This is a genomic window from Acetobacteraceae bacterium (assembly GCA_004843165.1).
Lineage (GTDB): Bacteria > Pseudomonadota > Alphaproteobacteria > Acetobacterales > Acetobacteraceae.
The window spans coordinates 1,455,001-1,512,671 of record CP039459.1 but is presented as its reverse complement, the minus strand read 5'-3'; the positions used below and the strand labels follow the sequence as shown (position 1 = coordinate 1,512,671).

The 57,671-nt window shown below is 43.8% G+C and carries 42 protein-coding genes, 2 rRNA genes and 1 other RNA gene (1 of these 45 running past the window's edge); 16 read left to right on the top strand and 29 right to left on the bottom strand.

Translation table 11 applies throughout. From position 1 onward, the window contains the following. Positions 1-497: 497 nt before the first annotated feature. The 6 genes from FAI41_07305 to dusB all read right to left on the bottom strand — a co-directional run bounded on the left by FAI41_07305 (position 498) and on the right by dusB (position 7,373). Positions 498-701: a helix-turn-helix domain-containing protein gene (locus FAI41_07305; GenBank protein ID QCE33399.1), complete on the bottom strand. Its 204-nt coding sequence runs from the start codon at positions 699-701 to the stop codon at positions 498-500. Positions 702-824: 123 nt separating this feature from the next. Next, entirely contained in the window at positions 825-2,141 is a 1,317-nt protein-coding gene (gene hflX, locus FAI41_07300; protein QCE33398.1) for a GTPase HflX, read from the bottom strand. A gap of 96 nt (positions 2,142-2,237) precedes the next feature. Then, complete coding sequence (hfq, locus tag FAI41_07295; GenBank protein ID QCE33397.1) at positions 2,238-2,459, bottom strand: RNA chaperone Hfq; 222 nt, start codon at positions 2,457-2,459, stop codon at positions 2,238-2,240. 4 nt (positions 2,460-2,463) lie between these two features. After that, entirely contained in the window at positions 2,464-3,921 is a 1,458-nt protein-coding gene (locus FAI41_07290; protein QCE33396.1) for a sigma-54-dependent Fis family transcriptional regulator, read from the bottom strand. A gap of 21 nt (positions 3,922-3,942) precedes the next feature. Further along, positions 3,943-6,399 carry a HAMP domain-containing protein gene (locus FAI41_07285; GenBank protein QCE33395.1) on the bottom strand — a complete coding sequence of 819 codons (2,457 nt, stop codon included), beginning with the start codon at positions 6,397-6,399 and terminating at the stop codon, positions 3,943-3,945. Further along, positions 6,396-7,373, bottom strand: a complete 978-nt coding sequence (gene dusB, locus FAI41_07280) for a tRNA dihydrouridine synthase DusB (protein ID QCE33824.1) — start codon at positions 7,371-7,373, stop codon at positions 6,396-6,398. The genes FAI41_07285 and dusB overlap by 4 nt, the downstream gene beginning before the upstream one ends. A gap of 240 nt (positions 7,374-7,613) precedes the next feature. Between dusB and FAI41_07275 the strand changes: the two genes are divergently transcribed. Both FAI41_07275 and FAI41_07270 read left to right on the top strand, forming a co-directional pair. Beyond that, positions 7,614-8,756, top strand: a complete 1,143-nt coding sequence (locus FAI41_07275; protein ID QCE33394.1) for a quinone-dependent dihydroorotate dehydrogenase — start codon at positions 7,614-7,616, stop codon at positions 8,754-8,756. 24 nt (positions 8,757-8,780) lie between these two features. After that, the gene (locus tag FAI41_07270) at positions 8,781-11,330 is read left to right on the top strand and encodes a mechanosensitive ion channel (protein QCE33393.1); all 2,550 of its coding nucleotides are present in this window, start codon (positions 8,781-8,783) and stop codon (positions 11,328-11,330) included. Between the two features lie 89 nt (positions 11,331-11,419). On the opposite strand, the gene rapZ is transcribed toward FAI41_07270, so the two are convergent. Then, on the bottom strand, positions 11,420-12,406 hold the full coding sequence (gene rapZ / locus FAI41_07265; protein ID QCE33392.1) for an RNase adapter RapZ: 987 nt from the start codon (positions 12,404-12,406) through the stop codon (positions 11,420-11,422). 237 nt (positions 12,407-12,643) lie between these two features. Here rapZ and FAI41_07260 point away from each other — a divergent pair, with 237 nt between their 5' ends. From FAI41_07260 to FAI41_07245, 4 genes are all read left to right on the top strand, one after another. Beyond that, positions 12,644-13,279 carry a nucleotide exchange factor GrpE gene (locus FAI41_07260; GenBank protein QCE33391.1) on the top strand — a complete coding sequence of 212 codons (636 nt, stop codon included), beginning with the start codon at positions 12,644-12,646 and terminating at the stop codon, positions 13,277-13,279. Between the two features lie 108 nt (positions 13,280-13,387). Further along, on the top strand, positions 13,388-14,320 hold the full coding sequence (locus tag FAI41_07255; protein ID QCE33390.1) for a glycosyltransferase family 9 protein: 933 nt from the start codon (positions 13,388-13,390) through the stop codon (positions 14,318-14,320). Positions 14,321-14,376: 56 nt separating this feature from the next. Continuing rightward, positions 14,377-16,317, top strand: coding sequence for a threonine--tRNA ligase (gene thrS, locus FAI41_07250; GenBank protein ID QCE33389.1), 1,941 nt, complete (start codon positions 14,377-14,379; stop codon positions 16,315-16,317). Positions 16,318-16,449: 132 nt separating this feature from the next. After that, the gene (locus FAI41_07245) at positions 16,450-16,989 is read left to right on the top strand and encodes a translation initiation factor IF-3 (GenBank protein QCE33823.1); all 540 of its coding nucleotides are present in this window, start codon (positions 16,450-16,452) and stop codon (positions 16,987-16,989) included. A gap of 38 nt (positions 16,990-17,027) precedes the next feature. On the opposite strand, the gene FAI41_07240 is transcribed toward FAI41_07245, so the two are convergent. The 3 genes from FAI41_07240 to FAI41_07230 all read right to left on the bottom strand — a co-directional run bounded on the left by FAI41_07240 (position 17,028) and on the right by FAI41_07230 (position 20,997). Continuing rightward, positions 17,028-18,059, bottom strand: a complete 1,032-nt coding sequence (locus FAI41_07240) for a hypothetical protein (GenBank protein QCE33388.1) — start codon at positions 18,057-18,059, stop codon at positions 17,028-17,030. An 82-nt stretch (positions 18,060-18,141) separates the two neighbouring features. Then, positions 18,142-19,530, bottom strand: a complete 1,389-nt coding sequence (locus tag FAI41_07235) for an amino acid permease (GenBank protein ID QCE33387.1) — start codon at positions 19,528-19,530, stop codon at positions 18,142-18,144. 42 nt (positions 19,531-19,572) lie between these two features. Further along, positions 19,573-20,997 (bottom strand): amino acid permease, encoded by a 1,425-nt coding sequence (locus FAI41_07230; protein ID QCE33386.1) that lies wholly within the window; start codon positions 20,995-20,997, stop codon positions 19,573-19,575. 538 nt (positions 20,998-21,535) lie between these two features. Here FAI41_07230 and FAI41_07225 point away from each other — a divergent pair. From FAI41_07225 to FAI41_07215, 3 genes are read left to right on the top strand one after another with little or no spacing between them, the layout of a single operon-like run. After that, the gene (locus FAI41_07225; GenBank protein QCE33822.1) at positions 21,536-22,330 is read left to right on the top strand and encodes a metal ABC transporter substrate-binding protein; all 795 of its coding nucleotides are present in this window, start codon (positions 21,536-21,538) and stop codon (positions 22,328-22,330) included. A 44-nt stretch (positions 22,331-22,374) separates the two neighbouring features. Next, complete coding sequence (locus FAI41_07220) at positions 22,375-23,400, top strand: ATP-binding cassette domain-containing protein (protein ID QCE33821.1); 1,026 nt, start codon at positions 22,375-22,377, stop codon at positions 23,398-23,400. After that, positions 23,388-24,038, top strand: a complete 651-nt coding sequence (locus FAI41_07215; GenBank protein QCE33385.1) for an ABC transporter permease — start codon at positions 23,388-23,390, stop codon at positions 24,036-24,038. The genes FAI41_07220 and FAI41_07215 overlap by 13 nt, the downstream gene beginning before the upstream one ends. Positions 24,039-24,095: 57 nt before the next feature. On the opposite strand, the gene FAI41_07210 is transcribed toward FAI41_07215, so the two are convergent. After that, positions 24,096-25,238, bottom strand: a complete 1,143-nt coding sequence (locus FAI41_07210; GenBank protein ID QCE33820.1) for an alpha-hydroxy-acid oxidizing protein — start codon at positions 25,236-25,238, stop codon at positions 24,096-24,098. Positions 25,239-25,350: 112 nt separating this feature from the next. Next, positions 25,351-25,860, bottom strand: coding sequence for a hypothetical protein (locus FAI41_07205; protein QCE33384.1), 510 nt, complete (start codon positions 25,858-25,860; stop codon positions 25,351-25,353). 105 nt (positions 25,861-25,965) lie between these two features. On the opposite strand from FAI41_07205, the gene FAI41_07200 reads away from it, so the two are divergent. Beyond that, the gene (locus FAI41_07200; protein ID QCE33383.1) at positions 25,966-28,776 is read left to right on the top strand and encodes an insulinase family protein; all 2,811 of its coding nucleotides are present in this window, start codon (positions 25,966-25,968) and stop codon (positions 28,774-28,776) included. 48 nt (positions 28,777-28,824) lie between these two features. Here FAI41_07200 and FAI41_07195 read toward each other — a convergent pair whose 3' ends face one another. The 6 genes from FAI41_07195 to FAI41_07170 form a co-directional block, all read right to left on the bottom strand. Continuing rightward, the gene (locus FAI41_07195) at positions 28,825-29,811 is read right to left on the bottom strand and encodes a hypothetical protein (protein ID QCE33382.1); all 987 of its coding nucleotides are present in this window, start codon (positions 29,809-29,811) and stop codon (positions 28,825-28,827) included. A gap of 6 nt (positions 29,812-29,817) precedes the next feature. Continuing rightward, positions 29,818-32,901 (bottom strand): glycosyltransferase, encoded by a 3,084-nt coding sequence (locus FAI41_07190; protein ID QCE33381.1) that lies wholly within the window; start codon positions 32,899-32,901, stop codon positions 29,818-29,820. Positions 32,902-32,947: 46 nt separating this feature from the next. Then, a complete protein-coding gene (locus FAI41_07185) occupies positions 32,948-36,349 on the bottom strand; it encodes a glycosyltransferase (GenBank protein QCE33380.1) in 3,402 nt (1,133 codons plus the stop codon). 173 nt (positions 36,350-36,522) lie between these two features. Then, positions 36,523-37,491 carry a Dyp-type peroxidase gene (locus FAI41_07180; protein QCE33819.1) on the bottom strand — a complete coding sequence of 323 codons (969 nt, stop codon included), beginning with the start codon at positions 37,489-37,491 and terminating at the stop codon, positions 36,523-36,525. A 204-nt stretch (positions 37,492-37,695) separates the two neighbouring features. Further along, entirely contained in the window at positions 37,696-39,417 is a 1,722-nt protein-coding gene (locus FAI41_07175; protein ID QCE33379.1) for a 30S ribosomal protein S1, read from the bottom strand. Between the two features lie 282 nt (positions 39,418-39,699). Then, the gene (locus FAI41_07170; GenBank protein QCE33378.1) at positions 39,700-40,332 is read right to left on the bottom strand and encodes a (d)CMP kinase; all 633 of its coding nucleotides are present in this window, start codon (positions 40,330-40,332) and stop codon (positions 39,700-39,702) included. Between the two features lie 195 nt (positions 40,333-40,527). Between FAI41_07170 and FAI41_07165 the strand changes: the two genes are divergently transcribed. Further along, positions 40,528-40,863, top strand: a complete 336-nt coding sequence (locus tag FAI41_07165) for a TIGR02300 family protein (protein QCE33377.1) — start codon at positions 40,528-40,530, stop codon at positions 40,861-40,863. 55 nt (positions 40,864-40,918) lie between these two features. Here FAI41_07165 and FAI41_07160 read toward each other — a convergent pair whose 3' ends face one another. The 8 genes from FAI41_07160 to FAI41_07125 all read right to left on the bottom strand — a co-directional run bounded on the left by FAI41_07160 (position 40,919) and on the right by FAI41_07125 (position 48,253). After that, positions 40,919-41,665 (bottom strand): SDR family oxidoreductase, encoded by a 747-nt coding sequence (locus tag FAI41_07160; GenBank protein QCE33376.1) that lies wholly within the window; start codon positions 41,663-41,665, stop codon positions 40,919-40,921. Positions 41,666-41,672: 7 nt separating this feature from the next. Beyond that, the gene (gene recR / locus FAI41_07155) at positions 41,673-42,281 is read right to left on the bottom strand and encodes a recombination protein RecR (GenBank protein QCE33818.1); all 609 of its coding nucleotides are present in this window, start codon (positions 42,279-42,281) and stop codon (positions 41,673-41,675) included. Positions 42,282-42,285: 4 nt separating this feature from the next. Beyond that, positions 42,286-42,618 (bottom strand): YbaB/EbfC family nucleoid-associated protein, encoded by a 333-nt coding sequence (locus FAI41_07150; protein QCE33375.1) that lies wholly within the window; start codon positions 42,616-42,618, stop codon positions 42,286-42,288. A gap of 76 nt (positions 42,619-42,694) precedes the next feature. Next, positions 42,695-44,467 (bottom strand): DNA polymerase III subunit gamma/tau, encoded by a 1,773-nt coding sequence (locus tag FAI41_07145; GenBank protein ID QCE33374.1) that lies wholly within the window; start codon positions 44,465-44,467, stop codon positions 42,695-42,697. A gap of 51 nt (positions 44,468-44,518) precedes the next feature. Then, an RNA gene (gene ffs, locus FAI41_07140) (signal recognition particle sRNA small type) lies at positions 44,519-44,614 on the bottom strand. Between the two features lie 66 nt (positions 44,615-44,680). Continuing rightward, positions 44,681-46,447, bottom strand: a complete 1,767-nt coding sequence (ggt, locus tag FAI41_07135) for a gamma-glutamyltransferase (protein ID QCE33373.1) — start codon at positions 46,445-46,447, stop codon at positions 44,681-44,683. A 40-nt stretch (positions 46,448-46,487) separates the two neighbouring features. Beyond that, positions 46,488-47,279: a type I methionyl aminopeptidase gene (map, locus tag FAI41_07130; GenBank protein ID QCE33372.1), complete on the bottom strand. Its 792-nt coding sequence runs from the start codon at positions 47,277-47,279 to the stop codon at positions 46,488-46,490. A gap of 44 nt (positions 47,280-47,323) precedes the next feature. After that, on the bottom strand, positions 47,324-48,253 hold the full coding sequence (locus FAI41_07125; GenBank protein ID QCE33817.1) for a D-alanyl-D-alanine carboxypeptidase: 930 nt from the start codon (positions 48,251-48,253) through the stop codon (positions 47,324-47,326). 408 nt (positions 48,254-48,661) lie between these two features. Between FAI41_07125 and FAI41_07120 the strand changes: the two genes are divergently transcribed. Together FAI41_07120 and FAI41_07115 are read left to right on the top strand one after the other, a co-directional pair. Beyond that, entirely contained in the window at positions 48,662-49,105 is a 444-nt protein-coding gene (locus tag FAI41_07120; protein ID QCE33371.1) for an ATP-dependent Clp protease adaptor ClpS, read from the top strand. 57 nt (positions 49,106-49,162) lie between these two features. Then, a complete protein-coding gene (locus tag FAI41_07115; GenBank protein QCE33370.1) occupies positions 49,163-51,496 on the top strand; it encodes an AAA family ATPase in 2,334 nt (777 codons plus the stop codon). 40 nt (positions 51,497-51,536) lie between these two features. Here the strand turns inward: FAI41_07115 and FAI41_07110 are convergent, their stop codons facing one another. Continuing rightward, entirely contained in the window at positions 51,537-51,932 is a 396-nt protein-coding gene (locus FAI41_07110; protein QCE33369.1) for a DUF3465 domain-containing protein, read from the bottom strand. A 189-nt stretch (positions 51,933-52,121) separates the two neighbouring features. Here FAI41_07110 and FAI41_07105 point away from each other — a divergent pair, with 189 nt between their 5' ends. The 3 genes from FAI41_07105 (at position 52,122) to FAI41_07095 (ending at position 55,380) form a co-directional block, all read left to right on the top strand. After that, positions 52,122-54,359 carry a hypothetical protein gene (locus FAI41_07105; protein QCE33368.1) on the top strand — a complete coding sequence of 746 codons (2,238 nt, stop codon included), beginning with the start codon at positions 52,122-52,124 and terminating at the stop codon, positions 54,357-54,359. 126 nt (positions 54,360-54,485) lie between these two features. Next, complete coding sequence (gene rsgA / locus FAI41_07100) at positions 54,486-54,725, top strand: GTPase RsgA (GenBank protein ID QCE33367.1); 240 nt, start codon at positions 54,486-54,488, stop codon at positions 54,723-54,725. Continuing rightward, positions 54,712-55,380, top strand: a complete 669-nt coding sequence (locus FAI41_07095; GenBank protein QCE33366.1) for a hypothetical protein — start codon at positions 54,712-54,714, stop codon at positions 55,378-55,380. Before rsgA ends, FAI41_07095 begins: the two co-directional genes overlap by 14 nt. Positions 55,381-55,533: 153 nt before the next feature. On the opposite strand, the gene rrf is transcribed toward FAI41_07095, so the two are convergent. Then, a 5S ribosomal RNA gene (rrf, locus tag FAI41_07090) occupies positions 55,534-55,648 on the bottom strand. A 96-nt stretch (positions 55,649-55,744) separates the two neighbouring features. Then, a 23S ribosomal RNA gene (locus tag FAI41_07085) occupies positions 55,745-57,671 on the bottom strand; it runs 805 nt beyond the window's last position.

Here is a 57,671-nt window from a genome sequence, read left to right as displayed (position 1 = left end):
CCCTCATCAGACATTTCTTTTTCCAAAATTTCGCCATTTTCATTAAGCCATGCCCATTTTGCGCCCTCTTCGGGTTTTAGGACAAATTTTTCCTCGACAAAATCTGCGGTTAAAAGGATCCCTTTTTATCTCTTTTAAAACACGCCCTCCCCATCAGGATGACCTGACAGATAACAACAAGAGACCAAAGATAAAAACCCAATGATCCTTTTGCAAGTACGGCATTAACGGTTCCAAAAATCGCCGTCAGCATATAAATCAGCGGAAGAAATCTATTCATAAAAACTCCTTTCAAACAGGCAAGGAGGAGCGTTTAGTCTCCTCCCCTTTCCTTCAGTGCATTAAAAGGGAAATGATGGAAGCCATTAAAGAAATAATCGCAACCGCCCTATCAAAACAAGGAAGGAAACGTTTCCAATTTTTCATAGGAAACTCCTTTATTCGTTGCCGGCGTTATTGCCGGTCAACCTCTTCATGATACCGTCAATTTGACGGTATCACAAGAGATTTTTCAGTTTGATTTTGTCATTTTCAACTTTCAAAGAGAGTGCAAGATAAGCCGTTTTAGGAATATTTTTACTTTGTGCCAGCCAGCGTTCATAGGTTCTTGAACTGATTCCAAGCCACCGTGCGGCCGCCGCCTGCGAGGAAAATCCAGCCGCCTTACGAGCAGTCTCTAAATCATTAGGGGTAATCTGCATTTTCTTCTCCTTTTGAAAATTCTATAAAGCAATAATGCCGACAAAATGTCGGAATCGCAAATTTTTTAAAGCAGAGATTTTACCCTCACAGGTCTTACCGCCTACACCATTTATTAAAAACGCTTATTTCCCAAATTTAGAATGGAATTTTTCTAAAAGCGGCGGACTCAATTTCACGAACAAGGTTGAAATCCCCTCATCAGACATTTCTTTTTCCAAAATTTCGCCATTTTCATTAAGCCATGCCCATTTTGCGCCCTCTTCGGGTTTTAGGATAAATTTTTCCTCGACAAAATCTGCGGTTAAAACCGCATCTAATTTTGCCAAAAGACGATCACATCCCTGACCCGTCAGGGCTGAAATCCGCTCATCTTCCTCAAGGGTTTCTTTCTCTTCCTGATTTTCACTTTCAGGTAAAAGGTCGCATTTATTTTTGACCTCAATCAGACGATGTGGCCAATTTTTATCTAAAAATTCATCTTCCTCTAATTTTTCCAGAACACCGATCACGTCTTTTTTCTGTGCCTGCGTATCAGGTGCAGAAACATCTCTGACATGCAAAATCACATCGGCAAAAGCCACCTCTTCCAAGGTTGCCCGAAAGGCCTCAACCAATTCAGTCGGCAAGTCGCTAATAAAACCCACCGTATCCGATAAAATCACTTTTCGGCCGGACGGCAATTCCAGCGCACGCATCGAGGGGTCCAAAGTCGCAAAAAGTTGGTCTTTCGCCTTAACATCCGCCCCGGTTAAACGGTTAAACAAGGTCGATTTCCCGGCATTGGTATAGCCGACCAGTGCCACAACAGGAAAAGGCACCCTTTCCCTCGACTGACGGTGCAGGCCACGTGTTCGGCGCACTTGTTCTAATTCTTTTTTAATTTTGATAATTCGGGTGCCAATCATCCGGCGATCAGCTTCCATCTGCGTTTCTCCGGGGCCGCCTAAGAAACCAAATCCGCCACGCTGACGTTCCAAATGTGTCCAAAGGCGGACAAGGCGGGAGCGTTGATATTCCAAATGGGCCAATTCAACCTGTAGCACACCTTCTTTGGTGGCGGCACGTGCGCCGAAAATATCTAAAATCAGACCTGTTCGGTCGATGACTTTAACATTTAACGCTTTTTCCAAATTACGTTGCTGGATTGGCGTTAAAGCATGATCCACCACGACAAGGCCAGCACCGCTGGCATGGGTAATTTCTCTAAGTTCCTCGACCTGCCCTTTTCCCATAAGCGTTGCCGGCCTAGGCGCACGCAATGGAAAAATGCCTTTCCAAACAATATTTAAGTTAATGGCTTCGGCTAATCCTGCCGCTTCTTCTAAGCGAGCCTGTGCCCGTGACGAGGCAACAGGGCCATGTCCCCAAGGCAAAATCACGAGAACATTTTGAGGATCTTTTTCTTCTTCTAAAAGGGCTGAGTCGGTCTGATTTTCCAAATGCGTTTCCTATAGAGCGTTTATAATTATCAATACGCTCAATATAGGGATGATCTCTGAAAAAGTTACCCCCTCGTCACACAAAGAAAAGGAATTTTAAGGAAAATCCAACAAAGCCGCTACGGGCATCACCGTACTCAGCGCATGTTTATAAACGAGTTGAACATGCCCCTCTCGCCTCAAAAGAACCGTTTCCTTATCAAAAGCGGTGATGTGACCTTGTAATTTTACCCCGTTAATTAAAAACAGGGTAACGGGTAAATTTTCCTGCGAAAGATGATGAAGAAAATCGTCTTGAAGGCAAGTCTGATCCTGCATCTTATTATTCTTCCTCATCTTCCGTATGTTGTTGTGACGTTATCATTTTTTTAGAGGCACGGGACTGTGAACGTCCTCGCCCCTCATAGGTCACGCCAAGCTGTTTCAGTTTCCGGTGCAATGCACTACGTTCCATTTGAACAAAACTTGCAGTTCGACTGATATTGCCGCCAAAGCGCATTAATTGAATTTGCAGATATTGCGTTTCGAAAACATCTCTTGCCTCCCGCAATGTCAATGCCATCACATCGCCATCCGGCCCTGCGGCATTGGCAAGATGCGGTGCGCCTTTATTGACAAAATCAGGAAGCATACTTGCCCGAACAGGGGCGTTATCCTCCCCCTCATGCGGCGCTAAAATCAAAAGCCGCTCCATCAAATTCCGCAACTCACGCACATTTCCCGGCCAGTCATAAGTCTGCAAAGCCGCCAGCGCATCCACAGAAAGCTCCCGGATTTCAAGACCTGTCACCTCTGAGGCTTTTTTTAAGAAAATACGGATTAAGGCAGGAATATCTTCCCGGCGTTCTTTCAATGGTGGAATTTCAAGCGGCACAACCGCAAGGCGATAGAATAAATCTTCCCGAAAGCGTTTTTCCGCAATCGCTGTTTGCAAATCGCCGCTTGCCGTTGAGAGAACACGCACATCCACTTTGATATTTTGGACGCCATCTACCCGCTGAAAAGTTTGCACTTGAAGCATCCGAACGATTTTCCCCTGTGTCTCCAGCGGCATATCAATGACTTCATCCAGCACCAATGTGCCCCCATGCGCCCGCTCAAAGGCACCACGTCTGGGGGGTTCATTCTTTCCACGTTCACACCCGAAAAGTTCCTCCTCCAAACGGTCTGGAGAAAGCATCGCACAATTTAAAACCACAAAAGGTCTTTCCGCACGGGCAGATCTTTTATGAATCATGCGTGCGGCTAAATTTTTACCAACACCTGCCGGCCCGGTGATGAGAACTCTGGAATTGGTTGGGGCGACACGGTCAATCTGCCCTCTAACCCCGACAATGGTTGCACTTGTCCCTTCTATTTCCTCATCTGCCCCTGTGCGTCTGCGCAATTCTGCATTTTCTCGCTGTAAGCGAGAGGCCTCTAAGCCACGGCGGACAATGGATAAAAGATGTTCTGTTTGGAATGGTTTTTCAATAAAATCGTAAGCGCCGTCCCTTAAACTCGCAACAGCAGTCTCAATGGAACCATGACCTGAAATCATGACGACAGGGACTTCGGGCGCTTCCTCTGCAAAAATTTTCAGCAGCTGCAAACCGTCCAGCTCGGAATGTTCCAACCAAATATCTAAAATGATTAAAGCAGGACGACGTTTGCGAAAAAAAGCAAGCGCCTCTGTTGAGCCGGCAGAAACCGAGGCCTGATAGCCCTCATCTTCAAGCACGCCTTTTAATAAAAAACGAATATCTGGCTCATCATCAACAATCAGAATTTCAGCGCTCATGCTACCCCTTGCATATCTTCCTTATGTTCGATGTTTTTTATAGAAGCTGAACATACCTTCTACTAAAGGAATGGATAAGCTTACCAAGGCACCTGACGGCTTCCCCTCACTTATCCCCTGTTCATTTACTCTTAAACCTGTTTTGACGTCTGTCAAATCCAACTTCCCACGATGAACATCAATAATACGTTTTACAATGGCCAATCCTAAGCCTGTTCCTTTAGGCTTAAAGGTCACATACGGCTCCAGCAAATGTGTTTTGTCCTTTGCAGGAAGACCTATACCATCATCCTCTACTCCAATTACCGCATATCCGTCCTCTTGCCAAAGGGAGAGTGTGATTTTTCCAATAAATTTTTCTTCGCAGGTCAAATATTTTTTTTCATCCGAAGAATTTTTTAGCGATTTTTCGTCATGATCGGCTTCCAAAAACTGACTCTTTGCTGCTTTTTCCCGCATTTCAATCGCATCAGCCGCATTTTGTAAAAGATTGGTTAATGCCTGTGCAATTAAACGCCGATCGCAAAGAACCCACATTTCCTGCTCTTGCAATCCTTTTGCCTTGTAACGGATATCGGTATGCGCCGGCCTTTGCAAAACCAGCGCCTCTTGGCACAAAGTGACTAAATTATACGGTTCTAAAACCGGATCTGGCATGCGGGCAAAGGCAGAAAACGCATCCACCATTTTACCAATATCGCCGACTTGGCGGATAATCGTGTCCACCAGCTCTTGATACGTTTCCGGAGAGGAGGTGATTTCTTTTAAAAAACGCCGCCGCAACCTTTCCGCCGCCAACTGAATAGGGGTAAGCGGATTTTTAATTTCATGCGCCACCCGGCGTGCCACATCTGACCATGCGGCCTTACGCTGTGCCGCCTGAAGGTCGGTAATATCATCAAATGTAACGACATAACCTTCATACCCCCCTTTGGTGGCGACTTTTTTCTCTCCCTCGGCCACGATCCTGACAAATAAGGTTCGCCCAGCACCTGTTCCAGCGCCGGCGCCGGGGCCGCCAAGGGCTGAAATTTGCTCCGCATCAATTTGAATTTCTGATGTATGGGGAGAATCTGGATGTTTTTGCGCCTCTTCCAAAAGATCTTTGAATTCTGGCAGGCATTCCAAAAGATTGCGCTCTTTAAACAATTCGAGATTTCGCCCTAAAATTTCCTCTGCCATGCGGTTAAACAGCTCTATCGACTGATTTTTATCCAGCCCGATCACACCGGCGGAAACACCGGAAAGAACAGCCTCTGTAAAGCGGGTGCGCTCATTGAGCGTATTATAGGCTTTTATCAGCTCATGCCGCTGTGTGGCGAGCTGGTCTGTCATACGGTTAAATGCACGGGAAAGGATTGTCACCTCATCGCCCCGGCTCGCATCGCCCCTTTTGATCGGCACACGTGCGGCCAAATCGCCCAAAGAGACACGCTGCGAGGCTCTAATGAGCAGTCCAAGCGGCCTGACAATGCCTGTCGCCAGTGAAAGCCCGATCAGCATCCCAATCGCCAAGACCAAAAATCCCAGCAAGGCAAAAATACTGACAAAGGCAACCTGACTTTCTGCTCTATTGGACAAAAGATGTCGGTAATTACGGATAATCTCAACCATGTGCTGCACATGGGCAGAAATTTCATGTGAGACAGGACGTGTGACAAAAAGCATCAGGCCGCTCCGCCCAACTTTCACCAGCGCATCCACTTGTTGCAGATTGGATTTATCCTGAACCACAACACCGCCCTCATTGGCCAAGGCAATCATGGATTTTGAAGGCAGGGAAACCGTTTCTAACGTAGAATGTGGGTTTCGCAAAAAAAGCCCTGCGGTGGCTAAAATATTTTTTGTCAGCGGATCAAAGAGGATGGCGTTATTTAAGCCTCTTGCGGCGACTTCCTCCTCCAAAAATTCCTGTAATTTCGAGCTATCATGAAAAAAATCGGCTCCCGGAATGAAAAAAGTGTCATTTTCAACCGTTAAAAGTGCATTCGCAATGCCAAACGCATCCGAGCGTGCATTTTCATTATGTTCCCGCAAATATCCCGCAGCAACCGATTGCGCCTCCGTCAAGGCATTTGTCACACGTGTTGAAAACCAAATTTCTACGCCAAAATGGAAAAAAAGCGCCGCCAGAACGCCCAAGACAAGGGTTGGCAATGAGGCCACAACGCCAAACAAAAGCATCAGTTTAATATGCAGGCGCGCACCGGCATGCCCTAAACGCTTTTGAAGCACAACACGTCCAACATGACGTGCTAAAAGCAGGGTCAATAAGGAAAGCATGATGCAGTCGAAAAGAAACAGCAAGGCTTCCGCTTGGGGATAGCGTGAAAGGGACATCCCTCCTGCCAACGCGACAAAGGTCACAATAGCTAAAAAGACAGCCAGAATCAGCAAGGTCACGGTTGATTTTGGAGTCGTGACCTTAATCAATAAACGCCGCAATCCTGCAAGTAAGGGCGTTAGAAAAGGTGTCATTCCATGTTCTCTTGGGTTTCAGAAATGATCTCACCCTCTGAGCGGAGGTAATTTTGATCTATTAAATTACCGTAAAATTCCGAGATTAATTTTAAAACCTCATCGGCTGTTTCCAAACGATTCACTTGTGCCCGAAAACCAGCCGATCCCGGAAGGCCTGCGGAATACCAGCTTGCATGTTTACGGCAAAGACGCACGCCCGAACGCTCGCCAAAACATTCCAAAGCTTTCGCATAATGTTTTAAAACGATTGCCAACTCGTCTTTCAGCGTTGGTACAACGTAGCTCTCCCCCCGGAGTTGCGCTGCAAGCAAGGCCGGATACCACGGCTTGCCGTAACATCCACGCCCCACCATAATACCATCTGCATTGGACTGGCGAAGCGCTTCAAAAGCATCTTCCAGCGTTTTAATATCGCCATTGACCAAAACAGGAATATCTATTTTTTCCTTAACTTTGGAGACAAAAGCCCAATCCGCTTTTCCCCGATAAAGCATCTGGCGGGTACGGCCGTGAATGGTCACCATTTTAATGCCGATATCCTGAGCGATTTTGGCCAGTTCAGGCGCATTGAGATTGGCGTGATCCCACCCCATACGCATTTTAAGCGTTACCGGGACGGAGACGGCCTTAACAACCGCCTCCAAAAGCTGGGCGGCACATTTTTCATCTTTCATTAAGGCAGAGCCTGCCATCTGTCCAACAGCAACTTTTTTCACAGGGCAGCCAAAATTAATATCAATGACATTTGCGCCCCCCGCCTCTGCCATTTTTGCGGCCTGCGCCAAAGGTTCCGGCTCACACCCTGCGAGCTGAACGGCATTCACCCCTGCCCCTGATGCTGGACGGGCCATATTTAAAGTTGCCTCATTTTCATAAATCATTGCCTTTGAGGCAATCATTTCCGAAATAAGATAACCAGCGCCAAGTTCTCTGGAAAGCTCCCGAAAAGGCAAATCCGTCACCCCTGCCATCGGCGCTAAAACAACAGGGTCTTTTATAAGAACCCCTTTTCCCAAATCAATCGGGGGTAAATTTATTTTCCGTTCTCGCAGTGTTTCTCTCCCTGAGCGCCGTCTTCTAAGAAGCCCTTTATTCTTCTATTTAAAAGATTAGACTTTTCCTTTAAAATCACCTCGCTCTTTAAGTGATAGAGCGCTTTCGATTTATCATATCATTTATTCTCTTAACGTCTTTTTGGATAGGGTTCGCTCATGTCTGTTTTTTCTATATTCCGTTTGCGTAATCTTATCTCTTTCCTGCTCTCTTCGAAACTTTCGACCTTATCGACCCGATTTTTCCATCTTTTTGATCCTGAAACCGCCCATCATATTGCGATTGATATGATGGGGCAGAAAATTTGGAAATACCTTCCCCGCAAAGAAGATAGCCCTCGTCTGAACGTCAATCTCATGGGAATGACTTTTTCAAATCCGATCGGTATGGCGGCCGGATTCGATAAAAATGCCAAAGCAATCCACGGCCTCAACTGTCTTGGTTTCGGTTTTGTCGAAGCCGGAACAGTGACGCCACGCCAGCAGCCGGGTAATCCACGCCCCCGCCTTTTCCGTTTAAATGAAGATCGTGCCGTCATCAATCGTATGGGTTTTAACAGTCCCGGCGAAATTATTTTTGAAAAGAATCTTCAAAAAGCCTTACCTTGTCGGAAAAAACAGGCGGCCTCTCCAAAAACACCTTTCGGCTTTCCTTTAGGTATTAATATTGGCATCAACAAACTTGATGCAGACCCCCTGAACGACTATCCTGCCCTTGTAGAGCGTTTCTCCCCTTATGCCAGCTATATTGCCATCAATCTCTCCTCCCCCAACACGCCGGGTCTGAGAGATTTACAAAATGTTGTCTTTCTCGAAAAACTTTTGACTGAAATCAATCAGGTTAATACGAAAAAATTACCTGTTTTTATTAAGCTTGCACCCGACCTCAAAGACGAGGCCTTTTCACCTTTGCTGGAACTTTGCGTAAGGCTTGGCGCAACTGGCCTGATTTTAACCAATACAACCAAATCTCGTGCCTTTAATTTACAGTCTAAGCATATGAATGAAGAAGGGGGGCTTTCCGGTGCTCCGCTTCAGAAACGCTCTCTGGAAGTTTTGAAACTGGTCGCCAAACTCAATAAAGGGCGGTTACTTCTCGTTTCCAGCGGCGGTATCGAAACTGGCGCTGACATTCTTAACCGCCTCCAGCTTGGGGCAGATCTTGTGCAGGTTTACAGCGCCTTCATTTATGAGGGGACACCGCTCTTAGCCAAACTCAAAAGAGAATTGCTTTCTGCGATGGATCAGGCGAAGATTGAAAATCTTTCTGACATAAGAACGCTTTTCCCTTTAGAACAATAAACTTGGATCAATAAACGAGACGATATGAAACATTTCTCTTCAAAAAAATCGGGCTGGAAAATTTCCGCTTTTTTCAGTCTATTTCTTCTGAGTTTCTGTTTCTTTCAACCTCCAGCCTTCGCCCAACAAAAGGCGCTTTTAACACCGGGTATCCCTACCGTTTCGCTCCCCCCTTCTCAGGCAGATAATCTGACAGAAAGTGAACTTTCCGTTATCAAAATGGGATGGGAAGGGCTTGGCACCGATGAAAAAACGCAGATGAGCCAAACCCATCAGACACTTGCCAATGTCTTGGGGCTTTTGAAAAACTCCTCCACGCTAAGCTCTTTAAAGCTCGATGAAATTCATAAAACGCTCAAACATACGCTTGAGCGTACGGATATGCTTGTCGAGCAGATGGAAAGCTATAACAGCTCCCTCAGCTCGCTTCTCCAAATTTTAGGTGAACAGCCTGTAGAGAATGAAGAGCCGGCAATCACACGCCAACGCAAAGAGGTTCAAAAAAATCAGCATAATGTCCGTGCCGCTCTTGTGGAGGCAAAACTCTATCAAATGCAGGCAAAACAATTGGATGGGTTTACCAAAAGCCTCCTGGACAAGTTACAGCATCAAATTTTAACCAAACGCACGCTTAGCCCAGTCATGCCAGCTTTTTGGCAGGGAATTTATAAGGAAAAAGGCCTAAGTACGACTCTTTTAAAAGATAGCGGCGGCATGCAAATGACGCTTTTCCTTTTCGGAGGGGCTACTTTCACCTTCTTGCTCATTCTTTTTCTCAGCCACCAAATGGGAAAAATCTTTCCTAAAATCTTTCGAGCATGGGCCAAAGCCAATATTGAACTGAATTTAAACTCACCTCCCAATCTATCCCTGATTACACGGGTTTTTTCACCGCATTCTCCGGATCAAAAGGCCAAAAAACTTGAAATTTTAGAGGAGGAGGAAAAAATTCTTCTCCGAGAGGAATTAAATGCCGTCCCGCTTGGCACGCCGGGTCAGCTCGCCATTGCCATTATTTGCGTTTTTGTTTCCTTAATTGTTTGGAATCTTTGGACCTTGTGCATTCATGCCCAAAATTATGGACTGGCGCAGGTCATCAATAGCTGTCTTCCTGCTTGCGCGCTCATTTTAGGGGCTGGCCTTCCCCTGCTTGGCTGGACAAGAGGAATGCCCCGCCCCGTCTCAAGCTTTTTGATGGCAATCAGTCTGGTTTTAGCCTCCAACCTGATTGGACTTCTAGAGCGTGAGATTATTGCCCCCAATTTTGCGGCCTTTATGCAAGGGGCCATTGCCTTGTTGGATGCTTTCTCTTTGAGTTTGCTTTTCCGGACGCAAAAAACACCCAGAGAATTTGACCATTCTCAACCGATTGATGAAAGCAACCTGACAGGAAAGCAAAAATTTGAAGCCATTTTAAACCGTAGATGGTCGATTTTGCATTTCCTCAGCTCTGCCATTTTAATGCTCACCATTTTGGCGATCGTAACAGGCTATATGGCGTTAGCCTTTGTCATTAATACGCAGTTGCTTGTACTGGTTTATGATATTGCTTTGGTTTGTCTGTTTATCGGAACGTGGAAACAGCTTTCAGCGCTTGGCCTTGCGAAAGGGCAGCCTTTTATCAAGAAACTTCAGATGATCGGTCTATCCAAAAGCCGTATTGAACAGTTAAAAGTTGTTATTGGTGCCCTTGGCACAGTCTTTATGTGTGCCGTGGCCATCGCTATTTTTATGAATGGCGTTCATTTCTCCCTTTTTGATCTCTGTATCCGTCTGCAAAAAATCTTCTTAGGGGCTTTATTCGCCGATATTCCCATTTCCCCAAAAATGCTGCTTTCCTGTCTGCTGACGTTAACCTGCACCTATTATGGGATTCAGCTGGCGTGTCTCTGGCTCACTTCACGCCTCTTTCCAACAACGCAATTAAGCAATGGCGCACAAAGCTCCATCATCACCATTCTCACTTATACGACATGGATCGCATCAGGCATTTTCTGCCTGAGACTTTTAGGCGTGTCTGTTAGCAGTGTGACATGGGTTGTGTCTGCCTTGTCGGTTGGTGTGGGATTTGGTTTACAATCTATTGTGAAAGATTTTGTCTCTGGCATTATGCTCTTAGCGGAACGTCCCATTCAGCCCGGCGATACGATTGAAGTTTCAGGAAATTCCGGAGAGGTTCGGCGCATTGCCATGCGTGCAACGAATATCATGCTACCAGACGGCACAACAATGATTGTTCCGAATTCTCAATTTATCACTTCAACGGTTAAAAACAGCACCTTTAATGCCAATCCCAATCGGATGGTCATTACTTTCGACTTTCCAACCACCGCCAATCTTATCAAGATTAACCAGATTATTCTCAAAGTTGCGGGTTTGCAAAAAGATATTCTTGTCTCCCCTGCACCTGTGATTTTAACAACAGCCCTTTATGGGCCGGATGTTAATTTCATGTTGCGTTTCTGGTATCCCAGCAACGGCAGTTCAGCAAAAATTAAAAGTGCTTTCCTACAAGCCTTATTTGAAGAGCTTAAAGCGGCGGGCGAGCATGAAAATGTCATTATCAAAGGTTAAGAATGACACATAAAAAAAGCCTCCTGACCAGGAGGCTTTTCCATTTTCAAACCGAAAAATCAAATAAGCGAACAGACATTTTCTTTGACTTAAATATTTGCCTTCACTTGAAAATGCGTTTGTTTTTTGAGCTCCCGATGGGCAACGGTCAAAGAAAAATCCTGATCTCTCGGCAGACCTTTTTGCGCCATGACATTTAAATCATGCCCAAGCTTTTCCGTTAAAGCGACAGAGCGATGGCGTCCACCGCTACAGCCGATCCCAATCGTAACGTATTTTTTTCCCTCTTTGGCAAAGCGAGGCAGTACCAATTTCACCATTTCTAAAATTTTTTGATAAAATCTCTCATAATCTTCATCTTCAGCAATATGAGCGACAACATCCGAATCTTGCCCTGTTCTCTCTCTCAGAGATTCAACATAATAAGGGTTTTTAAGAAATCTTGCGTCAAAGATCATATCCGCTTCCCGCGGCAAACCATGCGGAAATGCGAATGAGGTCACTGTTACCCCCATTTTATAATCTTTATTGCCGCTAAAACGATTTTGAACCAACTGGCGCAAAGCCGGCAAAGTTAAATCCGATGTGTCTAAAACATCATCTGCCGCCTGACAAATCGGCTCTAAAAGCGCTATTTCTTTGGCAATCCCCTCTCTTAAAGAGGCGCATTCCCCATGATGGCCTGATTCATAATGCATCGAAAGTGGATGACGGCGCCGCGTGGCTGTGAAACGCTTCATCAGCACCTCTTCATCCGCTGTTGTATAAAGCAACTCAATCGAGAGATTCTTATTTTCCCGAAGTTTTTGGAGCTTATTTAACAAAGCTTCGGCTTTAAAACCGTACGAACGTACATCAATGCCAATCGCACGGCGTTCGCTTGAATGATCTGCTAAAGTCTCTAAAATTTCAAGCGGCGGATTATCGACAACCTCGTAGCCTAAATCTTCTAACATTGCGAGGATTGAGGATTTCCCAGCGCCGGAAAGCCCACTTAAAATAAGAGTCTGCCGTTTTTCGGTTGAAAGCCTTACTGGCGATGAGGAAATCTTTCTCTCCGTTGAAGGCTCTTGCATGCTTGGAACTCCTTAAAGCGATAAAACTCTGCCCCCTTATAAAAGATAAGATTATCTTCCTGAAATTCTATTTCAAGGGTGAAAAGATATTTTGACCCTTGTTTTCAGGAGAAAGGATTGCCAATTCTTATAAGAGTAATTTCAGAAGCTTCATTTTATCACACAGTCAATGCGCTTTGTGGTAATGAAACGCTAATATTTTAATTTTTCTAAGCAGGCATCGCTTCAGGCAATATTATGAGCAAACAAAATCCTTCTCAAAATTCTTCTTCGGACTCTCACGCCAACTCTCCGGAAGCTGAGGCAGCAACAGAGAATGTTGCCCAAAATGAAAATTTGGAAGAGGCGCAGGATGTTGATCCTCAGGAAGATTTAGACAACCGCATCGAAAGCATGGCAGCTGACTTAGCCGCAATGGAAGACCGCTGGAAACGTTCCGAAGCCGAAAAACAAAATTTCATCACCCGTGCGGAAAAAGAAAAATCCGATATTCGTGATTATGCCGTTCAGAAATTTGCAAAAGATCTCGTTGGCGAAATTGATAATCTCCAACGCGCACTTGCTGCTCTTCCTCCTGCCACTGAAGAAGATTCGGATAATCTAAAGGCCATCCGCAAGGGTCTTGAAAGCACGGAAAAATCTTTTCTTTCCATGTTAGAGCGTCACGGTATTACCAGAGACAATCCTGTCGGCAACGCATTTGACCCTAATTTACATGAGGCTTTGCAACAAATGCACTCCGAAGACCATGCGCCGGGACATGTCATGATGGCACATAATCCCGTTTGGAAGCTTAAAAACCGTCTTCTAAAACCTGCAATGGTTGTCGTGGCTGCGGATTCCTCAACCGGAAAAGCACCTCAAGCATCATAAAATGAATGAGCGCCACCGCTCCTTATTTAAGCTCTCTTTTACAGCGCTTTTTAAGAAAATCCCCCTCCTCCTTTGAGTTGGGGGATTTTTAAAAGGAATCACAAAAACATGCGACCTAAAATTCTGATTATTAAACATGGCGCTCTTGGCGATTTTATCCAATCCTTTCCAAGCTTTGAAGCCATTCGCCACACTTGTCCGATGGCACATATCAGTCTGCTCTGTGATCCCTCTTTAAAAGATTTAGCGGCGCTTTCCCCTTATTTTGATTCTATCTTAACCGATTCCAGAGAACGTCCCGGACTTTCACTGAAAAAATGGCAAAGGCTCCGACAACAGATTGCTCAAATTGCGCAATATGATCTTGTCATTGACCTTCAGCAATCGCTGAGATCTAAGCTATATCTCTTTTTTTCTAAACATGAGGACGCACCTTTTCTTTTAAAAAATCTTGCGAAGAAAAAACCGCTTCATGCCCTTATGCGTCAAAAATATCTTTTAAAAGCGCTGCATATTCCTCCCCTTGCGCCGCAGAAAGCCGATTGGCTTATCCATGCGGGGAAGGATCTTCTCCCACAGAAGGCACAACGTCCTTATGTTGTTTTATCCGTTGAAACCGGTCAAAAACACTTACACAAATCATGGCCATTGCAAAATTTTATCCAGCTTGCGGTTCTTCTTGAAAAAGAAGGCTTTCAACCCGTTCTAACCGGCATACGTCCTGCCTCTCTAGAATCACAAAAAAGACTCTCCAAGCTGCATATTCTTGATCTTCGAGGCAAAACGACACTTCCGGATTTAGCAAAAATCATGGAAAGGGCCGTCTTATGTATTGGTGCGGACACAGGAGTGATGCATCTTGCCGCATTTTGTGCCTGCCCAACATTGGTTTTATTCTCTGCCTTCTCCGATCCACGTTTTCATGCGCCTATTCCGCTCAAGGCCGGAAACGTCGTGACAATGCAGGCAAGAGACACCGCTTCCCTCTCTTTCAGAGAAGTCCTAAAAAGAGCCCTTCATTTATTAAAAAAACTAGGCTAATTTTTGGACACTGGTTTTTAAGTTTATAATTTTAAATTAATAAGAAAGTTTTTAAGATGGTTGTCATCACGCTCCCCGATGGAAATACACGGCAATTTAGTCATCCTGTCACAGGAACTGAGGCTGCTTTGTCCATTGGTGCCGGCCTTGCCAAAGCTGCCCTAGCCATGGAAGTTGACGGCCATCTCAAAGATATCAGCGAAACCATTTCGCAAGATGCTAAAATCCGTTTCATTACCCGAAAAGACCCTGAAGCACTTGAGCTGATCCGTCACGATGCAGCGCATGTCTTAGCCGAAGCAGTGCAGGAACTTTGGCCCGGTACACAGGTGACGATCGGCCCAAGCATCAAAGATGGTTTTTATTACGATTTTGAACGTTCCGAGCCTTTTACCCCTGCTGACTTCGATGCAATCGAAGCCAAAATGAAAGAGATCATTGCGCTTAAACGTCCCTTTGAACGTGAAGTTTGGGACCGTGAAAAAGCCTTGGGATTTTTCAAAGAAAAAGGGGAGATCTTTAAAGGCGAACTCATCGAAAATCTTCCAGAGGGCGAAGATCTCTCCATCTACCGCCAAGGGGAATGGCTCGATCTCTGCCGTGGTCCGCATTTACGCCATACAGGCGATATTGGCACTGCCTTTAAACTGATGCGTGTTGCTGGCGCTTATTGGCGTGGTGATCATCATAATCCGATGCTAACCCGTATTTACGGTACGGCTTGGCGGGATGAAAAAGAATTAAAAAGCTATCTTCACCGTTTGGAAGAGGCCGAAAAACGTGATCACCGCCGAATCGGTAAACAGATGGATCTTTACCATCTTCAAGAAGAGGCACCTGGACAGATTTTTTGGCATGCAAAAGGCTGGAATATTTATAATTCACTGCAAAATTATATGCGCCGCCTTCAAACGCGTTACGGCTACCAGGAGGTAAAAACCCCACAACTTTTAGACCGTTCTTTCTGGGAACGCTCCGGGCATTGGGATAAATACCGTGAAAATATGTATCTGGCGCATGTGGATGAGGAGGACAAACTCTTTGCCCTTAAGCCAATGAACTGCCCTTGCCATGTCGAAATTTTCCGTCATGGCCTACGTTCTTACCGTGAGCTACCCTTGCGGATGGCAGAATTTGGCTCCTGTCACCGTTACGAGCCTTCAGGTGCGCTCCACGGTATTATGCGTGTTCGTGCCTTTACCCAAGACGATGCCCATATTTTCTGTGAAGAGGATCAAATTGCGGAGGAAACCGCACATTTTGTTGCGATGCTTTCTGAAGCCTATAAAGATCTTGGGTTTGAAAATTTTAGTGTTAAATTTTCAGACCGTCCAGAAACCCGTGCCGGCTCTGATGAAACATGGGATCGTGCAGAAGGTGCCCTCAAAAAAGCCTGTGAAATGGCAGGAGTCGCATATGAATTGAATGAGGGGGAAGGCGCTTTTTATGGCCCTAAACTCGAATTTGTTCTGACCGATGCCCTAGAACGTGAATGGCAATGCGGTACCTTACAAGTTGATTATGTTCTTCCAGAAAGATTGGATGTTTCCTATATCGGCCGAGATGGCAATCGTCACCGCCCTGTTATGCTTCATCGTGCCATTTTAGGCAGTTTTGAGCGATTCTTGGGGATTCTGATCGAAGAGCACGCTGGTAAATTCCCACTCTGGCTCTCTCCGGTTCAAGCGGCTGTTGCAACCATTGTTTCAGATGCCAACGAATATGCAGAAAATGTGGCGCAAAAACTTGAAAAAGTTGGCCTTTCCGTTCAACGGCATTTTGAAAATGATAAAATCAATGCTAAAATTCGAGATCTAAGTCTTCAGAAAGTCCCCTTCATTCTCGCTATTGGGCGTAAAGAAGCTGAAGATGGAACGGTGTCTATCCGTGAGTTGGGATCACAAAAAAATACCGTTATCTCTCTTGATGAGGCAATCGAACTCCTAAAGAATAGAGCAATTGCGCCTGATCTTGAAAGAATGGGACATATATCTTAAAGCTTCCCCTGTAAACCAACTTGGTTCATGATTATATTTAAGATATAAGCTAAGCGCCTTAGAGGTTACGTTACATTTCTTTGACCTGTAATCTCTTTGGTAATTATTATTTACGTTTGCGAGGACCTGAACATAGCACGACTTCCACACGCCCCAAACCCTACAAAGGATGGGCCACGCCTTAACGAAGAAATCCGCACCCCACAAGTTCGCGTTGTAGCTGCAAATGGCGATATGGTTGGTATTTTGCCAATCCGTGAAGCCATTTCCCGTGCCTACGCTGAAGGAATGGATCTTCTCGAAATTAGTCCCACGGCGACTCCTCCTGTTTGCAAGATTCTTGATTACGGCAAGTTTAAATATGAGCAGCAAAAAAAGAAAAATGAAGCTCGTAAAAAACAAAAAGTGATTGAGCTAAAAGAAGTTAAAATTCGTCCCGGTACGGGAGAACATGATTTCCAAGTTAAGCTTCGTGCCGTGCAATCCTTCTTAGAAGCTGGCGACAAAGTCAAAGTTTCCCTACGTTTTAAAGGCCGTGAAATGGCTCACCAGGAACTTGGTGTAAAAATAATGGAACGTCTCAGAGAAGAAATCGGCGAAGTTGGCAAGGCAGAGCTCATGCCAAAACTCGAAAATCGTCAAATGATTATGGTTTTAGCCCCAACAAAATAAGGGCTCTCTCTCATTTTCAAGATGGGAGCGTTCACCTCTTAAGAGGCTGGGCGCTCCCCTTTTAGAATCTGAGCTAACACCTGATCAGAAGGATGGAGATTAAAAAATCTTTCGTAAAAGATTTTCATTTTTTCTCTCATCTCTGCTGTATTGGGATTTTTAGCCGCAATAATGGATTTTACCCATAAAAGCTGTAGCGGCAACTCTACCCCATAACGATCCCAGAGAAAAATCCCTGTCGGGTTGCGGTATAAATGCCCAGCTTGAATCGCTGGAAGGAATGCTGCCCCTTGGGGAACCGTTCCCTTTTCCCACTTCCCTGCCCCCTCTGCTAAAATAATAATATCTGGGTTAGAGGTAAAAACCTGCTCCCATGTCATATCATGGTTATTGCCGCTCACGGTTACGGCATTTTGTCCGCCGGCAAGATTAATCCACTCATCAATAATCGTCTCCTTACCATCCACGGTTAAAGGATTAAGAGAAGAGATATGCAGAATTTTAGGTTTTTGGCTGGTATTTTCAGAGGAAAAAGGTAAGAATTTACGCCAGTTAAAATCCTCTTTTTTAACGGTTTCTTCTTTTTTAAGAAGCTCCTCCCCAACAATTTTTGTAACAAAAGAACGGTAATCGGCAGCTTGTTTTAAGGCAAATTGGGTATTTTCAAGCTTCGCACTTTGATCCACACACTCCAAAAGCCCCGCAAAATCCTTAAACGCAAAAGTCACTTCAGGAATTTTGGCATTTTTAAGAATGTTTTCTTGCGCTTTATAGGCTGAAGGTAAAACAACATATTTCGGATTCATCGAAATAAGCTTTTCAATATTTAAGCCTCCGGCCGGCACTAAAGGGAGTGTCTTTAACTCAGGATAGAAATAGAAAAGCCACGGCACACGGTTTTGATAAATCGCCGCCGCCCCGACTTTACTGCCGAGCATCAGATCCATGGTTAAATGGGCATACCACTCATCGACGACGCCCCTTTCCGATTGCGCCCATCCAGCAGCCGGCAATGAAAGACAAGAAAGCAAACTCAGCCTCAAAAGTCTTTTACGAAAAGCTTTTTTCATTTTTTATTCCTCAGCGCAATTCATGCAATTTAAGACGACCACCAAAGTTTAAAAGGTTAAAATTATTCTTTTTTTAAAAATCTTAGCTTCCCAGATTTTTTCTACGACGACCATAAAAAAGATAGACGACAAAACCAATAACAAGCCAAAGGGCTAAATAAAGCCAACTTCTGGCATCTATTGTAAAGCACCCAACAGCACAGGAAATGATCCCCGTCATCGGAATCAGATATTTTCCACCGGGAACCTCAAAAGGACGCTGCTTTTCCGGCGCACGTATCCGCAAAACAATAAGGGCTAAACAAACCATTGAAAAAGTTAATAGAACTCCGAGAGAAATGACATTCCCCAAAGCTTTCAAAGGCAGTAAGAAGCCTAAGATTCCGCCAATAAAAGAAAGAAAGACAATAGAAAACCACGGGGCGTGACGCTTATTTGTCTTCGCAAAAATAGCCGGTAAAAGCCCCTCTTCTGCAATATGGCTAAGAATACGGCTTTGACCGAAAATAATCCCGTATAATCCTGCGATAAAGCCAACAAGAATGGCCAAATTTAAACCTTGTGCAACCACAGGCATATCTAAAACCTGCATTGCCGTTGCCAAAGGATGTGTATCCTCTGCAAGCCTTTCATAAGGGACAATCCCCACCATTGCGCCAGAGAATAAAGCGGCAAGCAAAGCGCAGGAGGCTAAAGTGCCCAAAATACCAATGGGTAAATTCCGGCGTGGATTATGGGTTTCCGGTCCAGCAGAGGCGACAACATCAAAACCAAGGTAGAAAAGAAAAACAAAGGCCGTTCCGCTGACAATGCCACTCCAGCCAAAATGTCCAAATCCGCCATGATTAGCCGGAATATAAGGGATATAATTTGAGGGTAGAAGAAAAGGCAGGCAAACCAGAACAAAAATCAGAACGACGGCTATTTTCAAAAAAACAAAAAAACTATTAAGGCCAGAAGATTCCTTTGTCCCCATGCACAGCATCCCTGTAACGATGCTTAAAATAAAAATGGCTGGCCAAACGCCAAGCGCTAATGCGCCATCCGAGAGCGATGTGCCTAAGGGAGATAAAATTCTCTCAGGCAAAAAAATATGCCAGTTTGAAAGGAAAGACGCTAAATAACCGCTCCAGCTCACAGAAACCAGAGAAAGCGAGACGATATAGGCGGCTACCAGACACCATGCGACCAACCATGCCGTACATTCGCCCATCGCCTCTGAAATGTAAGTATAAGAAGCCCCTGAAACTTTCGGAAACATTGTCGCAAGTTCCGCATAGCATAAGCCAACACAGCCACAGGCCATTGCGCCAAAAATAAAGCATAAAGAAACAGCGGGGCCGCTAAACTGTCCTGCAACAATGCCGCTAATTGCGAAAAGTCCAGCACCAAGGGAAGTACCGATGCCTAAAGCAATCAATTGAAAAGGACCCATCCCCTTTTTTTCAGCTTCTAAAGATTGCTGTTTCATAAAATATAAATATCCTTAAAAATTCTCATTTTTCATTACGCTTTAAAGAGTTTCTGGACAGCGGGCACGGCTATGCTTACGCCCGTACAAAAGGTAAATTGCCTCACCTGCAAGCAACCAAACCCCCAAATAAATCCAGCATTTTGGCTCTACCGTTACAAGTCCAACACCGCAAACGACAATGCCACCACCGGGAATAAGCCATTTTCCAAAAGGAACCTGAAAAGTTCTAATCGCTTCCGGGCGGCGAATACGGAGTAAAATTAAGGAAAGGCAAACACTTGAAAAGGTTAATAAAACCGAGAGAGAAGCTACGCCGCCCAAAAGTTTTACAGGGATAAAGATCGCAAGCACAGCGCCGATCAAAGAGAGAAACAAAATGGAAACCCACGGGGCTTGGCGTTTGTTCTTTTTCGCAAAAATCTGCGGCAAAAGCCCATCTTCCGCAATATAGGCGAGCACACGGCTTTGCCCGAAAATAATCCCATAAAGTCCCGCACTAAACCCTAAAAGAATGCAAATATTGAGAAATTCCGCAACAAAAGGCATTTGAAGATGTGCCATTGCCGTTGCAAGTGGACTTGTATCATGGCCGAGATCTAAATAAGGCACAATACCAACCAAACAACCCGAAAAACCAACGGCTAAGACAGCACAAGTGGTCAACGCCCCTAAAATCCCAATCGGTAAATCACGCTGCGGATTACGTGCCTCCACCCCAGCAGAAGCCACAACATCAAATCCTAAATAAGAAAAGAAAACCAAAACGGCACCAGAAATGACACCGCTCCAGCCAAAATGTCCAAACTGCCCCTGATTTGCCGGAATATAAGGTGTATAATGCGCCATCGAGATGAAAGGCAGTGCGCAAATAACAAATAAAAGGACGACAGCAACTTTTAAGGTGACAAAAAAACTATTCCAGCCAATAGATTCCTTTGTTCCGACGCTTAAGAGAAGCGTGACGAAGGAAATCAGAAGAATTCCAGGCCAGACACCATAAGCAAGCACATGACTACCATTCGAAAGCGTCAAAGTCGTTCCTAAAGGCTCTAAAATCTGCGGTGAAATATAAAAATGCCATTTGGCTAAAAAAGCGCTGAGATAGCCGCTCCAACTCACCGAAACAATTGAGATCGAAAGAATATAAGAAGAAACAAGGCACCAAGTCATAAGCCAAGCGGGACATTCCCCAAGCGCTGCTGAAATATAGGCGTAAGAAGCCCCTGCGGCTTTTGGAAACATTGTTGATAATTCTGCATAGCAAAGTCCAACAAGTGCGCAGGCAATCGCTCCCAATATGAAGCTGATAGAAACAGCCGGGCCACTATTCTGCCCTGCGGCAATACCGCTGACGGCGAATAAACCTGATCCTAAAGATGTGCCGACCCCAAGCGCAATAAGCTGTAAAGGGCCTATCCCCTTCTTTTTGGAAGAGTGAGCTTCCGCTTTCGATATTTGGGCCATCAATGCAATCCTTAAATTGATTCTTTAAATAATAAAAAACCCGTCTTTTCTTTCAAAAGGACGGGAGAGAAGTTCTAAGCTGTTTTTGAAATGACTCTTCGAATTTTCAAATCTTCATATCGAACGGCTTTCTCTCCCATACAGCACCACCTGTAATAGGTATAATTGTACCTGTTACAGTGCCTGTCTTCAGAGCGGAAAGAATAACCTGTGACATTAGAAGGAGAGTCCTAAAAATATTTAATAAGCTCTTGAACTCTGCCATAAATTCTAAAAATCTACAAGAAGCGGAATAAAGCATTTTACAGGAAATGCCCTTGGAATGAGCCTTTAGAGTGTTGCCTTTCTTATAGCTCTTTTAAAATTTCCAAAATCCTGCTTAAATTAGAGAAGATAATTCATTAATGCGTATTTTATACATATGCGTTAATAAGTCCCTTATCATTCTATAAAAGGTTACCTTATGACTAGCATCCTGCGCCGTGACTTCTTTCGTACTATTTCGGCGGCAGCCCTTGCTCTATGTGGGTGCGCTGTGATGTTAAACAGCCCCGCTTTTGCGCAAGATAAAAAAGCCTCCCCAGAACTTTTAACACTTCCTCAAGCAAAAACGATTAAAGTCGGCATTATCTCTGGAGAAGATGAAGATGTGTGGCGTGTTGTTCAAGAAAACGCTACAAAGGCAAACCTCACCATCAAAGTGACATCTTTTTCCGACTATACGGCGCCCAATATCGCACTGGCAGAACATGATCTTGATGCCAATGCTTTCCAGCACCAACCCTATCTGGAAGCGCAGAGACAAAATCAACATTTCAATATCACCCGTGTTGGCGATACTTATTTCCAACCGATTGGTCTTTATTCCACTAAATATAAAACGGCACAGGATTTACCTAAAAATGCCGTCATCGGTGTGCCAAATGACCCTTCAAACGAAGGGCGGGCTCTGCATCTTTTAGAAAAATTAGGTGTCCTCAAAATTGCACCAAATTCTGGCACTTACCCAACATCTTTGGATATTATTGAAAATCCCAAAAATATCACAATCAAAGAATTAGATGCGGGAATTGTCGGGCGCTCTTTACCTGATCTTTCAGCGGCTGTTGTCAATACGGACTGGGCACGTAAAGCCGGTATTGATATTGCCAAATCCCGTATCGGTGCAGAAGATCTCAAAGATAACCCTTATGTTAATTTCATCGCCGTCAATGACAGTGATCTAAAAAAACCTTGGGTAAAAATTCTTGTGCAATCTTTTCAGCAGCCAAATGTGGCCGCTGCGATCCGCTCTGCTTACCATGACGTAACGGTTCCGGCCTTTTCCTCATGAACCATTACGCCACTGCTATTCGCAGTGCCGAAGACCATAAATCTTTGTTGGAGATTAAACATCTCTCACATTGGTTTAATGGGCAGCCGGCACTTAATGATGTTAATTTTTCTGTCAAATCAGGCGAAATTGTCGGCTTAATCGGGCGTTCCGGTGCCGGAAAATCAACGCTCATTCGTTGCTTATGCGCTCTTGAGCGTCCGGGGGCTGGCGAGATTATTATTAATGGCACCAATATTGTAAAATTGCCAGAATCTGGTCTTGTCAAAATTCGCCGTAAAATTGGACTTGTTTTCCAGCATTTCAATCTTCTGACTTCTCGCACTGTAACGGGTAATATTGCCCTGCCGCTTCAAATTGCGGGCAAATCACGCTCTGAGATTTCTCAACGCGTTCAAGAGCTTGTCAAACTGGTTGGGCTGGCAGGGCTCGAAAAGAAATATCCACACCAGCTTTCTGGAGGGCAAAAGCAAAGAGTTGGAATTGCGCGTGCTTTAGCAACCAATCCTGATATTTTGCTTTCAGATGAAGCAACCTCTGCCCTTGATCCTGAATCAACGGCTTCCATCTTAAATTTACTGCGTGATATTAACAAAGAACTTGGCCTCACCATTGTCCTTATCACACATGAAATGGAAGTGGTGAAACGCTTTGCGAAACGCATTCTTGTCCTGGACAAAGGGCATCTGATTGAAGATTGTAATCTCAGCCATTTCGTTCGTCACGAACCAGAACATCCTGCACTCAAACCGCTTCTCGCAGAAATTCAACCGCAACTGCCGGAATCTTTTGTAAAATTGCTCCAACCCAATAGATCCTCGGCATGTCATGAAGCCGTTGCCCGCATTTATCTCGAAGGTAACCATGTAACCGCCCCGCTCTTTTCTGAACTTGCCCTTAAGTTTAATGTTCAGACAAGATTATTACAGGGCGGTGTAAATGAAATTGGCGGACAGTCTGCTTGCGATATTTTGGTAAGTCTCTCCGGCGAAAGATGTGACGAGGCCATTGAATGGATTAACCAAAAAGCCCAAGCTTTTCGGTTGTTAGGATGGTTATGTCACCAATAATTATGCATCTAATTTGGATCGGTACACTCCAAACATTGGAAATGGTTTTTGCCTCAACCTTAATTGCTGTGCTGATTGGTGGGCCTATTGCCCTTTTCCTCATTGGAACAGGGCCGGCAAAACTCTGGAAATTGCCAGTCATTCCTCGGATTGTTGAGCTTTTTGTAGACGCTGTCCGTGCGGTACCTTTTATTGTTTTGCTGGTCATTCTCATTCCGACAACACGTTTCATTGCAGGAACCTCTTTGGGAACAGAAGCTGCAATCGTACCGCTCTCCATTGCAGCGATCCCCTATTTTGCACGTATTGCAGAAGTCTCCATGGCAGAAGTTGATACAGGTCTGATTGAGGCTGTCCGTGCAATCGGCGGCACACGGCTGACCATTATCCGGCAAGTCATTATTCCAGAGGCACTTCCCTCTTTGATCTCTGGTTTAACCGTCACCCTTATCACCATGGTCGGTGCTTCTGCAATTGCAGGGACAATCGGTGCGGGTGGCTTGGGAGATCTTGCTATTCGTTACGGCTATCAGCGTTTTAATACAACGGTCATGCTTTGGGTCGTTGCCGTTCTGATCCTTATGGTTTGCCTTATTCAATGGGCTGGCAATTGGCTAGCCAAAAAATTACGGCACTAATCCAAAAAAAATTATAAAGGCAGGCTGCGTTTTTTCAGCCTGCCTTTATTTCTTTATTCAGAAGTCCCTAACCAAACGCTCCGGCGTCAAACTAGCAATGTCACGGGCCCCCGTTAAGGTCATGCAAATCCGCATTTCACGCTCATAAAGATTTAAAAGATTAACAACCGCTTTTTCACCACCACTTGCCAAAGCATAAATATAAGATCTGCCAATCATTGCCGCATCTGCACCAAGTGCCAGCATACGCATGACATCTAGCCCTGAGCGAATACCGGAATCCACCAAAATTTTAATTTGTCCCTTTACGCTATCTGCAATAATGGGCAAAGCGCTGCTGGTCGAAATGGCGCCGTCTAACTGACGTCCGCCATGATTGGAAACAACGATTCCATCCGCTCCGAAACGTACGGCCTCTTTAGCATCTTCCTTATCCAAAATGCCTTTGAGAATCATTTTTCCTTTCCAAAATTGGCGTATCCATTCTAAATCTTTCCAACCGATTGAGGGATCAAAATTTTGACTGAGATATCCCATATAATCCATCAGCCCGACACGTTTTCCCATATAGGTAGAAATATTTCCCAAATCATGCGGACGGCCGAAAAGTCCCACAGGAAAAGACCAACCCCAATGTGTCATCGCCTGAAAAATACGCTTAGAAGATGCAAATGGCCCTTCCAGACCTGAATGACGATCCCGATAACGGGCTCCCGGAATGGGCATATCAACCGTAAAAACCAAGGTACGAATCCCAGCATTCCAAGCTCTTTCCAAAACGTCCTTCATAAAGGCACGGTCTTTTAGAACATAAAGCTGAAACCATAAATGATCTGAGCCGACTTTATGCGCCAATTGCGCAACTGGCGAAACCCCAACGGTTGAAAGGGTAAAAGGGATATTCTTAGCTTTAGCTGCCCTTGCTGCCGCCACTTCGCCATAACGTGCATACATGCCTGTTAATCCAACAGGCGCTAAAATCAGCGGCATTGATAGTTTTTGATCCCAAAGATTTGTCGAAAGATCAATCTCTCCCGCTTCACTTAGAATCCTTTGACGAAAAGCAATCTGTGCTAAATCTTTTTGATTATTTTTTAAGGTAACTTCTTCCCCGGCTCCTCCAGCAATATACGCATATAAAAAGGGAGGAAGACGCTTTTTAGCCGTTTTTTCGTAATCTCTTGGAGAGGAGATAACCATCATTTTCATCCTTCGCTTATGATCCCAGAGAGCATCTTAGATACTTAAATATCCTAGGAAACTTTAGAAACTTTGTTTTCTAAAAACAAAAGAAAAAGCGCTCCTTAAGAATTTAAAAATTTTGCTGCCACGCATAAGAAGTCACCTGCTTGCGATTTCTAGGCGGAGCTGTACGGCAGGCCATGACATAAAGGCCAATGGTGAAAACAATATCACTCAACGAAGCCAAATCTTTTGGTAGCGCCAAAGGGCCATATTCCCGCATCATGGAAAAAATATCATAAAAAGAAAAAGCCAAAACAAGAAGACGATAACTAAATAAGGCAGGACGCATTGGATTCCCCATCCCCGCCCGCTCTACAATATGCATACGGGAAAAGCCTAAAAATAAAATGATACCAGCGGCCAATCCCACAGCTTGTGAAAGATTAAAGCCCAGACTGCCTTGACCTTTTAAAATCGGAATAAAAAGAGAGAAACCCAAAAAAACCAAAGAACCAAGCTGAAAATTCAGTCCGAGCCGCCAAGGCGACTTTCCTGCCCAAAGCAAATCCAAAACAGGCTGAAAAACCCGATCAATTAAAGCATCATCAACCTTATGTGCAAATCCTACTAAATCCATATTTCCGCTTTGCTCTCATTCTCTTGAGTTAAAATAACCCTACCAGTATAATTTTAAATAATTCTGTATTTTGTTCAAACGGCAAGAAAAGTTCTTCTCACCATCATGACCGCCCCTACTTCCCCTCTGCATTTTGCAAAAAAAAACGCTCTCTTGCTTTCCGCAACAATCTTAAGCAGTATTTTCTATATAAATACTTCCCTTGCGCAAGCAACGCCTGAAACAAAAACGGCGCCTCCTGCAGCAAAGTCCGACACGCCACGAGAAGACGCTCCCAGCTTTACCGAAACAAGAGCCCCGGCGCTACGCTATACGCTTTCAAATGGCCTTCAGGTTGCGATCATCAAAGATCCATTAGCGCCCGTTGTCCAAACGATGGTAAATTATTCCGTTGGCTCTGCAAATGCACCCAAAAATTTTCCAGGAAATGCCCATGCCTTAGAACATATGATGTTTAACGGCACGCCTAACATTAGTCGCTCTCAACTGGCTTCGATCAGTTCTCGGCTTGGCAATCACAATAATGCCGACACAACTTCAGACGTCACGCAGTATTATTTCGAAGCACCAGCAGAAAATCTTGAAATTCTATTAAAAATAGAAGCCGACCGTATGCAGGAGATCACTTTAGATCCTAAAGAATGGGCGCATGAAAAAGGAGCGATTGAACAAGAGGTTTCGAGAGATCTTTCTAATCCTGCCTACCGCTATCTTACCCAATTACGTGCTATCCTCTTTAAAAATACCCCTTATGAACGAGATGCTTTAGGGGATCGCACCTCTTTTGATAAAACGACGGCCGAAGATTTACATGCATTTTATAATACGTGGTATGCCCCAAATAATGCAATTTTAGTGATTGCCGGTGATGTTGACCCCAAAAAAACTTTAGAACTCGTCAAAAAATATTTTGGTAAGATCGCACCAAAACGTTTGCCTGATAGTCCAGAAATCATTCCGGGTACTGTCAAACAGCAAGATATTGTTTTGCCAACAGACTATCCTGTTTCTTTCGAAATTCAAGCCTGGCGTATGCCCGGCATGCGTGATCCTGATTACGCAACGGCACAAATTCTTGCCGATACCCTTGCCAGTGAACGGGGAAATCTCTTTGCACTCGTTCCCGCAGGGGAAGCTTTGGAAGCAGGTTTTTCTTACCAAGCTGAAGCGCAAGGCGGCATGGGACTTGCCTTTATTGCATATCCTAAAGGACAGCCAAGAGATGTTTTCAAACGAAAACTCTCCAATATTCTAAATCAATATCGACAAAACGGCATTCCAGAGAAACTTATTACTGCGGCGAAAAAAAATGAGATTGCCAATCTTGCTTTTAAGGCCAATTCAATCTCCGGACTGGCAGAGAGCTGGTCAGAAGCTTTAGCAATTCAACATCTCAACAGTCCAAAAACGCTTTCCAAAGCCTTTGATAAGGTTACGAAGAAAGACGTAGATGCTCTTCTCCGTAAATGGCTTTTAAATACAAATGTTATCAGCGCCTCTTTACGTCCCTCTGATAAAGGCCATGCGATTGCAGCTCAAGGCTTTGGCGGTACTGAAAATCTTCTCTCGGATAATGGGGAAAATGTTACCCTCCCTGAATGGGCTGAAAAAGCTTTGGGACATGCCCATGCGCCTACCCCAATCGTCCCGCCGAAAAGCTACATTCTGCCAAACGGCTTACAACTTTTAGTTCAGCCAGAAACTGTCAGTAACACGATTGAACTTTTTGGTGAAATTCGTCAGAATGCTGCGCTACAAGACCCTAAAGGGCAAGAAGGGGTTTCTGACCTTACGGATGCACTTTTCCTCTATGGCTCTACCAAACATAACCAAAAAGCCCTTGCCGCAGCTTTCGATAGTCTTTGTGCGAGTGAAAGCGCAGGGAGTCATTTTAGCCTTTCTGTCCGGAAACCTGATTTTTCTACCTCACTCTCTCTCTTAGCAGAGCATGAACTCACACCAGCCTTTCCAGCAGAAGGGTTTACAAAAACACGTTCTGAGATGGCAGAGGCCAGAAAAGGAGAAATGACCTCGCCCGCCTATCATTTCAACCGTGCTATCCGGAAAGCTTTGGTTCCGACAAATGACCCAACCCTCCGAGAAGCAACAGCTGAGACAATCCGTCAACTTAAACTTCAAAATGTCAAAAATTTATACCAAAAAGCCTACCGGCCAGATCTGACAACCATTTTTGTCATTGGCAATATTCAGCCAGAAGAAGCTTATCAAGAAATTCTCAAGAATTTTGGAGGGTGGCAGAAACAGGGAGAAACACCAAAACTTGATCTTCCCCATCTTCCTGCCAACAAAAAGTCCCAAACGAGAATTCTCGACCCTGGACGCTCACAAGATGAAGTCAAACTTGTTGAGAATCTTCAAATAGATGTCCGTGATCCTGATCGCCATGCGCTTGCCGTTGGTAATCAAATCCTAGGTGCAGGCGGTTTTTCATCCCGCCTTATGAAAGATCTACGGGTCAAATCAGGCTTTGCCTACAGTGCCGGCAGTGGCATTCAATATTCTCGCACCCGTACGGGTTTTGAAATTGGATTTGGTTCTGATCCTGAAAAGGCTCTAAATGCTGAAAAATTGGCTGTGAAGGACCTAAAACAACTCCAAGAGGCACCGCCAACAGAGCAGGAAATGGCACTTGCCAAAGATTCCCTCCTGCGCTCTGCGCTTATCGGACGGGCAAGTTTTTCTGGCCTTGCAAGTCTTTGGATGACTCTGGAAGCACTTAACCTGCCGCCGGAAACGCCGAATGAAACCATGAAAGCTATTGAAAATATGCAGGCAGAGCAGGTTCAAAAAGCTTTTCAGCGTTGGATTCAACCAGACAATCTTGCACGAATTACTTTGGGACCTGCACCTCAAACAAAAATAAAAGCAAAATCACCAACAATAAAGCACGCATAAAAAAAGCCCCCTCTCAAAAAAAGAGGGGGCTTCTAAAAACAATATTGCTTAAAAACTCAAAAGATTTTGTTCTTTAAGAGTCTTCAGAATCACCTCAATACGATGGCGATAAAGATGATTATCTATCGTTCTTTGCTGAGCCTTTCGTGCCATTGCCTGCCTTTTTTCAGGATCTCCTAAATAAATTTTGAGCAATTTTGCGAAATCATGGCGATTACTAAAAACGGGAATTTCATCCGCATCATAATAACGACGCATTTCATATGTTTCTTCATGAAAAAGCTGGAAAGCACCTGCTAAAGCAGTTTCAAAAGTTCGCGGCCCCGGTGTTGAAGGGGCGATCATAAAACGCTTATTTTCAAAATGTAGCGAACGTCCAAGATTCAAAACAATCTTTGCGTGACTATAAAGTTCAATCAACTGTGACTTTTCGATACGTGCATCAGAAAAGCCGGGGCCGAACTCTCCCCAACCTGGCCCAACAAAGCGGACTTTTACCTTTTGCAGTTCAGGCATTAAGGAACGTACAATTTCCTTACGGCAACTAAAGGCGACCCCACAGAAAAAGACATCAACATTTTTTTCAATCGAATCATCCATAGGGGCATAATGAAGCGTTGGCGAAGCCGCCAGAGGCAGATGAAAAACATTATCACGCTGATAAAAATGATGTCCCCAACGATCACAGGAAAAAATAACATCAAAATCATCGGCAATCTGATAATGCGCATCCTGCTCATAGGGATCTTCGGTTGCCCAAAAAGCCGTCACAGCACCACAAGCATGCGCAGCTCTTGAAACTTCTCCAAAATATGTACTTTCAGGTAAGTAAGATCCAATGGCGAAAACAAGATTTGGTTTCCAAGTAGAAATTGCAAAACCTGCTCCGGAGATGTCAACAGCAATGACCTGTCCCTCTCCCAAAACATCTTCGAACCCACTTTGGATCGCCTCACGCACCTGACGATTTGCTTGGCTTTCAAAATGTCCACCACAGCAAATCAAAACTTTGATCTTTGGCAATTCTTCACTCATAAATACTTACTCAATGTTTTTAAAGACGATTTCTAAGACTTCTGCTAAGGCTTTGCGAAATTTTTTAACATCACAATCTTGATAAACTGCTTTTAAACTATTTTCCCGTAGCTTCTCCCACAATATAGGATCACTATTAAGAGCTAAAGCTGATTTTGCAAATGCTTTACTTTCACCAACGGGCACACTCAGAAGTGTTTCGCCATTTTTCCACCCTAACTGACGTTCTAAAATATCCGTTGCAACAATCGGAAGGCCACGTGCGGCTGCTTCGTGCAGCTTATAAGGCAAACCACCTGCGTAACGTGTCGGCGCAATAAAAACACGATGCTGGTTAAAAAGAGCTTCAGGATCATCAACAGCGCCAACAAAATGTAAATTTTTTCGCCCACTTAAAGGCAAAAGATCAATATCTTCTCCAATAAAGCCTGCAATTGTAACACGGATCTCCTCTCCCCCATTCAGCATATCCAGTTCTGGCAAGATTTCCTGTGTCAGCCATAAAAGGGAATCATAATTTGGGGAATCCTGACTATGCAACGCCCCAAAAAAGAGAAGACCGTCCCTCTTTTGGAAATCTTCCCCTTTATTAAAAGAAGGCATTAAATGCCCAAGGACTTTGACAGGCGGCCAAGCCACTTCTTTTGCAAGAGACGCATCATCCTCATTCACACAGATTATTTCTGTGCAATCATGTGTAATCCTAAACTCATCCTCTAAAAGTGCCCGCAGCTTTTCATTCTTTAAATCTCTCACATCATGCGCGCTTTTTAAAGACTTCTCCAAAGAAGTCTCCTCAAGAAAATTCTTGGTAAGCGTGCGTGGTGCGGCAACAACTTCTGTATCTAAAATAACTGGCAAAGATGCCCAGCTTAAATTCAAGCGCTTGAAATATTGACGAACCCTTACCCAATTATGCGTTCTGCCAACCCAAATCAGATCATAAAGCTCTGTGCGCTCCTCTAAGAAATCCTTAAGATTTTCCAATCCCCACTCGGACATAATTTCAACATTATCTGGAAACTCACCTAAGAAACGCCAAGCAGGCTCCCTTGTTTTAAAAATAGGGAAGATCGTCACTTTCCAACCTAAATGCACCATTTCTTGAATAATATCGGCTGAGCGGCCATAGCCGGAGCCCAAGCGATGCAAAGGAACAACATCTTCGATAAAAAGGATTTGACGGCGTTCCTTCCCTTTTTTCCCAAAAAGGACTGGATCTCTGCCTTTTAAAGCATTTAAAACCGTTCTTTGAGGACGCTCTTTAAGCCAATCTTGATGCTTATGAATAAATTTTCGCAAATTTCGTTGGATCAACGTATGAGAATCCTCGGAACCTGATGTTCCAAACTCTAAATGTTCAACCAAACAGCTTGGCTCGTAAAGTACACGTGCCCCTGCCTTACGTAACCTGACACAAAGATCTGTATCTTCAAAATAAGCTGGAAGATAATCCTCATCAAAAAGAAATCCACCTAATTTTTCGACCCATTTTTTTGAAAGCAAGAGGAAAGCGGCAGACCCATAATCAATCTCTCTTTGAAAAAGCGCCTCTGATATGTTCGGATTATCTTCACGGCGATAACCATAAGCAGAACCATCCTGCCAAAGAATAGAGCCGGCCTCCTGCAAAATCATTGGTGGACGTACCAAACGTGCACAAACAGCGCCTATAGCAAAATCACTTTCCATAAGGGAAAGGCTTTTTTCAATAGCTTGGGGGAAAAGTCGAACATCATTGTTCAATAAAAGAATTTTAGATGCAGTTGCTAAAGAAAAGGCGTGATTACAAGCCCGTAAATAACCAATATTTTCTTCAAAATGCACAATCCTCACTCCTTTTAGAAGAAGAGAGATTTTTCTTACAAAATCTGAAGAGCCGCTATTTACAAGAATTACCTCGATGTTCCCTTGATAATTTTTCCGAAGAGAAAAGAGAGTCTGCAACGTTAAATCAATTTGATTATAGGCAACAATAATCACGCTTAAAATTGGCATTTCAAGACAAGAAAAATCAAGCTTACTCTCTGATTCAGAAGCCTTGAGAATCAAAGATTTTGAAACTTCTTTTGCACTTTCTCGAAAATAAATTTTCGTCTGCTTCTCTGAAAAAGGCGCACTAAAAAAACCACTTTCTGCCGCACAACCATTTTTTTCAGCAATAAAACGTTCAAAGCCTGAATCCCATGCACCACTTTGACATTGCGAACGGACAATCGGCAAAGCGCCATACGCTTTTAAATCTATTTCTGCTAAGGGAGAGCGCCCCTCTTTTGCGCCACAACGCAAAAAATGATCAAATCCATTGTGAAAATTACCACGTTCAATAAAAGGAATAATATCTGCATTGGCTTGGCGATAATATATCTCGTCAAAATAAGGCGAGGGATTTTCTTTACCTAAAGGAGCCAGTGAAAGATAACGATGAAGGGCATTTACAAATTTTCCTAAGGCGATTTCTGCGACCGCCTCTGGATAAGTTTCAAGATAAAAACGTGGATCGAAATACCAAGAAACACGGTATAAATCAGCGATTTTTGGTGGCAGACCTAACCAACCTTCTAAAAGGCCTTTCCCTTTAAAATAAGCAGGATATCGACGAGCAATGCGGCCGACAAGCTCCAGATCAAAAAAAGGGCTTGGCGCAAATCCTGCTTTCTCACCTTCTGCAAGATAATGCGCCCAGCCATTTTCAAAACCTAGAACTTTAAAATTCGTAACCCCTGCGGCAAAAACCTGTCGTGCGTATAAGGTTTCATCAAATAGCCAATGGGGAGAATTTTCCTGCCCTGCCTTTTCACAGTAAAATTGGAATCCAGAGACTATTTTATCTTCATTAACTGTCTTTAAAAAATCAGGATGAAGCGATCTAAACCAAATTTCATCAAAAAAAACATTGGGAGAATGCCCCCATTTTACGCCAACCTCTTGATAGAAGGATAAGAAATCCTTCTCGCCATAACCCTGTTCTGTCATAGCTTCTCGAAGACCACTATAGTACTGGCTATACCATTCAGGATCAAAAAAACGCCAAGGAGAAAGTTTCATTCCCTCAGAGGAAGGCGCAAAAAGCAATATTTTCTCTGCCATCAGATCCTCTCTCTTATCCGAATGAAATTTTTATCAAAAAATACTTTTAAGATGTCGCTATTTCAATATTTTCGACAAAAGCTGCCGGCAAAGTTTCCTGCGCCTTTGTTGCTGCCTTTTCAATTAAGCTCTCAATCTGATCTATACTTCCTGGAGATTTTTCAACTTTTTGTGCACGCCCCTCTTCAAAAGAGACTGCCAAATCCGTTGACACAAAAGCATAGCCATCCCCGATCAATGTCAACAAGACGAGTCGATAAGCACCATTAAGGGGTTTTTCACTTCCTTCACAGCCACGCCATCCTTTAATCATCCCTTCAAAACCGGAGCATAAAGGCGCCTCTGTATGAATCACCCGGACATCTCCACGAGGTGTTCTATTTAAGGCAAAGAAAAAAAGTTCCTCCCTTTCTTCACTAGCCAAAGCCGCAAAGAAATTGCCAGAACGATCTAAATCATTGAAACAAACCCACCCACGCAAGAAGAGTGCACCCGTATCAGCCTCATTATCTGAGGCGGTAATAATACTGAAATCATCAATAAAATAAGCCGGAGAAAGATCGCGGCGCAAATAATTCTGTTCTCCTGGCAGATGTCTTAAGCGAACCCCACGTGTAATCCCATCGCATGAAGAGATCCGCTCAAAAGCTTTCGAAATCTCCTGATTAGAAGCCGGCTTTTGAATGGCTGCTGAAATTTTTCCGCCTTTAACCATAATTTTAAAAGGGAAAAGCTGTAAGGAGGCACGTCCATTCACCACATTTACGGCAGCTAAACGATGTACCCCTTCGCACCATTTTCCTCTCAGTGCCCACTCTCCAGAAAATCCTGAACGGCGTGGTGCCTCTGCGAAGATTTTTGAAATATCGCTACGGACTTCCCGAACGGTTTCCACAAAAATTGGCATGTCCAAGTCATTATCTGGCAAAAGAACAATAAATAATTTCCCTGCAGAACCAACTGTTGGATTAAAAAACCATCCCCTCAAATGAAGACTGTCCGAAGGTTTAAAATATTCCAAACTTTTGATATCGGTCATCTGGTAGCAAATATCATCTAAATAACATTCTGCCCCTTGAATCCCCTGCCAATCCGTAATCGCTACAGGTAAATCAACCCCAATATCCCTTGTTACAGGCGGATCAAAAATATGACGTGGCGGTGCCTGATTGCGCCATGAAGCATGTGGCAGAAAATGCAATCTTCCCATATCCAAGGCTGTTTCTGCCGTCCCCATTTCAGAACGTGGCGCAACCTCTTGATAAAGTTTAAAAAGATCCCTGCTATATTCTGTATTATCAACCCAAAGATTGTCAGATAGAGCCTCAATCACTTTTTTTCTAAGCGCATCATTACTTCTTAAATATTCTAATTTTTGAAGCAAAACATCTGGCCGAGAAATTGGCACTTTAAAGCCTGTCACCCCTTCTTCAACCCGATCTGCCAGAGCACCAACATCACTCACAAAAGGGATAAGCCCATAACGCCATGCTTCGGAAAGGGAAATGCAATAGGTCTCGGGCCATATGGAAAGCGCAAACATCACATCCGCCCCCTTAAGCTCAGACATATTTCCCATATCGTAACGCCCAAGAATATGGAGGTTATCCTTTTTAAGCTCATTGAGAACAGACTGGTATTCAGGATGCACAAAACCTAAAATATAAAACTCGAAATGACGTGGATTTGCCATTTCAATCACAGAAAGAACAGAATCTGCCCCTTTTGAACGTAAAAAATTACCAAGAATGATAACTTTTAAGGGTTTTCCTTCAAGCGGTTTGAATTTTTTTGATGGCGGTAAAAAAGTGCCTTCAGGTGCTGGAACGCCATTCACCTTTAGAATTTTTTCCGCTGCCTTTGGATAGACATTTAAAAGAAGTTTTTTGGAGCTTTCCGTTCCAAATAAAAACGCATCAATATCATGAATCATGCGTGAAATAAAAGCACGACGTGTCTGCTCTCCACCCGGTGGAATCTTCTCCGAACGGTAGTGCATCATATCCATTGAGAGAACGGACATAAACTCTTCTTCGTTATGACGAATCTCTGGATTTAAAAGGTTATAACGTGCTGAAATCAGCCAATAATCATGCATACTAAAGACCACACCAGCGCCAGATGCTTTCGCAATCATTGGTAACGACAGGGCATGATGGCCAAGATGCTGAAAATGAACCACATCAATATTAAACTGAGAAATAATCCCTGAAAAAAGTTGCTCCTCTGTGCCATCACAGAGAACATCATCCCAAGGCGTAGCATCTGCAAGCTCAAAACACTCTACTTCGACCCCAGATGCATCCACTAAACGACAAGCACCATTGCGACGCAACCAATAGAAAAATTCAACTTCACGGCCTAAAAGTGAACAAAGTGTCTGCTGGTAAACCTCAACTCCACCCCAATCCGGCTCGTAAATGGTGGAATGGGTACAGAGCAGCACACGCAAACGCCGCCTGCGGATCAATGGCACAACGGCATGTTCTGGCCTTGCAGAAAAATCCGCCTTTGTAATATCGGCAATTTGTTGCAAACGATGTTCATAGAGATGGAATTTTTCTGCAGATTTTTGAGCCTTTCTGGCGATACGGGCTCTTTTGGAATTATTATCTAAAAGTTTACGAATTTCTTGGATCAAAGCTGTTGAATCATCGGCAATTTGTATGCCTTCAAGAACCTCCAAATATTCTCGATTCATACGTGGAACAGACTCTACAACCTGTGCTGCCCCAGCTAAAGCAAGTTCAAAAAAACGAGGTCCTGGAGCGGTAGCCTGCCCAACATCCCCACTGCTTGCATAATCACGGAACAACGTCACTGTCACAGCACTTGCATTAGCAAAATCAACAAAAGCCTCATGGCTAATGGGACGCTGAAGCGCAAGGGAAGCAATTTTTTCAGGCAGTGGCGGGAGATATGGATTGACGGGGCAAACAAGCTTTAGACGTGCATCCGGAAAAGCATCAATAATTTCTGTGAGCGTTTTGGTACGATTTGGCCACATCGTACCCGCAAAAAATATATCATAATCTAGCTCAGAGGCTGTACGAACAGCACGCGTATGCAGTTTTGTAGAAGCCGCTAAAGGGAGATAATGCCCTTTTGCACCGTAAAACGAAGCAGATTCTGGATCATTTGAGAAAATAAAATCAAATAATCCTGCATTTTCTAAATTCAGATCCTGCATAAAAGGATCTTCAAATGTCCATAAAATTAATGTCGAAAAAGCAGGTTTTACACGGCGCAGCAAGGCACGATCCAAACGCTGCCCATCCAGAACTAAAAGTGTCGAATGCTGGCCACTGGCCGCTATTTTTGCGAGCGTATGCGTATCCGCTAGAAGAATATTTTCTTTTCCAAAAGCTTCTTGCGCTGCCCAATTTATACCAAGTGTCAGGTACGCATTAGGATTATGTGTATCATTTGAATTATAAACAACAACCATAAAAAATTATTCGCCTAGAAGTCTAAAAAAGAAATGGACAGCCAAATATCACTGATAACAAAATAAATATTTTTATGGAATATAAATAAAAAATGCTCCCAAAGTAAGTGCTTTACACACTACTTCAAGAACATTTTTAACATTAAAATTTTTCTTTAAAGGAAAAAAAGCTTTTAAGCTTCAATCTGATCTAAAAAGCTTTGTGTTGGACAGAAAAATAGATTTCCTGACTTTGCAACGCTAAAATCTAAAATACGATCATAGTTCCCTTCTGGACGACCAATAAACATATTATGCAACATCTGGAGCGTCACTGCTGGTTGCGCCGCATAACCAATAAAGAAAGTTCCAAACTCTTTTTCACTGACATTTCCAAAAGGCATATTGTCACGCAAAATATCCATCTGCACGCCATCCACCTCAATCGTGTTCAAAGAATTATGTGCACAAGATGGTTTATCATCAAAAGAAAGTTTTTCTTCTTCAGGCAACTCAATATCTTCAAGCTTTGTCCGCCCGATAATCTTTTCCTGATGCTCTATTTTTAATTTATTCCAGCCTTCTAAATCATGAAGATATTTCTGCGTAATCACATAACTACCCCCATGGAAGTGAGAATCTTGCTCTTCATCAACAAGAACAGCGACTTTACGTTCTTTTTTAGAGGCGGGATTTTCTGTGCCATCAACAAAGCCCAAAAGATCACGGTCATCATGATAGCGGAAACCATGAATTTCATGCTCAACGGCTACGGAATCGCCCAGTTTATTCAAAATTTGGAGCGCAAAATCAAAACAAAAATCCTGACGTTCCGAACGAATATGGAACAATAAATCTCCCTTCGTCGCCGGCGCTGTATGTTTAGCCCCTTTGATTTCTTTAAATTCTTCCAGATGACGTGGACGAGGCGTTCCAAACAGATGGTCCCATGCCCGGCGACCAATACCTGTGACGCATGTAAGTTGCGCAGCTGGATCTCGGAAACCGATTGCACGTTCCAAAGAGGAAACCTCTCCAAGAAATTCTTTTACCTTTTTGAAATTTTCTTCACCTTCTTTAATGGTGACAATCAGAAAAATGGCTCTTTTTAGCGCAGGACCAATCACATTCTGAGATTGAATAGGTTGTTTTTTAGTTGGAATGATTTTTTCCACGATGAACGCCCTCACTTAATAAAGTTAAAATTAAAGAAGAAAAACACTTAGAAACCCTCAGTAGCATAGGCTTTCTAAAAAACAATCACCAGTAAATTTTTTGAAATACATTACGATTACGATGCAAAAAAGGGCACTAAATAAAGTGCCCTTTTTCTCAACTCAATGAATGAAGTTTTAAAAAATCTTCATTTAAGCTTCTGTTACTTCGTCATCACCCTGACGTTTACGAATTGCTGCTCCAAGGATGTCTCCAAGAGAAGCTCCCGTGTCAGAGGAACCATATTCATTGATGGCTTGACGGTCTTCTTCAACTTCACGGCCACGAATGGTCAAGTTTAGCTTACGTGAAGAGCGATCAATTCCAACGATTTTTGCATCCACTTTTTCACCAACGGCAAAACGGTCTGTGCGCTGATCATTTTTCTCACGGGCAAGTTCACCACGACGGATAAAGCCTGTCAAAGCATCATCAACTTTAACTTCGATACCATTTGTTTGAACAGCCGTCACAACACAAGTCTTAACGTCGCCAACATTGACATTCTCAAGAAGGCCAGCTGCTGGATCTTCTTCAAGTTGTTTGATGCCAAGACTAATACGTTCTTTTGCGACATCAACATCCAAGACTTTAACTTTAACGTTTTGGCCTTTTTCGTAAGTCGCCAACGCAGCTTCACCAGCAAGATCCCAAGAAAGATCTGACATGTGAACCATACCGTCAATATCTGCGGAAAGACCGACAAATAGACCGAATTCGGTGATGTTACGAATTTCACCTTCGAGTTCAGAACCGACTTTGTGTTCTTCTTCGAATTGTTCCCATGGGTTGCGATGTGTTTGTTTCAAGCCCAAAGAAATACGGCGTTTGACACTGTCCATGTCCAAGACCATGACCTCAACTTCTTGTGAAGTGGAAACCATTTTGGCTGGATGAACATTTTTCTTTGTCCAAGACATTTCGGAAACGTGAACAAGACCTTCAATCCCGGCTTCGAGCTCAACAAAGGCACCATAATCGGTAATGTTTGTAACACGGCCGTTAAAACGTCCACCGACAGGATATTTAACAGCAACATTTTCCCAAGGATCTGCTTCAAGCTGTTTCATACCCAAGCTAATACGCTGTGTATCAGAATTAAAGCGAATCACCTGAACACGAACCTGCTGACCAATTGTCAAAGCTTCGGATGGGTGGTTAATACGTTTCCAAGCAATATCGGTAACGTGCAATAGACCATCAACACCGCCGAGATCAACAAAGGCACCATAATCTGTAAGATTTTTGACGACGCCGTCCAAAATCATACCTTCTTTTAGGCCTTTAATAAGTTCAGAACGCTGCTCTGCTCTTGTTTCTTCAAGAACGGCTCTACGAGAAACAACAATATTGCCGCGGGCACGATCCATTTTAAGAATTTGGAAAGGCTGAGGCTGCCCCATAAGCGGACCAAGGTCTCTAACAGGACGGATATCAACTTGGCTGCCTGGCAAGAAGGCCATTGCGCCGCCGAGGTCAACGGTGAAGCCACCTTTAACACGACCGAAAATAGCGCCAGTGACACGCTGATTATTTGCAAACGCACGTTCTAGGGCTGTCCATGCTTCTTCACGGCGTGCTTTTTCACGGGAAAGAACAACGGCACCATCACGATCTTCGTAACGTTCGATGTAGAGCTCAACGAAATCACCTGCTTTAATTTCAGAATCGCCGAATTCACGAAGGGAAACACGTCCTTCACTTTTCAATCCGACATCAATCAAAGCGACATCATCAAGAATCCGGATAACCTTACCGGTAACAACGGAACCTTCGAAGCCTTCATCCGCACCAAGAGATTCGTCTAAAAGGGCTGCGAAATCTTCTTCGAAAGAAGCTGGGGCTTTTGCGTCAACCTCAGAAATTTTTGTCATTAATATAATTCCAATTATTTTTTAAAACGATCCAAAACTGTAAATTAAAAATCTACAAAAAACCGCTTATGACCTTGCGCTCAACATTGCCTTAAAAAAAGCGACGATGCTGACGACTACCCTATTCTCAGCAAAATAAGGGTAAAATAAACAATTACTATACAAACATTCTCCCAGACATTGAGAGTCAGTCCTGCAACCAGATTTGCTGAAACTGTGTGCAAACATAGTAGAAAGAATTTTTAGGAACACATTACTCAGCCGTTTCTGTCAAGATAAATTTTATGTAATCAGGCAAATTCTTTTCACATGTTCAAGCGCAATCTCCAGCATTTCAGTCACACTCAGGAAATTGCTCGAAATTTCAATCGCCTCTTTTGCCTTTGCTAAGGGAGCCGTTTTACGTTGAGAATCGCTTTGATCACGTTGCTCAATACGCTGTATTTCTTTTTCAAGCTCTAAGGCAGAAGGCTCACGGCCTTCTCTTTGCAAAAAACGTCGAAAGCCTCGAATAGACGAATCTGCCGTAATAAAAAATTTAACATCAGCATTCGGCAAAATAACGGTTCCAATATCACGCCCGTCCAAAATTCCGCCATTTTCTTCTACAAACGCCCTTTGATAGGCGACCAGCCCTTCACGCACCAAAGGATCTCTAGCGACCAAAGAGGCCGCTTCATCGACCTCGGCCGTTCGTAAATCCGAACGCTGAAACGCCTCTGCTGAAAGATGTGAGATATATTTCCGCCCCTCATTTTCTGGATTTGCCTCATGATCGAGCGTTAAACGTGCTACGGCACGATATAATAATCCTGTATCAAGATAAGGCAGTGCCAAAACCTCCGCTAATTTTTTAGCTAAAGTTCCCTTACCTGCGCCTGCAGGCCCATCAATTGCAATGATTGGACGCCTCATTTTTTTCCCTTCATAAAGATTTATTTCCTCTATAAAATTAACACATTGCGACATTGATTACATAAACTTATGGAAAGCTGACTTGACCCTATGCTCATCGGCTGGCATTTTCCATCCTACTCAAATTATATACAATCATTTTGAACTATATTTCTGTTCACCTGACTTCTCAGGTGATGTAAAGGGTTACGCTTTATGGCAGACGCTGAACTTGGTCACAAACATATCTGCACAGAGTGCAGTGCCCGTTTCTACGACTTTAATCGCACACCAATCACTTGTCCTTCTTGTGGAGCTGTTCAGCAAGAACCAGTTTCCCGTCTAAAACGTAAGACAGAAGAGCACTCGCTTTCAAAAGCAAAAGCTTTTACAGAAGCCGACACTGAATCCGATTCGGATGAAGAAGATCTTCTCACGGATGACCTTGAAGATGATGCGCTAGATGATGATCTTGACGATGATGACGATGATATCAGCCAAGATATCGATGTTGCCCCACGTTCTGCTAAACCCGAAGATATTGACGAATAATCTATTCTAAAATCTTTGAAAAAGGCTTGGTTTTTACCAAGTCTTTTTTTTGGCCTTATTTTAAATGCTGTCCACCATCTAAAGCCAAAATCTGCCCCGTGACAGAGCCAAGCGTGATAAAGCCCATCATTGCCTCTGCAATTTCTTCAGGCGTTGTTTTTAATTGTAAGGGCGTGTTTTTCCACATTCTGTTAAAATGTTCATCCGTTTGCTGTTTTGCTGGCAACACAGCGCCCGGGGCAATAGCATTAACCCGAATAGAAGGCGCAAGTGCCAAGGCCAGTGTCTGCGTTAATGTCCAGAGTGCGGATTTTGAAAGATTATAGCTGATAAAATCAAAACAGGGATTTAAAACAGACTGGTCTAAAAGATTTAAAATCAGTCCCTTTTTCCCTTTTGGCAATTGTTCTGAAAATTTCTGTATCAAAAAAAGCGGCGCACGGACATTGGGAGCAAAATGCTTTTCCAAACATGCGGGTGTAAGGGTCTCAATCGTATCTTTTTCAAAATAGGCCGCATTATTAATCAAAATGCCTAAGGGCCCAATTTTTTCATAAGCCGCCGTTATGAGCTGTTCTGCAATATTTTTTTGAGACAAATTCCCTTTAAGAAGACAAGCCTTTCCGCCATTACACATAATTTCTTCTAAAAGCATCTCTGCATCCAAAGAAGACTCATGATAATGAATCGCAACCGCATAACCTTCTTGAACAAGACGCTTTACCAAAGCACGCCCAATTCTTTTTGCGCCGCCTGTTACAAGTGCTGCCTTGGGAATTGCGTCTGTATTACGCTCTGTCATGAAGAGATCAACTGTTAATTTGACAACGGGACAACAAAGCCGAGGCCAGCGTCCCATCATCTAAAACTTCGACAGATCCGCCAGCAGGAACCCCCTGCCCCAAACGTGTTACCCGAATATCGGTATCTTTTACCTGATGATGTAACCAATGGGTCGTATTGCCACCTTCAAGCGTTGCTGGTAGCGCCAAGATGATTTCTTTGACCTCTTGGCGCTCAATCCGTCCTAGCAATCCTGCCAGATTTAGATCCTGTGGACGTCTTCCCCCCAATGCAGAAAGACATCCACCTAAAACCTGATACAGACCTTTATGAAGACCTGTGCGCTCTAAAGTCCATAAATCGCCAACGCTTTCAACGACACAAATAACCCCGCCATCCCGCTTAGGATTACTACAGATAAAACAAGGATCTTGCGTATCTAAATTCCCGCAGGACTGACAGGTTTTAATATTTTCCGCTGCATTTTGGAGGGCATTTACCAAAGGCCAGAGCTTTGCCTCCGGATTTTCCAGCAAAGAAAGCAAAATCCGTCTTGCAGAGCGTGGGCCTAGACTTGGCAATTTTGCCAAACGGAATTGAAGTTCACGAATTTCTGGACTTGTTTCTGCCAAAATGAGCTTACATGCCGAAAGGCATATCTCCCATGCCCGGTGGTAAAGGCATACCACCTGTCACTTTTTTCATTTCTTCAGCGCTTGCGGTTTGGACTTTTGAGCGCGCTGCCTCATAGGCTTCGACAACGAGATCCTGAAGCGTTTCCATATCTTCTGGATCGGCTAATTTCGGATCAATCTTGAGATTTTTAATCTCCATTTTACCTGTCAAAGTCAAAGAAACAAGCCCAGCACCAGCATCTGCTGAGACTTCCATGCCTTTCAGCTTTTCCTGTGCCTCTTTCATGCGTGCCTGCATTTGCCCTGCCTGTTTCATAAGGCCAGCTAAATTTTTCATCTAAATTCTCCTTGCTTCTCTTTTAGGATTTTTATCCCATTATATAAATATAAATCTCTTATACGAGACTACCCTTTTAAAACGCACCCGCCTCTTGTGGAATGAATTTTTTCAGTTTGGCTCCCGGCCATTCTTTTAAACATCTGGCAACTAAAGGATCTTTTGCAACCTCTTCGAGTTTTTGTGCCTCTTCTTTTTCTTTTTGCTCATCTAAAGTGGCTCCGCCACCCGTTAAAACAAAACGCAATCCCCATCTTTGCTTTGGCCATAAGGCATGCAAGACACGCCTTAAACCATCTTCAAGACGTTGCCGAATATTGGAATCAGCCGCATCAATTTGTAAGCAAAGAGAAGGCGGCGAATATTCAACAAGACGCCCAGCACAGCTCAACATCGTCCGGAGCCAAATATCATCGTCTTTTTCTCGAATAAGCTCCAAAAGCGCTTCCCAGTCTTTGGGAAATAGAAGCTTCTCTTGAATTTCTCCTAAAACCGGAGGCGAAGTCCTCTCCGGTTTAGGTTCATTTTTTTTTCCGGCTCCCTCTCCTCCGATAGACGATGAAGAAATTTCAGGAGATGCCGCTATCTTGTTTTGAAAAAGTTTTGCCAGACGGTCAGGGGTGGGCAAGGTACTGGCATATGTCAAACGAATAAGAATCATTTCAAGAGCCTGATGACGATCAGGTGCCCCCTCAACCTCATCTAAACCTTGACGTAAAATCTGCCATGCACGTCCCAAAACAGCATCAGATAATTGCTCAGCAAGAGCAGCACCCCGCTCTTTTTCAATTTGCGAAAATTCACTTCCCTCAACGAGACTAGGGATCGCTTTCATGCGTGAAATTTGATGAATAGCTTCCATAAGGTCTGCAATAAGGGCTCTGGCCTCTATTCCTAAAGCATAAAGCTTCGCAGAAAGCTCTAAAATGGCAGCCATATTCCCGTAAAGGATATGTTCTAAAAGCTCATAAAGCTGTGCCTGCCCTGTCAAACCAAGCATCTCTTCCATCTGCTTGGCATCCGAAGCGCCTTGGGCAATCGCTTGATCTAAAAGGGAAAGTCCATCACGAACAGATCCTTCAGCGGCTCTTGCGAGCAAAGTAATGGCATCTTCTGCAAAGGAAATCTTTTCATTTTCGGCGATCTTTGCCAAATGCGTTGCCATTAAGCCTTCTGGAACACGGCGTAAATTAAATTTTTGGCAACGGGAAAGAACGGTGACCGGCACTTTCCGAAGCTCCGTTGTCGCAAAGACAAACGTAACTTGTGGTGGCGGTTCTTCCAATGTTTTTAGTAACGCATTGAAAGCCGCACGTGAAAGCATGTGCACCTCATCGATCACAAAAACCTTCATGCGGCCCTGCATCGGACGGAAACGTGTGCTTTCAATAATTTCACGCATGTCATCGACACCAGTACGGGAGGCGGCATCTAATTCTAAAACATCCGGATGACGATCTGCTAAAATCGCCTGACATTCAGGACAAACACCACAGGGATCTGCTGTCGGGCCACCTTGACCATCTGGGCCGATACAATTCAAAGCACGGGCGATAATTCTAGCTGTCGTTGTTTTTCCAACCCCTCGCACACCTGTCAGCATAAAACCATGTGCAACACGGTTCAGCTCAAAAGAGCGCCGCAAAATACGAACCATCGTTTCTTGACCGATGAGATCATCAAAATCACGGGGACGATATTTTCGAGCTAAAACTTGATAAGGGACATCCCGCTCTTTCTCCAAAGGCTGGCCTATCAATTTTTTATCAGATTGTGGAGATTCGTCCTCGTCTAAAAGCAAGGAGAAACTGTCTTCTGTTGGGGGAATGGGGAGCTCATCCTCATCCATAGCGCTGTTTAATCCCCTTTCAAATTCAGGAGAAGCGTAGAAAGACGAAAAGTAGAAGGCCCACTCTGACCCGCAATCCATTCGTCACGGCTGCTTCCTTCCGGATCTGACCGGGTTCACGAAGAACAGCGTCCAAAGGGAGCCTTCCGGAGATATTTCTAGCAGTTCTCTTTCAAATAGCCAACGAAAAAGATTTAAAAAAAGAACAAAATTCTACTCGGCAACAGCACTTCCGCCGAAACGACGAGGATCTGCTGCCCCAGAAACAATCAAAGAATCTTTTTTCTTTTGCACTGTAATACTTCCCGCCATACCCCAAGGATGACGTGTGACAAAATGGTATCCTTTTTTCTCCAAGACATGCTGAACAGAAGTAGGAATTGCTTTAGGCTCAACCTCAACGACAGAGGGTGCCCATTGCTCATGAAAACGTGAGTGTTTTACTGCTTTTGCCACATTCATCCGCCCGTCTAAAACACCCGTCAAAACAGAAAGCGTAATCGTTGGAATACGAGATCCCCCAGGGCTTCCCGTCACCATAAAGACATCCCCCTGCGAGCGTGTGACAATCGTTGGAGACATTGAAGAAAGCGGCGTTTTCCCCGGTGCAATCGCATTTGCCTTTGCCCCTGGTATGCCAAACATGTTGGGCGCGCCAGCTTTAAGGCTAAAATCATCCATCTCATCATTCATCCAAATACCCGTCTTCCCGGCTAAAACACCAGCACCGAACCAGCCGTCAAGCGTACAAGTAATAGACACGGCCATCCCATTTCGATCTATAATAGAGTAATGGGTGGTTTCATGTTTTTCTGAAAATGGATCTTCCAAATGCGCTGTATTTTTAGGCGCTTTTTTGGGGAGGTGATCGGCAATCTGCATTTGATAGGCAGGATCAAGAAAGTGATTAATAATTTCAGGAGAAACCCCATCCCCTAATAAACGCCGATCCCAATAAGCACGGCGCATCGCCTCAATTTGAACCTGAACAGACTCTTCAGACTGAAGCCCCATTTCCTTTAGATTATAATGTTCTAAAACCCCTAAAATCTCACACAGCGCTACACCTCCTGCACTCGGCAAAGGTGCGGTATAAATTTCATAACCACGGTAAGCACATTGCAAAGGCTTAAATTGACGAACCTTATAAGCAGAAAGATCTTGTTCTGAGAGAATGCCTCCAGATTTTTGACTTTCTTTTACAATTTCTTTTGCAACAGATCCTTTATAAAACCCGTCTTTTCCGTGATGAGAAATTTTGCGTAATGTCTGCGCCAACTGGGGTTGGCGTAGCCGATCGCCAACCTTTAAATCCATTCCTTCTAATGTTGTAAAAACACCTATGGACTCTTTGCTTTTACGAAAAAAAGGCTGAGACGTATTTAAAAGGTCAATATCGCCCTGCTCCAGCACAAAACCGTCCTGCGCAAGAGCTATGGCAGGCGCAATCAGTTTTTCTCGGCTCAGCGTGCCCCATTTCTGACGAATTTCCTCCAGCCCGGCGACCACTCCCGGTGTTGCAACAGCCTTCCAACCGACTTTGGAATCTGTTTTACTTGGATTTCCCTGGGCATCCAAATACATATTTTCAGTTGCCTTTAGGGGCGCACGCTCTCGATAATCGACAAAAGATGCTTTTCCCTTTGCGCTACGGGGATCATAAATCGTGGCAAATCCACCACCACCTAAACTCGCAGCCGCAGGATAAACCACAGCCATTGCATAACCAACAGCAACGGCCGCATCCGCAGCATTACCACCTTCTCTTAAAATTTTTGCCCCAACTTCCGAAGCTAAGTGCTGTGCCGTTACGACCATTCCCTTATGCCCCCGAACCAACTTGGCTTTCGGCGGCTTGTCAGGGCCAAACACAAGGGGGTCATAAGCCGTGCACGAAGCGGCCTGCAACTGGTTTGTTGGCAAAAAGAGAGAAATCCCACAAGAAAGAGGTATAAAATATTTAGAAAATAAACGACCCAAAACTTACGCCTCTTTCATTAGAAAAGATCTCTTTTAAAACTTAATCAAACTTAGGTTGATGCTGTCCTGTTGGCGATAGCGTGAAAATCTCATAGCCATCTTCCGTCACGCCAAGCATATGCTCAAATTGCGCAGAAAGTTTGCGATCTCGTGTCACAGCCGTCCAGCCATCGTCTAATGTTTTTACACGTGCCGTCCCCAGATTTAACATTGGCTCAATCGTAAAAACCATCCCTGTTACAAGCTTAACGCCTGTTCCCGGCTGACCAAAATGCATAATATTTGGAGAATCATGGAAAACAGTCCCGATCCCGTGACCACAAAAATCTTCAACGACACCAAGACGTTTTGTTTTTGCATAGCTCTCAATCGCATGACCGATGTCCCCTGTGGTTGCCCCAGGCTTCACAACCTCAATCCCACGCATCAGCGCCTCATATGTATCCTTAATAAGTTTTTTTGCTTTGACCGGTGCTTTTCCCGCAACATACATACGAGAGGAATCCCCATACCAACCATCTAGAATAGGTGTCACGTCAATATTAAGAATATCACCTTCCTGAAGAACTTTATCTCCAGGAATCCCATGGCAAACAACGTGATTTAAAGAAATACAGCAGGATTTAGGAAAGCCACGATAATTCAAAGGGGCAGAAATACCGCCATGCTCTTTAATAAATGTTGCGACAATCTCATCGAGCTCCCCTGTCGTGATCCCCGGACGAACATGCTCCCCTATCATATCCAGCGTTTCTGCCGCCAAACGCCCAGCAGCACGTAATTTTGGAAAGTCACTCAGCGAATAGCAGGAGTTATTATTTCTTTTATTCATCTAAAAATCATTTAACCTTTTTTTTAACAAAATTCTCAAGCACTCTATTTATTATGTAGTGCACGTTTTACAGAGAGCAAATTATCACTTCTTTTTTTTGGTTTTGAAGTTGCATGGGCAGGCGGATGTTTCCGCTTATGATAGGCAGCTAAAATCAAATGCGGCTGACGGTGACGTACCCTGCGCGAAGCGATAGATCTCCTTGGATTATGCACCGGTGCCGATGTCACCGCCAAAGGTAAAGTTGCCTGCCCTGCGCTCTCATAGGCTGCATTTAACAACGAAACCATTTCTTGGGTACGCACATTATTACTTGGTGCCCCCATAACAACGCCAACAACCCGAACCCCATGACGGTTAGCTGTTGTCACAAGATTATGCCCCGCATCGGCCGTATAACCAGTTTTCCCGCCATCTGCGCCAACATACAGATTAAGCATCGGATTATGATTGCGAATAATACGACGATGAAAACGAAAAGCCGGCGCTGAGAGATAAGAATAATATTCAGGGAACTGATATAAAAGACACTGTCCTAAACGAGCCATATCCCGTGCTGTTGTGATCTGATCCGGATCAGGTAAACCGGAAGCATTTTTGAAATAAGTACTCCACATACCAAGTTGATGGGCTTGCGCCGTCATCATTTTAGCAAATCTTTTTTCGTCCCCACCTCCCAAATATTCGCCTAGCGTCGCCGCCGCATCATTGGCCGATTTAACCGTAATGCCATAAATCGCCTGCTGAACAGTAATCGTACTTCCAGGATAAAGTCCCAAACGGGAAGGTTCTTGATGTGCGGCATTATAAGAGACAGGAAGTTTTTGATTAAGATTCAAACGCCCGGCTTTAAGCGCATCAAAAGCCATATAAAGGGTCATTAATTTTGTAAGAGAAGCCGGATAACGAGGTAAATCCGGATTTGTCGCCCGAATAACTTTCCCCGTTTTGACATCGGCGACGAAAGTGGACATCTGCCCAACATACTGAGCAGAGGCTTTTGACACAAAAAACACACCCACACACAAAAATGCGGAGAATAGAAAAAACAATTGTCTTAGACGGCTTCGTATTTTCACCTAGGAAACCCCACTCTTTACTTCGCTCTCATCTCATTACAGCTTGACGGCACAGAAACAAAAAGATCTTAATAATTACCCCAAAAGCAGCCCTTAAAGCACATTATAAAAATCTCTTTTGAAACAAAAAGCAAAAAGCTTCGGCGAAATATAACCTTTCCCCCTTGCAGGTGGAAGAAAGCGTCACCAGATATTTTTAATGTCTATGATAAGAAATGCCAACTATAAATTTCTGAAATCTTTCTTCATACGCTATAATGTAGATTATCACGGTCTTTTCCATTCACTCCGGTTGAAAACAACATGACGAACGACATTCACTCCGACAAACCACAAAACGCAAGTATTTCGGACAATGCCCATGCTGCAACATCCTCACAGGAAGAGGGCTCTCGGTCCGCAACACCTTCTGAGGAAATTAAGGGGCTTGAAAAAGCGAAATCTCTAAAAGAAAAGATTTTGGGTACGCAATCCCTCTCTGGTAAAAAGCCGCCCTCCCTTTACCGTGTGGTGCTTTTGAACGATGATTTCACACCAGAGGCCTTTGTCATGGCGGTATTACGAAGCTGTTTCGGCCATAATGAAGAAGAAAGTAAGAATCTTATCCAAGAGATTCAAAATAAAGGATCTGGTGTTGGCGGGATCTATAGCTATGAAATTGCTGAAACAAAAATGGATCAGGTCGGTAAAAGCGCACGCAAAGGACGCTATCCGTTGCAATGCACACTCGAACGGATTGATTCGTAAGAATCTTTCTGCTTCACCGCTTGTGAAAAGATTAGGTTAAAAGGAAATAATTCCAACATGCTCTCCCCTGCGCTTGATAAAACATTACGCCGTGCGCTCATTGAAGCTGAAAAAACGCTGAGTGAATATCTCACGCTTGAGCATTTACTTCTAGCGCTCACAGACGATGAAGAGACCGCTGAGATCTTTCAGCGTAAAGAAATCTCTTTAGAAGAGTTACGTGATGAACTCCGCCATTTTCTTGCAAGCGGTGCAATCCCGACTTCTAAGGATGAACTTCTCACGCCACCTATGCCAACACTTGCTTTCCAGCGGGTGATTCAACGTGCCATTATTCGGATGCAGGCAGAACAGGCAACGACCGTTTCTGCGATTGACCTTTTGCTTTCCCTTTTTAGCGAAAAAGAAAGTTTTGCAGTCTACACTTTAATAAAACGCAACTTTACCCGTATCGAGCTTCTCGAAAGCAGCGGCCGAAAAGAGGCGGCAAAACAGGCGCAAACAGCTTCTAAAATGGGGCGTCATCCATTTCATGACCCAGAAGATATGGGAGATGAGATGGAAGAAAACCCTCTTCAGCTCTATTGCCGGAATCTTACGGAAGAGGCCAAAGAAGGACATCTTGACCCCCTCATTGGTAGAGAAAAGGAACTCTTCCGCACCATTCAGATTCTTTGCCGCCGCCATAAAAATAATCCTTTGCTTGTCGGACATCCCGGTGTTGGTAAAACAGCGATTGCTGAAGGCTTAGCGGCAAAAATTGTCAAAGGTGATATTCCTGATCCTCTCAAAAAAATTGAGATTTATGCCTTAAATACAGGCGCATTGGTGGCGGGCACCCGCTACCGTGGTGATTTTGAGGAGCGCATTGTTGCGCTTTTGGAAGCCATTGATGAAAATCCAAATGCCCTTCTCTTTATTGACGAGGCGCATATTTTGATGGGAGCGGGATCAAGCAATAATAGCGGCACAGATGCGGCAAATCTCTTAAAACCTGCACTCGCCAGTGGAAAATTACGTTGTATTGCCGCCACCACTTACCAAGAGTACCGGCAATCTTTTGAACGTGATCCTGCCCTTGGCCGCCGTTTTCAAAAAATTGATATTGCCGAACCGACAGAAGAACAGACGCTTGAAATCCTCGAAGGGTTAAAGCCTAAATTGGAATGTTTCCATAAGGTTCATTATTCTAAAGAAGCTTTACAAAGTGCTGTTGCGCTTTCTGTACGTCATCTTCATCAGCGTCAATTACCGGATAAAGCGATTGATTTGCTTGACGAAGCTGGTGCCGCAAGTCGCCTTAAAAGACCGGCAGGACGCAAAACACCAACCAAAATTTCACCACGGGAAATCGAGGATGTTCTCGCTGTTATTGCCAATATTCCTGTCCCCCGCTTACGCCGGAATGAGGCGACACGTCTACGCCAGCTTAGAAGCAATTTAGAAAAAATGATCTTTGGCCAGCAAAAAGCCATTGATACACTTCTTTCTGCAATCGTTCTAAGCCGTTCAGGCCTCAGAGAAGCGCATAAGCCCATTGGCTCTTATTTGTTCTCTGGCCCAACCGGTGTGGGTAAAACAGAATTAGCAAAACAGTTGGCAGATTCAATGGATGTTCCTTTGATCCGTTTTGACATGTCCGAATATCGTGAACCACATGCCGCTTCCGGCCTTATTGGCGCACCTCCGGGCTATGTTGGCTTTGAAGCTGGCGGCTCTTTGACCGAAAAAATCTCTCAAAATCCGCATTCTGTTTTATTGCTGGATGAGATTGAAAAAGCGCATCCAAACCTTTTCAGCCTTCTTTTACAAATTATGGATTACGGCAAATTAACAGACCGTAATGGTAAAACTGTTGATTTTCGAAATGTTGCCCTCATTATGACAACCAATGAAGGTGCCGAGGAGCTTACGAAAGAAAGCATTGGCTTTCTTTCCAAACGCCCCGGTGAAGATGAGGATAATGAGAGTTTAAAACGCCTCTTTACCCCAGAATTTCGAAATCGTTTAGATGCCATTGTGCCGTTCAGCCTCATGACAGAAGAAACGCTTAAGAAAATCACTCTCAAACTTCTTAATGCCCTTAAAGAGGAACTTCTTCAAAAAGATATTCAACTTGATATCGCCTCAAACATTTCTGGCTGGTTAAGTCAAAAAGGATTCGATATCGAAATGGGCGCACGTCCTTTAGCGCGTCTCATTCAAAAAGAGATCAAATTACCCCTTGCAGAAGCGATGGCTTTCGGCAAACTGGGAGCTGGACAATCTGTTAAAATCGGCTTGAAAGAAAAGGAAAAAGGAAAAAAGATACCTGATTTTTCCTTTTCAAAACCCGTTACAAAAACGAAGGCACCAAAAACATCTAAAACCAAAAAGAAAGTTTCTGCCTAAAAGCAGACACTAAAAAGGCGGCTTTAAAGCCGCCTTTTCTTTAGTCAAATTTCTGCCCATTCACAGCAACAAAACCCGGCCATCCCCATTTTTGACTAGTGCCATGATGCGTCCAATCGACCCCTTGGCTATGGGGATTATCGTAATAATAACGCCCCTGAACCTCAACCCGATCCCCTACCCGAATATACGGGCGATGATTTTGCATCTCATCAAGATTCACAACGATACGGATTGCTTTATGTGGTACAATGTTTAATAAAAAGTAAAAATGCCTGCCGCTACGGGTCTTCTTTGCAGGAAAAGTCCGTGTCACCTCACCGCAAATATGAACAGGCATATCCGGCGCACGGCGCTGAAAATAATTCTGCGCATTAGAAGCTTCTTCTTTAAGAAATGCGCTATTATCACAATTTGCAGGCATTTCCACAGCCATTGCCGGCAATATTGTTATAAATGAAAATGCTAATATCCCACTAAGGAATGATTTTTTGAAAAGAATCATAAAATAAAAATTTACCTATCTCTTTAATAATGATGAAAGTGTTTATAAATAATAAAGGCTTAAATTTCTTTTAGATATAATGAAAATCCTTGCAAATTATAAATTAAAGACGGAACTACTATGAGAATTTTACTAATTATGCGAGGGGCGCCCTCATCTGGCAAATCAACATGGATTGAGAAACAAGGCCTCATGCCTTACACACTTTCCAGTGAACAGATTAGCCTACAATTTTCAAACCCCACTTTTAAAGAAGATGGGGGGTTGTCGGTTAACCACCATATTAAACGTCAAATTTCAGATTTTATTGAAGCCCAGCTTGCCCAACGTTTAAAGCGTGGCGAAACAACACTGATTGATTCTCAGACAAATAATCGTGAAATCATGGCGTGGGCAAATATGGCTCGCGCATATCAGTATAAAATTCTTGTTATTGATATGAATACCGACCTTGAAACCTGCCTACAGAGGAATGAAACACGCCGAGGCAGTATTGCCTATCTTCCTCCGCATGTTTTAACCCATTCTTGGAATATGTTACAAAACTCGAGATCAGAGCTTAAAAAATTTCTACGTTTTGAATCCGCAGAGACTTTTGAGCTTAATGCAGAATTTTCCCTAAACATTCAAAATCTCGAAAATTATCAAAAAATTATTGCTGTTGGTGATATCCATGGCTGCCGAGAACATCTCCATAAACTTCTTTCAAGCGGCATTGAAAAGCATAAATTCTATATTTTTGTCGGAGACTATCTTGATCGTGGCTACGATAATGCCGGCGTGATGGAATGGCTTTGGGAGAATTGTTTTGAAAATAATCTCTTAAAAGAAAATGTTGTGCTTTTAGCCGGAAATCATGAACGCTATTTGCAGGCATGGCTCAATAATGAAAGCGTTTCCAACGATGAATTTACAGGGAGAACCAGACCTGAACTTTTAAAATATGGCTGGAATCCTTCTGCACCTAAATTTAAAATTTTTCTAAAAGCGTTGACGTCCTGCTTTTGCTATGAATTTCATGGCAAAAAAATCTTTGCCTCTCATGCGGGTGTCCCTGCGCCATTACAAGAAATTTGGCGTGTCTCATCCCTCGATTTTGAAAAAGGCTGGGGCAATCATGTAACCGATATCGACAAAATTTTTTCCGAAAATATGAAAGGAACGAATTTCTATCAAATTCACGGCCATCGGAATGCACAGGATTATCCGATCCTAGCAACAGAACATTCTATTAATCTTGCCGGGAAGGTGGAGTTTGGCGGCGAACTTCGTGGCCTTTGTCATACAAAAGACGGTTTTGAAGCCTTTTCTGCCAGCGTCCAAATGAACAGCAATCAGAAAACCTACCAAATTGTTTCTGTTCCTGAAAAGGTAAAAGCTCTTTTTAAAGACCCTTCTTGCCCACATTGTGATGCAGCCTTTTTTGCGGATCTTCAAAAGGAGAAAAATGTTCAGGTCACACCACAGAAAGGCTGGCAGCATATCGTCTCTTTACGTCTCAAAAAAGCACATGAAAAAGAGAGAATTACACCTCTTAAACCGCAAGGATTATTCTTAAATCAAAAAACGAATACAATCCTAGCCCGCTCTTATAATAAATTTTCAAAAATCGGCGGAAAACAATCCTTAGAGAAAATTCGAAATCAATTTTCCTATCCTGTTACTGCAAGAATCAAAGAAAACGGCTTTCTTGGTCTAACAGGCTGTGATGATGAGCATCACCTTCTTTTAGCCTCCCGCAATTACTTAACAGGACCATTTGCAGAAAGTTTTACTGAAAAAGTGGATGATACGCTTGGACATAAAATTTTCACGCTTAACGAAGATTTTGGCGTTTCCTGTATTTTTGAAGTCATTGATCCTGTCAAATTCCCGAACATTATTGAATATGATCAACCAGCATTGATTTTACTAGATGTTATCTATCGGGAAGAGCAATTTAAAAAACTCCCTTATGAAGCCCTCGAAAAAATCGCTGAATTTTTGCAGGTGCCCTATTCTAAAGAAATTGCCGTTCTTCATAATGATTCTGAATTTATGGCATTCTTAAAACAAGCTGAAACCCAAGAACATGCCGGCTATATTTTTGAAGATCAAAATCACTTTATCGTGAAATATAGAACACCCTATTATCAGGCATGGACATTGATGAATGGCGTTCTGCAAACAATTTTAGAGGGAAGAAATAAACGTTTCCCCTCTGATTTACTGCGTCTCTACCGTAAATACCCAAATTATTTTACAGAAGAACGCCAAATCCTTTTACGGGGCTTTTACGATTATCTCGATCACCTTCCCAAAAATATCCTCGCTCAAGGCCTCATCGCCGTCCGCAAAAGATATTTTGACGAGGCGTAATTTTTCTTAAAAAACTTAGAGAAACTTCTTGATTCAGGCGCAAAAATCGCTTGAGGATGAGGATGCACTACTATTCATTTGCACATTTCATGCAAGAATAAATTACGTAAATGAATGGAATTTTAAATGGAAAGTAAAAATACATATTGGAATATTTTTTCACACGAAGCCTTTAAAAATATCCCACCCAACTCCAAAGAGGAAATTTTTAAACGTGTTAAAGAAGTATTTAACTATAAGCCAAAAGTTGCGATTTTAGGCAAAACAGGCGTTGGAAAATCCACTCTCATCAATGCTCTTTTTGGATACAAAATAACCAAAACATCTGCCATAAGTGCTTGCACACGTGAAGTTGAGCTATCATGATCGTGGAAATATAATATTTTGTGATGTTCCCGGTATCGGAGAAACCCAAAGTCGAGATGAAGATTATATCCCTCTATATCAATCTCTTTTTACAGAATGTGACTTAATTATTTGGGTTATTAAAAGTGATGATCGTGCCTATGCCGAAATCCAAAAAACTCTGAGAGAAGTTAACTCTGAAACACCTCTTATGTTTGCCTTAAGCAATGCTGATAAAATTGCTCCTACTAAAGGTTGGAATTGGGAAACAATGCAACCAAGCTTAGAACAAGAAACAAATCTAAAACTTAAAGAACATGAAGTTTCTAAAGAACTCAAAATTTCTACGAACAATATTGTCGCTTTTGCTTGCGATGATGAAAATGAAAATAGAAACTATAATCTTAAAGTTTTATTAGAAAAAATAATGCTTTTGCTACCTAATAAAACAAAAGCCTCCTTTTATAAGGCAACTTCTGAAGAAGCAAAAAGTGAAGAATCTAAACGAACCACACAAAAAGGCACTTTAGATTATATCTTTGAAAACCTAGGGAAAATTGTAGCGCCTTTTGTTCCTCTTGTTAGTAAGCTTGTTGTTGAAGTCCTGACAGAAAAAGATTCCTTAAAGAAAATTTTTGATACTGGTTTAGAGTTTTTCAAGAAGTTCTCTAAATAATCCCCCCCCCTTTCCCTTTTTCATGCTCTCCTCTTGAAGAATAAATTGAGTTGGTTATTGTTTTTTTGAGTTTGATTGTTTTTATTGTGCTTGGAAAGCAAAAAGCCCTTAAGGTGAGTACCTTAAGGGCTTTTTTAAATGATGTGACTGAGTAGCGGGGGGCGACCTACTTTTCCGCGTCTTGAGACGAAGTATCATTGGCGCTGAGGGGTTTAACCATCGAGTTCGGGATGGGATCGGGTTTGGGACCCTCGCCATAACCCCCCGCTGCTGCGTCACATCAGGTGAATGGGATAGAAGAGATAAGAGAGATTGAGAAAGTTTTGAATGATGTTTGTATGTTGAATACAAAGCTGGAGAGGTCTGGGGGATTAGTATCCGTAAGCTTCATTCATTGCTGAACTTTCACACCGGACCTATTAACGTTGTGGTCTTCAACGCCCCAAAAAGACCTTATCTTAAGGCTGGTTTCCCGCTTAGATGCTTTCAGCGGTTATCCATTCCGAACTTGGCTACCCAGCCATGCCACTGGCGTGACAACTGGTTCACTAGAGGTTCGTTCATTCCGGTCCTCTCGTACTAGGAACAAATCCTTTCAAGTCTTAACGCCCACGGCAGATAGGGACCGAACTGTCTCACGACGTTCTAAACCCAGCTCACGTACCACTTTAATCGGCGAACAGCCGAACCCTTGGGACCTGCTTCAGCCCCGGGATGTGATGAGCCGACATCGAGGTGCCAAACCTCCCCGTCGATGTGAACTCTTGGGGGAGATCAGCCTGTTATCCCTAGAGTACCTTTTATCCGTTGAGCGATGGCCCTTCCACAAGGAACCACCGGATCACTATGGCCGACTTTCGTCTCTGCTCGAGCTGTCACTCTCACAGTCAGGCAGGCTTATGCCATTGCACTCAAAATCCGATTTCCAACCGGACTGAGCCTACCATCGCGCGCCTCCGTTACATTTTAGGAGGCGACCGCCCCAGTCAAACTGTCCACCATGCAGGGTCCTGGCCCATGCTAAATAGGCTCAGTTAGACAACAGAAACATTCAGGGTGGTATTTCAACAATGACTCCCTTAAAGCTGGCGCCTTAAGTTCATAGTCTCCCACCTATCCTACACAAAATATTTCTGGTGCCACTGCAAAGCTACAGTAAAGGTTCATAGGGTCTTTCCGTCTGACCGCGGGTACCCCGCATCTTCACGGGGAATTCAATTTCGCTGAGTCGATGCTGGAGACAGCGGGGAAGTCGTTACGCCATTCGTGCAGGTCGGAACTTACCCGACAAGGAATTTCGCTACCTTAGGACCGTTATAGTTACGGCCGCCGTTTACCGGGGCTTCAATTCAATGCGCTAACATCTCCTCTTAACCTTCCGGCACCGGGCAGGCGTCAGGCCCTATACGTCATTTCTCAATTTCGCAGAGCCCTGTGTTTTTACTAAACAGTCGCTACCCCCTGGTCTGTGCCACCATAATAAGGTTGCCCTCATTATGGCCTTGCTTCTTCCGAAGTTACGCAAGCATTTTGCCTAGTTCCTTCAGCATCGTTCTCTCAAGCGCCTTGGTATGCTCTACCTGTCCACCTGTGTCGGTTTAGAGTACGGTCTATACGCTAGGGCTATTTCCTGGAACACTCCAAAAGCCTATTCAATCCATTAAGAATAAACAACATATCGTGTCCGTCACCACTAGCAGGCTCAGGAATATTAACCTGATTCCCATCGATTACGGCTTTCGCCCTCACCTTAGGGGCCGGCTCACCCTGCGCGGATTAACCTGGCGCAGGAAACCTTGGACTTTCGGCGAAAGTGTCTCTCACACTTTTTATCGCTACTCATGTCAGCATTCGCACTTCCAATACCTCCAGCTAACCTCACGGTTAACCTTCATCAGCCTATGGAACGCTCCGCTACCACGTACATTCCCATGATAAAGAATGCACATCCGCGTCTTCGGTAGACAACTTTAGCCCCGTTACATTTTCGGCGCAGAAACTCTTAAGTTTAGACCAGTGAGCTATTACGCTTTCTTTAAAGGATGGCTGCTTCTAAGCCAACCTCCTGGCTGTCCTGGAGTTTCCACTTCCTTTCACACTTAGTTGTCATTTGGGGACCTTAGACGGCGGTCAGGGCTGTTTCCCTCTCCACAATGGACCTTAGCACCCACTGTGTGTCTGCTATGCTCTACTCATCGGCATTCGAAGTTTGATTGAGGTTGGTAAGACGGTGAGTCCCCCTAGCTCATTCAGTGCTCTACCTCCAATGGTAATACATAACGCTCTACCTC

What these genes read in the sequence shown, in the direction of transcription:
- FAI41_07200 (QCE33383.1), top strand. Translation starts at nt 25,966, where the DNA reads ATGACCGCCCCTACTTCCCCTCTGCATTTTGCAAAAAAAAACGCTCTC.
- FAI41_07290 (QCE33396.1), bottom strand. Translation starts at nt 3,921, where the DNA reads ATGAGCGCTGAAATTCTGATTGTTGATGATGAGCCAGATATTCGTTTT.
- FAI41_07235 (QCE33387.1), bottom strand. Translation starts at nt 19,530, where the DNA reads ATGAAACAGCAATCTTTAGAAGCTGAAAAAAAGGGGATGGGTCCTTTT.
- FAI41_07150 (QCE33375.1), bottom strand. Translation starts at nt 42,618, where the DNA reads ATGAAAAATTTAGCTGGCCTTATGAAACAGGCAGGGCAAATGCAGGCA.
- FAI41_07260 (QCE33391.1), top strand. Translation starts at nt 12,644, where the DNA reads ATGAGCAAACAAAATCCTTCTCAAAATTCTTCTTCGGACTCTCACGCC.
- FAI41_07115 (QCE33370.1), top strand. Translation starts at nt 49,163, where the DNA reads ATGCTCTCCCCTGCGCTTGATAAAACATTACGCCGTGCGCTCATTGAA.
- FAI41_07210 (QCE33820.1), bottom strand. Translation starts at nt 25,238, where the DNA reads ATGGTTATCTCCTCTCCAAGAGATTACGAAAAAACGGCTAAAAAGCGT.
- FAI41_07275 (QCE33394.1), top strand. Translation starts at nt 7,614, where the DNA reads ATGTCTGTTTTTTCTATATTCCGTTTGCGTAATCTTATCTCTTTCCTG.
- FAI41_07205 (QCE33384.1), bottom strand. Translation starts at nt 25,860, where the DNA reads ATGGATTTAGTAGGATTTGCACATAAGGTTGATGATGCTTTAATTGAT.
- FAI41_07255 (QCE33390.1), top strand. Translation starts at nt 13,388, where the DNA reads ATGCGACCTAAAATTCTGATTATTAAACATGGCGCTCTTGGCGATTTT.
- FAI41_07145 (QCE33374.1), bottom strand. Translation starts at nt 44,467, where the DNA reads ATGGATGAGGATGAGCTCCCCATTCCCCCAACAGAAGACAGTTTCTCC.
- FAI41_07230 (QCE33386.1), bottom strand. Translation starts at nt 20,997, where the DNA reads ATGGCCCAAATATCGAAAGCGGAAGCTCACTCTTCCAAAAAGAAGGGG.
- map (QCE33372.1), bottom strand. Translation starts at nt 47,279, where the DNA reads ATGAATAAAAGAAATAATAACTCCTGCTATTCGCTGAGTGACTTTCCA.
- FAI41_07110 (QCE33369.1), bottom strand. Translation starts at nt 51,932, where the DNA reads ATGGCTGTGGAAATGCCTGCAAATTGTGATAATAGCGCATTTCTTAAA.
- FAI41_07225 (QCE33822.1), top strand. Translation starts at nt 21,536, where the DNA reads ATGTTAAACAGCCCCGCTTTTGCGCAAGATAAAAAAGCCTCCCCAGAA.
- FAI41_07185 (QCE33380.1), bottom strand. Translation starts at nt 36,349, where the DNA reads ATGGTTGTTGTTTATAATTCAAATGATACACATAATCCTAATGCGTAC.
- FAI41_07270 (QCE33393.1), top strand. Translation starts at nt 8,781, where the DNA reads ATGAAACATTTCTCTTCAAAAAAATCGGGCTGGAAAATTTCCGCTTTT.
- FAI41_07240 (QCE33388.1), bottom strand. Translation starts at nt 18,059, where the DNA reads ATGAAAAAAGCTTTTCGTAAAAGACTTTTGAGGCTGAGTTTGCTTTCT.
- FAI41_07160 (QCE33376.1), bottom strand. Translation starts at nt 41,665, where the DNA reads ATGACAGAGCGTAATACAGACGCAATTCCCAAGGCAGCACTTGTAACA.
- hfq (QCE33397.1), bottom strand. Translation starts at nt 2,459, where the DNA reads ATGCAGGATCAGACTTGCCTTCAAGACGATTTTCTTCATCATCTTTCG.
- FAI41_07195 (QCE33382.1), bottom strand. Translation starts at nt 29,811, where the DNA reads ATGAGTGAAGAATTGCCAAAGATCAAAGTTTTGATTTGCTGTGGTGGA.
- FAI41_07305 (QCE33399.1), bottom strand. Translation starts at nt 701, where the DNA reads ATGCAGATTACCCCTAATGATTTAGAGACTGCTCGTAAGGCGGCTGGA.
- rsgA (QCE33367.1), top strand. Translation starts at nt 54,486, where the DNA reads ATGGAAAGTAAAAATACATATTGGAATATTTTTTCACACGAAGCCTTT.
- dusB (QCE33824.1), bottom strand. Translation starts at nt 7,373, where the DNA reads ATGGCAGGGGTGACGGATTTGCCTTTTCGGGAGCTTTCCAGAGAACTT.
- FAI41_07215 (QCE33385.1), top strand. Translation starts at nt 23,388, where the DNA reads ATGTCACCAATAATTATGCATCTAATTTGGATCGGTACACTCCAAACA.
- FAI41_07125 (QCE33817.1), bottom strand. Translation starts at nt 48,253, where the DNA reads ATGTCCACTTTCGTCGCCGATGTCAAAACGGGGAAAGTTATTCGGGCG.
- FAI41_07105 (QCE33368.1), top strand. Translation starts at nt 52,122, where the DNA reads ATGAGAATTTTACTAATTATGCGAGGGGCGCCCTCATCTGGCAAATCA.
- FAI41_07190 (QCE33381.1), bottom strand. Translation starts at nt 32,901, where the DNA reads ATGGCAGAGAAAATATTGCTTTTTGCGCCTTCCTCTGAGGGAATGAAA.
- FAI41_07120 (QCE33371.1), top strand. Translation starts at nt 48,662, where the DNA reads ATGACGAACGACATTCACTCCGACAAACCACAAAACGCAAGTATTTCG.
- rapZ (QCE33392.1), bottom strand. Translation starts at nt 12,406, where the DNA reads ATGCAAGAGCCTTCAACGGAGAGAAAGATTTCCTCATCGCCAGTAAGG.
- FAI41_07175 (QCE33379.1), bottom strand. Translation starts at nt 39,417, where the DNA reads ATGACAAAAATTTCTGAGGTTGACGCAAAAGCCCCAGCTTCTTTCGAA.
- FAI41_07170 (QCE33378.1), bottom strand. Translation starts at nt 40,332, where the DNA reads ATGAGGCGTCCAATCATTGCAATTGATGGGCCTGCAGGCGCAGGTAAG.
- FAI41_07285 (QCE33395.1), bottom strand. Translation starts at nt 6,399, where the DNA reads ATGACACCTTTTCTAACGCCCTTACTTGCAGGATTGCGGCGTTTATTG.
- FAI41_07165 (QCE33377.1), top strand. Translation starts at nt 40,528, where the DNA reads ATGGCAGACGCTGAACTTGGTCACAAACATATCTGCACAGAGTGCAGT.
- thrS (QCE33389.1), top strand. Translation starts at nt 14,377, where the DNA reads ATGGTTGTCATCACGCTCCCCGATGGAAATACACGGCAATTTAGTCAT.